Origin of the sequence: Cryobacterium sp. Hz7, from assembly GCF_004402815.1 — a bacterium.
Lineage (GTDB): Bacteria > Actinomycetota > Actinomycetes > Actinomycetales > Microbacteriaceae > Cryobacterium > Cryobacterium sandaracinum.
In genome coordinates this window covers 56,606-113,386 of the sequence record NZ_SOFB01000057.1, presented here as the reverse complement: position 1 = coordinate 113,386, position 56,781 = coordinate 56,606, and the positions used below count along the sequence as shown (strand labels likewise).

Genomic DNA, 56,781 nt, shown 5'->3' with positions numbered 1-56,781 from the left:
CGCGCACCTCGCCCGCTTCGTTGGCCAGGAATTCCACCGTCGACACCAGGTACTCGCGGTTGCCGCCCTCTTCGTGGGCGCTCGACACCTCGAACAGCGTCGGTGACAGCGGCCACGGCTGGTGTTCCGCCCGTTCCATGCCCGGTTGGCGGCCGATGGCGAGATTCGTGACGGATGCCGCGGCCTGGCGGTGCGCGGTACCGATGCAGTCGGCGCCGGTGTCGCCGCCGCCGAGTACGACCACGTGCTTGCCCTCGGCGGTGATCTGCTGGTCAACAGTGTCGCCGGCGCCGACCTTGTTCTGCTGCACGAGGTATTCCATGGCGAAGTGCACTCCGGGCAGGTCGCGCCCGGGGATCGGCAGGTCGCGGGGTACCAGGGCCCCCGTGGCGACCACCACAGCGTCATAGCGGGCCCGGAGGTCATCCCAGGTGATGTCGACCCCGATGGTGACGCCTGCTCGGAAGCGGGTGCCCTCGGCCGTCATCTGGCCGAGTCGGGTCTCGAGGTGCTTCTTCTCCATCTTGAAGTCCGGGATGCCGTAACGTAAAAGCCCGCCGATCCGGTCGTCGCGCTCGAAGACCGCCACCGTGTGACCGGCCCGCGTGAGCTGCTGCGCGGCCGCGAGGCCGGCCGGGCCAGAGCCGACGACCGCGATCGTCTTGCCGGTGAGGCGTCCGGGCGGCTGGGGCTGCACCCATCCGTTGGCGAAGGCCTGGTCGATGATGGAGACCTCAACCTGCTTGATCGTGACCGGCGGCTGACTGATTCCGAGAACGCAGGCCGACTCACAGGGTGCCGGGCAGAGACGCCCGGTGAACTCCGGGAAGTTGTTGGTGACATGGAGACGTTCGATGGCCTGTCGACCCTCGTCCCGCCAGGTGAGGTCGTTCCATTCCGGAATGATGTTGCCGAGCGGGCAGCCCTGCTGACAGAACGGCACACCGCAGTCCATACAGCGGCCGGCCTGGCGTTTCAGTTGCGTCGCGTCGCCCTGCTCGTAGACCTCTTTCCAGTCCATCAGACGAACGGATACGGGACGGCGGGCCGGAAGCTCCCGGTCCGTGGTCTTGAGGAATCCTTTCGGATCAGCCATTGGTTGCCTCCAGAATGCGGTTCCAAACGACGACGCCATCGGGGTCGAGGCCCTCGTCGACGGCGATCTGCCTGGTTGCCAGGACGGCCGCGTAGTCGCGCGGTAGCACCTTGACGAATGTGGACATGGTGGTCTCGAAATCGGCCAGCAGCCGGGCCGCCAGGGCGGACTCGGTCTGGTCATGATGCTGTCCGAGCAAGTCGCGCACGATCTCGCGGTCCGCGCCGCCGAGCGGCAGAAGTGTGAGTTCGCCGGAGTCGAGGGCCTGCCGGTTGACATCCTCGGTACGAAGACCGTAGACGTAGGCGGTTCCGCCAGACATACCGGCACCCAGGTTGCGCCCCGTTTCGCCCAGGATGACCGCCAGTCCCCCGGTCATGTATTCGAGGGCGTGATCTCCGACGCCCTCGACGACGGCGGTGGCCCCGGAGTTGCGCACCAGGAAGCGTTCGCCCACGATGCCGCGGATGAACATGCTGCCCTGGGTCGCGCCGTAGCCGATGACGTTACCGGCGATCACGTTCTGCTCGGCCGGGAACAGGCTGCCCCGGTCGGGTCGCACGATGATCTGGCCACCGGAGAGACCCTTGCCGACGTAGTCGTTGGAGTCACCCTCGAGCCGCAGGATGATGCCGCTCGGCAGGAACGCGCCGAAGGACTGTCCGGCGCTGCCGGTGAGGGTGACGTCGATGGAACCGGACGGCAGCCCGTTCTCGCCGTGGCGCACGGTGACCTCGTGGCCGAGCATGGTGCCCACGGCCCGCTCGGTGTTTCGGATGGGCAGGGAGATCGAGACCTGCCCACCATGTTCAAGCACACTGGCGCTCTGCCGGATCAGTTCGTTGTCGAAGTGGAGCTCAAGTTCGTGCTCCTGAGGGCGACCGGACTGCCGGGGCTCCCCCGCGGAGAAGTCCGGACCGACGAGGATGGGCGACAGGTCGAGTCCGGAGGCCTTCCAGTGCGTAAGCGCCCCGTTGACGTCGAGCACCTCCCGGTGGCCGATGGCCTCGTCGAGGCTGCGGAATCCGAGCTCGGCGAGGTACTCGCGCACCTCCTGAGCGATGAACTCGAAGAAGTTGATCACGTGCTCGGCCTTGCCAGTGAAACGTTTGCGCAGCTCGGGATTCTGGGTGGCCACCCCGACGGGGCAGGTGTCCAGGTGGCAGACGCGCATCATGACGCAGCCCTCCACGATCAGCGGGGCGGTAGCGAAGCCGAACTCCTCGGCGCCGAGCAACGCTCCGATGATGACGTCACGGCCGGTCTTCAACTGGCCGTCGACCTGCAGCACGACCCGGTCGCGCATCCCGTTGAGCATCAGGGTCTGCTGCGTTTCGGCCAGGCCGAGTTCCCAGGGGGTCCCCGCGTGCTTGAGGGAGTTGAGCGGGCTCGCGCCGGTTCCGCCGTCGTGACCGGAGATGAGAATGACGTCGGACAGGGCCTTGGCCACTCCGGCGGCGACCGCGCCGATACCGGACTGGCTGACGAGCTTGGTGTGGATGCGTGCGGTCGGATTCGCCCGCTTCAGGTCGAAGATCAACTGTTTGAGGTCTTCGATCGAGTAGATATCGTGGTGCGGGGGCGGCGAGATCAGGCCGACGCCGGCGGTCGCGTGCCGGGTGCGGGCGATCCACGGGTAGACCTTCGTGGGCGGCAGCTGGCCGCCCTCGCCGGGCTTGGCTCCCTGCGCCAGCTTGATCTGGATGTCGTCGGCGTGGGACAAGTACATGCTGGTCACACCGAACCGGCCGGATGCCACCTGCTTGACGGCGCTGCGTCGCTCCGGGTCGAGCAGGCGGTCAAGGTCTTCTCCACCCTCACCGGTGTTGGACTTGCCCCCAAGGCGGTTCATTGCGATGGCGAGGGTCTCGTGCGCCTCGGCGGAGATCGATCCGTAGCTCATCGCCCCCGTCGCGAAGCGCTTCACGATCGAGGAGATCGGTTCCACCTCGTCCAGCGGCACGGGGTGGCGCTTGCCGGTGGTGAAGGTGAACATGCCGCGCAGCGTCATCAGGCTCGTCGCCTGGTCGTCGACGAGTTTCGTGTACTCGCGGAAGATGTCGTAGCTGCGCGTGCGGGTGGAATGCTGGAGCCGGAAAATGGTGTCCGGGTTGAACAGGTGCGGAGACCCGTCGCGGCGCCACTGGTACTCACCTCCGGTCGCGAGGCGTTCGTGCGCGGTGACCGCGGCATCCTCGGGGTAGGCGGCCCGGTGCCGGGCCTCATTCTCGGCCGCGACCACCTCGATGCCGATGCCGCCGAGCTTGCTCGTGGTGCCGGTGAAGTACTGGTCGATGAATTCCTGGCTCAGTCCCACGGCCTCGAAGGTCTGCGCGCCGGCGTAGGAGGAGACGGTCGAGATCCCCATCTTGGACATGATCTTGAGCACGCCCTTGCCGAGGGCCTTGATCACGTTGCGCACGGCCTGTTCGGGCGTGCCGGTCGTGATGTAGCCACTGCGCACCAAATCCTCGCACGTTTCCATCGCAAGGTACGGGTTCACGGCGGATGCGCCGTAGCCGATCAGGAGGGCGACGTGGTGCACCTCGCGCACATCGCCGGCCTCGACCACGATGCCGACCTTCATGCGGTTCTCGGTGCGGATCAGGTGGTGGTGAACCGCGGCAATCATCAGCAGCGACGGGATCGGGGCCAGATCCTTGTTGGAATCCCGGTCGGACAGGACGAGGAACATCGCGCCGTCGTCGATGGCGGCGTCGGCCTCGGCGCACATCTCCTTGATGCGGGCCTCCAAGGCGTCCGGCCCGTCTTCGAACCGGTAGAGCCCGCGAATGGTCCTGGTGGTGCGGCTGCCCGGCGCGGTGTCGATGTGCTGGATCTTCGCCAACTCGTCGTTGTCGATCACGGGGAAATCGAGCACGACCTGCCGGGCGTGCTCGGGGCCCACCGAGAGGAGGTTGCGTTCCGGACCGAGCCCGAGCTTGAGGGAAGTGACAACTTCCTCGCGGATCGAGTCGAGCGGCGGGTTGGTCACCTGAGCGAACTGCTGCGTGAAGTAATCGAAGAGCAGCCGGGGTCGGTCGCTGAGCACGGCGATGGGGGTGTCGGAGCCCATCGCGCCGAGCGGTTCCCCGCCGAGGCGAGCCATCGGCGCGAGCAGGATGCGCACCTCCTCCTCGGTGTAGCCGAAGGTGCGCTGGCGGCGCACGACGGATGCCGGCGGGTGCACGATGTGCTCCCGCTCGGGCAGATCCTTGAGGTTGATGCGCCCGGCGTCCAGCCAGGTTCCCCACGGCTCGCTGGCCGCGAGGTCGGCCTTGATCTCGTCGTCTTCGATCAGGCGTCCGGCGACCGTGTCGACCAGAAACATCTTGCCGGGACGCAGGCGGCCCTTACGCACCACCCGGTTGGGGTCGATGTCGAGCACCCCGATCTCGCTGGCGAGCACGACGAGGCCGTCGTCGGTGATGAGGTAGCGGCCGGGGCGCAGCCCGTTGCGGTCGAGGGTGGCGCCGACGAGGGATCCGTCGGTGAACACGATCGCGGCCGGGCCGTCCCACGGCTCCATCAGCATGGAATGGTACTCGTAGAACGCACGGCGTTCGGCGTCGAGGTCGGTCTGGTTCTCCCAGGCCTCCGGCACCATCATCATGACGGCGTGCGGGAGCGAACGCCCCGACAGGCTGAGCAGCTCAACGACCTCATCGAACGAGGCCGAATCGCTGCCGCCGGGGGTGACGATCGGGAGCAGCGGCGCCAGGTCGCCGAGCAGGTCGGATTCGAGCTGCGACTGGCGCGCCTGCATCCAGTTGCGGTTGCCCTGAACCGTGTTGATCTCGCCGTTGTGCGCGATCATGCGGAACGGCTGCGCGAGCGGCCAGGACGGGAACGTGTTGGTGGAGTAGCGGGAGTGCACGAGGGCGAGCTTGGAGACGAAGCGCGGATCGGACAGGTCCGGGTAGAACGGCTCCAGCTGAAGCGTCGTGACCATACCCTTGTAGACCACGGTGCGACAGGACAGTGAGGCGAAGTAGATCTCCAGCTCGCGTTCGGCACGCTTCCGCAGCCTGACTGCCTGGCGGTCCAGCGCGATGTCGCCGAGCGTGTCGCCGGCCTCGGTCGTGCGGGCGCTCTGCACGAACAGTTGCTGGATGGCCGGCATGGCCGCGCGCGCCAGGGTGCCGACCTCGTCGGGGCGCACGGGAACTTCGCGCCAGCCGAGGATCACCAGTCCCTCTTCGAGGGCGATCCGGTTGATCTGACGCTTGATGCCGCTGCGCTTGGTGGGATCGATCGGCAGGAACACATTGCCGACCGCGTAGCGGCCCGCCGCGGGCAAGGCGAAATCGGTGACCGACCGCAGGAACTCGTCGGGAACCTGAGTGATGATGCCCGCGCCGTCTCCGGTGCCGGCATCCGATCCGACCGCACCGCGGTGCTCGAGGTTGCGCAGCGCGTCGAGGGCGAGGGTGATGATGTCGTGCCCGGCGGTGCCCCGAAGCGTGGCAACCATGGCGAGGCCGCAGGCATCGCGCTCATCGGCCGGGTTGTACAAGCCCTGCGGCTTCGGCACTGCGCTGAAGCGCGAGAAGAGGGGTGTTTGCGGCATTGGACCGTCCTCACAAAAGTAACTGGCGAGTGGGGACGACGCTGGCCCGCTCAGGTAGACATGTGCGCGGCGGCCCGTCATACCGGGTCACAAGCCGTGGAACAGGTTGGAGTCAACCTTGAGCCTAGAGGCGCGAGTTGCTGGTGCTTGTGGCTGCAACGTCGCCTGATCCGGCGGGACCGACGGCCTTGTCACCGTGATCCTTGGGGTCCGAATCAAACTCATCAGATTCTACCTCAGCGTCGGGCCCCTTCCACTCGCGGCCGGGAATGTACACGCTCGCGGGCAGGCCCGTGTGGCGCTTGCTCTGCACGACGATCAGGATGATTCCCAGCAGGATGGCGGCGAAAGCGGCCCACACATTAGTGCGGAGGCCGAAGAACATCTCGCTCGGGTCGACCCGGATCGATTCGAAGAAGCTGCGGCCGAGGCCATACCAAATCAGGTAGACGCCGAAGGCCTTGCCCCAGCGGAGCGCGACCTTGCGTTCGATCGCGAGGATCAGGACGACGCCGACCACGTTCCAGACCATCTCGTAGAGGAAGGTTGGGTGAAACAACGTTTCGGGGGGAAGCCCGATCGGGAGGGCCGGGTTCGCCGCGGACACCTCGAGGCCCCAGGGCAGGTCGGTCGGCAGACCGAAGAGCTCCTCGTTGAACCAGTTGCCGAGACGGCCCATGGCCTGCGCCACGAGCATCCCCGGTGCCAGGGCGTCCGCGAAGGCCCAGAACCGGATGCCCGAGATGCGGCAGCCGATGTAAGCGCCGACGGCCCCGCCCAGGAGCGCTCCGAAGATGGCGTTGCCGCCGTTCCAAATGGCGAACACCTCGAGAGGGTTGGCACCCTCGAAGAAGTAGTCGGAGGGGTGCGTGAACACATGGTAGAAGCGCGCGCCGACGATGCCGAGCGGAACGGCCCACAGGATGATGTCCAGCACCACGCCCGGCTCTCCGCCGCGCGCAGACAGTCGGCGGCTCGTCATGACGGTGGCGGCGATGATCCCTGCCAGAATGCAGAGGGCGTAGGCGTGGATGGTGAACGGGCCGAGGGTGAACGAGCTCCATTCGGGGCTCGGGCTCGGGATGCTCAGAAGAAAAGACACCTGGGGACTACCTTTCATCGTGGCGCCGGGGAGGCCCCGTGACCGCCTCGGTCAACTTACCTTAGCTTTTGGGTGCTTCGATGGCGGGGATCAGACGGCGGGGCGCAGATCCCGGGCACTGGCCGCGAGGTCACGGGTGAGGACGGCCAGGGCCGGCACTCCCCCGTCGGACAGTGCCTTGACCAGGGCGGAACCGACGATGGCGCCATCGGCGTAGGCGAGGATCTCCCGCACCTGCTCCGGGGTGGAGATGCCGAGTCCGACGCACGCGCTGGTGGACCCGACGGCGCGGAGGCGGTCGACGAGCACCCGCGCGGCGGAGTCCACGTCGCCACGGGCGCCGGTGATTCCCATGGTGGAGGCCGCGTAGACGAAGCCGCGGCTGGCGTCCACTGCCTGACGCAGCCGGGCGTCGGACGACGACGGGGCGGCGAGGAAGACACGGTCGAGTCCGGTTCGCGTGCTGGCTCCCACCCAGGCGGCCGCGTCGTCGGGGATGAGGTCGGGCGTGATCAGCCCGGCGCCTCCCGCCGCGAGCAGGTCGTCGGCGAACCGGTCCACGCCGTACTGCATGATCGGGTTCCAGTAGGTCATGACCAGAACGGGCACGTTCACCTGGGCGGTGATCGCCGCGACGGCCTCGATCCCGTGCCGCAGCCGAAAGCCGTTGGCCAGAGCCTGCTGGGTGGCCGCCTGGATCACTGGCCCGTCCATGACGGGATCGGTGTACGGCAGGCCCAGCTCGATGACGTCGACACCGTTCTGCGCGAGTGCCACGGCCGCGTCGATGCTCTCGGTCAGGGTGGGAAACCCGACGGGCAGGTAGCCGATCAGAGCACCGCCGCCCTCGGAGCGGCGACGGGCGATTGTCGCCTCGACCGTGCTCGTCGTTCCGGTCGTGGAACCCGTACCTGTTTCCGTGCTCATGACTGTTCCGCGCCCTTGTCGAGCAGGTCGAAGTACCGACCCGCGGTTTCCATGTCCTTGTCGCCGCGTCCGCTGAGGTTTACCAGGATGGTGGCGTCAGGTCCGAGCTGCTTGCCGAGGTCCAAGGTGCCGGCGAGGGCGTGCGCCGACTCGATGGCGGGGATGATGCCCTCCGTGCGGCTGAGCAGCCGGAGGGCGCTCATCGCCTCGTCATCGGTGACCGGCAGGTAGGTGGCCCGGCCGATACTGGCGAGCCACGCATGTTCCGGGCCCACCCCCGGGTAGTCCAGACCCGCAGAGATGGAGTGCGACTCCACGGTCTGACCGTCTTCGTCCTGCAGCAGGAAGCTGCGGGCGCCGTGCAGGATGCCGGGGCGCCCCTTGGTGATCGTCGCCGCATGGCGCAGGGTCTCCGCGCCGTCACCGCCGGCCTCGTAGCCGACCAGGGCCACCTCCGGGTCGTCGAGGAACGCGTGGAAGATACCCATGGCGTTCGAACCACCGCCGACGCAGGCGGTGACCGCGTCGGGGAGGCGGCCGGTGAGGTCCAGCACCTGCTGGCGGGCCTCCTCGCCGATGATCTTCTGGAAGTCGCGCACCATGGCCGGAAACGGATGCGGCCCGGCGACGGTACCGAAAATGTAGTTGGTGGTCTCAACGTTGGTGACCCAGTCACGCATGGCGTCGTTGATGGCGTCTTTCAGGGTGCGGGACCCGGTCTTGACCGGCACGACCTCGGCGCCGAGCAGTCGCATCCGGGCCACATTCAGGGCCTGGCGCTCCGTGTCGACCTCGCCCATGTAGACGACGCAGTCGAGCCCGAACAGGGCGGCGGCCGTCGCGGCCGCCACGCCATGCTGCCCGGCGCCCGTCTCGGCGATGACGCGGGACTTGCCGATGCGCTTGGTGAGAAGAGCCTGGCCGAGCACATTGTTGATTTTGTGCGAGCCGGTGTGGTTGAGGTCTTCCCGCTTGAGGATGATGCGGGCACCGCCGGCGTGCGCGGCGAACCGGGGCACCTCGGTGATGATGGACGGGCGCCCGGTGTAGCTCCGGTGCAATTCCATCAATTCGGCCGCAAAGGCCGGGTCCTGCCGTGCCAGAGCGTACTCGTCGGTCAGCTCGTCGAGGGCAGCCACGAGGGACTCCGGCACGAACCTCCCGCCGAAGTCGCCGAAGTACGGGCCTGCTTCTGTTCTGAGGGACGTTGACATTTAAACCGCCAGGAATTCGGAGAGGGTTCGGATGGGATCGTTTGTGACGAGGGCCTCGCCGACAAGCACGATGTCGGCGCCGGCGGCGCGGTAGTGCGCCACGTCGGCGGCGGTCTTGACGGCCGATTCGGCGACGCGGACGACGCCCGAGGGGATCCGGTCCGCGAGCCTGCCGAACAGGTCCTGATCGAGTTGGAACGTGGACAGGTCGCGGGCGTTTACCCCGACGAGGCTTGCGCCAATGGCCAGGGCACGGTCGACCTCCTCGGCGCTATGGGTCTCGACCAGCGCGGTCATGCCGAGCTGGCGCACGAGGTCGTGCAGGGAGACCAGGGTGGTCTGGTCGAGTGCGGCGACGATGAGCAGAACCATGTCGGCACCTGCCGCCCTGGCCTCGAAGACCTGGTACGGCAAGCCGATGAAGTCTTTACGCAGCACCGGGATGCGCACGGCGGATCGCACTTGCTCGAGGTCTGACAGGGAGCCGAGGAACTTGCGACCTTCGGTGAGCACGCTGATCGCGCTGGCGCCGCCGAACTCGTAGGAGACGGCGAGGGCGGCAGGGTCCGAAATCTCGGCCAGGGTGCCCCGGGACGGGCTGGCGCGCTTGACCTCCGCGATGATCTTGACCTGATCGGCGGGTGCGAGCACCGCCAGGGCATCGATCGCGGGAGTTTGGTCGAGAGCGGTTGCCTCGACGATGGCGAACGGACGGGCGGCCCGACGAAGTTCAGCGTCGGCTACGGCCCCGGCTAGAAGATCAGACAGCACTCGACTAGTGGCCCAGGTGAGCCGTATCGGCTACGCCGTAACCGATTTTGGCGAGGATCCGGCCGACCAGCAGGCCAACCACCAGCAGGCCGACGGATGCCCAGACGAGCCAAGGGATCACCAGAAAGAAGGCAACGGTGCCGATCGCGACGGCGAGAAGCATGATGGTGACGGCGGTCCAGGCCGCGATCGAATGGCCTTCACCTGGGTCTACCGATTCAAAGCTCATGATTCTCCTCTTGTGCGCTGACGGACAAGTCAAGTCTAGCGGCCCCACGGTTCCCCGGCCTCCCCAGCGCACCAGGTGAAACCGGGAATCAGGTCTCGATTCACTGCGGGGTGGTGGGGTCTTCGCCGCGGCTCAGCCCGTCCCAGTCGTCGATGGCGTCACGTTCGGGTGCGGAAACGTCCGCGGCGTCGGGACCGTCGGCATCCGTCGACTCGGCCGACTCGGCCGCTTCGAATCGCACGGCCTGGTAGCGGGACGTCGGTCCGGGCCAACGCCGGGACGTGACGAGCACCCCGACCCCGGCGCCGCCCATGACCACGCCGGCGAGCAGCGCGATGAACGGCCACGGGGTCACGGCCGCCGAGGCGACGGTGTCGACGACCGAGTCTGCGCCGGAGATTCCGGTGGCATCGGTGACCGCGCCGGCACTGGCCGCCGCCGGATCGGTGACGGCCAAAATAGCCGAAAGGCACACGGAGAAGCCGAGCAGAACCTGAAGCAGGCCGAGGACCACCCGGATGACAGGACCGGCGATACTCAGGGCGCCGGCGAGGGCCAGTCCGGCGAGGGCAAGGGCTGTCACCCCGGGGGCGGCCGTGGAGCCGGACACCTCGAGGCTGTGCACAGCCGAGCCGGACTGCTCCACGATGACGTTCACCCAGACCTGGGTCCAGGCCAGCAGGGCCAGACCGCTGGCCGCCAGCACCACGAGGATGTGCCCGAGCTTGAGGCGCCGTGCGGATGCCACCTAGCGCACCCGCTTCATGGCGTTCGCGACCGCGACTGCGCGAAGGGGCGCCGCGGCCTTGTTCTGCGACTCCTGGTATTCCGACGCCGGGTCGGAGTCCGCGACGAGGCCGCCGCCGGCCTGCACGCGGGCGACGCCATTCATGATCGTTGCGGTCCGAATGGCTATGGCCAGGTCCGCGTCCCCGGCGAACCCGAAGTAGCCGACCACCCCCCCGTACACGCCGCGCTGCGCGGGCTCGAGCGCGTCGATGATCTCGAGGGCGCGCGGTTTCGGGGCCCCGGAGAGAGTGCCGGCCGGGAACGTGGCGCGGAAGACGTCGATCGCGGACCGGCCCGGCAGCAGGTTCCCCTCCACCGAGGAGACGAGGTGCATGATGTGGCTGAACCGCTCGATGCGCATGAACTCGGTCACCTCGACCGAGCCGGGTGCACACACCTTGAGCAGGTCGTTGCGGGCCAGGTCCACGAGCATCAGATGCTCGGCGCGTTCCTTGGCGTCGCCCGCGAGCTCGGCTTCGAAGTCGGCGTCGGCCTCCGGGGTCGTGCCGCGCGGCTTCGAGCCCGCGATCGGATGCGTGAACACGCGGTCGTTCTGCACCTTCACCAAGGCCTCCGGGGAGGAGCCCACGATCCAGTAAGTCTCCTTCTCCGGCGATTCCAGGCTCAGCAGGTACATGTAGGGCGACGGGTTGAGGCTGCGCAGCACCCGGTAGACGTCGATGGGGTCCGCCGTGCACTCCTGGTCGAACCGCTGGGAGACGACCACCTGGAACACGTCACCGTCGACGATGTGCTCCTTGGCGACGTCGACAGCGGCGAGGAAGTCCTCACGTCGGGTGCGGTTCGTCGGGGAGGCGGGCGTGGCGAGGTCGACCTCTGCGAGCCAGGTCTCGGAGGGCTCGGCCAGGCGAGACTGCAGGGCGTCGAGCCGGTCCTGGGCGGCGGCCCAGAGGGCATCCGGTTCGTCGTGGCCGTCGTTGAGAACGTTGGCAATGAGCTGCACGGTGCCGAATTTGTGGTCGATCACGACGAGGTCGGCCACGAAGCTGAAGGCCTGGCCCGGCACGTCGTAGTCCGCCGGCGGGCGATTCGGCAGGCGCTCGATCTGGCGGATCGCCTCCCAGCCGATGAATCCGACGAGGCCGCCGGTCAGGGGTGGGTGGCCGGGCATCCGCGGGGTTTCCCAGCGTTCGTGGAGGGCCGCGAGAGCCGCCAGCGGGCCGAGGCCGGTGGCGTCGCCGAGGGCGCGCTCAGCCGAGAGGCCATAGTCGAGCCAGCGGGTCTCGTCGCCCTGCTGGGTGAGCACGCCGAACGAGGACACGCCCACGAACGAGAACCGCGACCAAATGCCGCCCTGCTCGGCGGACTCGAGCAGAAAGCTACCGGGCTGGCCGGCAGCGAGCTTGCGGTAGATGCCCACCGGGGTTTCGCCGTCGGCGAAGAGTTCGCGCACCACGGGGAACACCCGGTGGTCGTCGATCTGGAGCGCGAACTGCCCGGCGGTGGTCGTCGGGGCTGGGCCGGAGCTGTTCGGTGCCATGGTCAGTCCTTCGGTTTTTGGGTGGTTGCCCGGTCTGCTGCCACGTCGGGTGCCGCGGGGCGGGCGCCGGTCACGACCTCGATGCCGCGCCCGTCGAAACAGGTGCGGGAGCCGGTGTGGCAGGCTGCTGCGACCTGGTCCGCCTGCACCAGGAGGGTGTCCGCGTCACAGTCGAGCGCGGCGGACTTCACATACTGGCCGTGGCCGGAGATGTCGCCCTTGCGCCAGAATTCCTGGCGACTGCGCGACCAAAACGTCACGCGCCCCTCGGTGAGCGTGCGGCGCAGCGCTTCCCGGTTCATCCAGCCGAGCATGAGCACCTCACCGGTGTCCCACTGCTGGATCACCGCCGGCAGCAGGCCGTCGGAGTTGAAGACGGCCCTGGCCAGGGCGTCATCGAGGGTGGAGAGTACATCGGTCATTTACGGAGCCGTTTCGGGTCGGGTAAGGCACAGCATCATCAGCGCACGGGCATTCCGGCGTGCCGGAGCTCCGCCTTGATGTCGCCGACGGTCAGCTGGCCGCTGTGGAACACGGATGCCGCGAGCACGGCATCCGCCCCCGCCGCGATGGCCGGGGGAAAATCCTCGACCCGGCCGGCGCCGCCGGAGGCGATCACCGGAACGGTGCTCAGGGCGCGCATCAGCGTGATGAGTTCGACGTCGAAGCCCGCCTTCGTGCCGTCGGCGTCGATGGAGTTGACGAGCAGCTCGCCGACCCCCAGCCCGACGGCCGTCTGCGCCCAGGCGAGAGCGTCCAGGTCGGTTTCGGTGCGGCCACCGTGGGTGGTGACGACGAAGCCGGACTCGGTGCGCCCGCTACGCTTCACATCAAGCGAGAGCACGAGTACCTGGGAGCCGAACCGGTCGGCGATCTCCCCGATCAGGGCGGGCCGCTTGATGGCGGCGCTGTTGACTCCGACCTTGTCGGCACCACTGGCCTGCAGCCGGGACACGTCCTCGACCGTGCGGATGCCGCCGCCCACCGTAAGCGGGATGAAGACCTGCTCTGCGGTGGCGCGCACGACGTCATAGGTGGTGGCACGGTTGTCCACCGTGGCGGTCACATCGAGGAAGGTGAGTTCGTCGGCTCCCTGCTCGTAGTACCGGCGGGCGAGTTCGACCGGATCGCCTGCGTCTCGCAGATTCTGGAAGTTCACGCCCTTGACCACGCGGCCGTCGGCCACGTCGAGGCAGGGTATGACCCGCACCGAAAGACTCACGATTGTGCCTCCATTGTGTGTCGCCGCATCTGGGTACCGCCGGTCAGCCCGTTACAAGCGGGCGTTGTGAATGGAGCTGATCAGGATGGCGCGCGCCCCGAGCTCGTAGAGGGCGTCCATGACATGGTTCGTGTTCAGGCGCGAGATCATCACACGCACGGCAACCCATTCCGGGTCGTGCAGGGACGATACGGTGGGCGACTCGATGCCGGGCGCCAGCAGGCAGGCGTCGTCGAGGAGCGTCTGCGGGATGTCGTAGTCCATCAGCACGTACTGGCGGGCCACGAGCACGCCCTGCAAGCGGCGCAGGAGGGTCGCGATGCCGGGCTTGTCGTTCTCGGAGCTGATCAGCACGGCCGTGGACTGCAGGATGACCGGGCCGAAGATCTCGAGGCCGGCCTTGCGCAGCGTGGAGCCGGTGGAGACGACGTCGGCGACGGCATCCGCCACGCCGAGCTGAACGGCTGACTCGACCGCGCCGTCGAGGGTGACCAGTGTCACGCTGACGTCGTGCTCGGCGAGGAAGGCCTCGACCAGTCCGGGGTAGCTGGTGGCGACGCGATGGCCGGACAGGTCGGCCAGGTCGGTGAAGCGGCCTGCGGGGCCGGCGAAGCGGAAGGTGGAGTCGCCGAAGTCGAGGCTGGCGATCTCCTGGGCGGTGGAGCCCGAGTCGAGCAGCAGGTCGCGCCCGGTGATTCCCACGTCGAGGGCTCCGGAGCCCACATAGGTGGCGATGTCGCGGGGACGCAAGTAGAAGAACTCCACGTCGTTGCGGGGGTCGGCGACGACGAGGTCGCGCGGGTCGCGGCGGCCGGTGTAGCCGGCCTCGAACAGCATCTGCGCGGCGGTTTCGGACAACGAGCCCTTATTGGGCACGGCAATTCTCAGCATTTGGGCACTCTCTGCGTCTTCAGGTTCTGGCGAACAGGTCTCACGGGGTCAACCGGGTGGAGTCTCTCTGATGACGCGTCACAGATGGCGGTACAGGTCGGCGGGGGTCAGCCCCTTCGCCAGCATCATCACCTGTACGTGGTACAGCAGCTGGCTCATCTCGGCGGCGGTTTCGTCGTCGCTCTGGAACTCGGCGGCCATCCAGACCTCGGCGGCTTCTTCGACGATCTTCTTGCCGATGGCATGTACGCCGGCGTCGAGTTCGCGCACGGTCCCCGAACCGTCGGGGCGGGTCCGTGCCTTGTCGCTCAGTTCAGCGAACAGGTCGTCAAAAGTCTTCACCTGACTAGGGTACTAGTGCGCGTGCTGGTGTTCGGTCGCGGCGGCGCGCAACAGGGCGATCTGCTTCGCCGGGTCCGCGGCGTTGAACACGCTGGAGCCGGCGACGAACGTGTTCGCCCCGGCCTCGGCGGCGATGACGATGGTGTCCTCGGTGATGCCGCCGTCGACCTGCAGCCAGACGTCCAGGCCGGACTTCTTCACGGCCTCCGACAGGGTGCGGAGCTTGCGCATGGTGGAGGGCATGAAGCTCTGCCCCCCGAAGCCGGGTTCGACGGTCATCACGAGCACCTGGTCGAATTCGGGCAGAAGCTCGAGGTAGGGCTCGATGGCCGTGCCGGGCTTGAGGGCGATGCCGGCCCGGGCGCCGATCGAGCGCAGCTTGCGGGCCAGGCCGACCGGGTTGGTCGTGGCCTCCGCGTGGAAGGTGACCGAGAACGCGCCGGCTTCGGCGTAGCCGAGCGCCCAACGCTCCGGGTTCTCGATCATCAGGTGCAGGTCGAAGGGCAGCGGGGAGACCTGGGCGAGGCGGTCGACGACGGGCGGTCCGAACGTCAGATTCGGTACAAAATGGTTGTCCATGATGTCGACGTGCACCAGGTCGGCGGTGCGGATGCGCCCCAGGTCCCGTTCGAGATTGGCGAAGTCGGCGGCGAGGATGCTGGGGTTAATCCGGGTGACCATGCCTTCACCCTACTGCGGCGAGCCCCGGCGGCTCGAAAGTCCCCTGCCGGTCGAGTCCAAGGCCCTGGAGCGATCCCGTCCCGAACGAATTCGACGGAGATTTTGCCGAAATGGGCCCAGAACCTTTCAAAAAAGTAGTTTTCAACCAGAATCTCCGTCGAATTCGTTCGGGCTGCGACGGAGAAGGATGCGAGTGCCTGGACCTCACAAGCCCTGCCGCAGATTCGGCGCGGGTTGTGGCTAACGCAGGAGATCCGTCCGGCTACACCGGCATCCGAACTGGTCCCGTACTGGTCCGCGGCGGCTGGGCAGCCCGGACGACGGATGTCCTGAATTGGCCACGCGACGCGCGGGCGCGGCCGGGGCGACGCCGGCCCGCACGCATGCCGGCTGGCTGGCCGAGGCAGAGCCGCAGCCGCAGGAACGACGCATCCACCGGTTGCCGTCGGGCGGGCCGGACACTCGCCCCGCCCGCGCAAGAACCGCTGCGCATTCGTGAGTGTCGTGGTCAACTCAGGAGATCCCACCGGCCGGGTTGGATATCTACTCCGGTGCCGCACTGATTCGCGGCACCGGTGAACGCGCGGGACGGATGTCCTGCCTTAGCCACACGCGCGGGCTCGGCCGGGCCATGCTCACGGAAGAACCAGGGGAGCCAGAATCTCCGTCAGATTGGGTCGAGGCCGGGGCCCGAATGCGCCGGGCCCGAATGCGCCGGGCCCGAATGCGCCGGGCCCGAATGCGCCGGGTCCGGGTGCGCCGGGTCCGGGTGCGCCGGGTCCGGGTGCGCGGGCTACTCCGTGCGCTCGAGCAGGGTGATGAACATAGCGTCAGTGCCGTGCCGATGCGGCCACAGTTGCACGCTGCCCCCGTCGCCGGGCAGGTCGAGCTCGGAGCTGCTCAGCCCCTGCAGCACGGATGCCGTGTCGAGAGTGCGCACACGGCCCTCCCATCTCTTGAGCGCGGTAGCCACGATCCCGCGGGTCTCCGCGATGTGCGGTGAGCAGGTGACGTAGGCCAGCACCCCGCCCGGCTTGAGCGCGCCAAGGGCCGCGTGGATCAGCCCGGACTGCAGATCGGAGAGCTCGGCGACGTCCTTGGGCTGCTTGCGCCAGCGGGCCTCCGGGCGCCGACGTAGCGCGCCGAGCCCGGTGCAGGGAGCATCCAGCAGGATCCGGTCGAACTCCTTCGGATGATCGTCTCCGAACCGGGTGCCGTCCTCCTCCCAGACAGGCACCTCTCCGGGCACGGCGGCCAGCGCCTTACGCACGAGGGCGGCCCGAGCCGGGACGAGCTCGTTGGCGACGAGGCTGGCCCCGCCGGCCAGCGCCTCGGAGGCAAGGAGGGAGGCCTTGCCGCCGGGGCCCGCGCAGAGGTCGAGCCAACGCTCCCCCGGCGCCACCGGGCGGGCCCGACTGAGCGTGAGGGCCGCCAACTGGGATCCCTCGTCCTGCACTCGAAGGCGTCCGCCGCTGTCCTGCATCAGGTGCACGGGGTCGCCGCCGGCCAGCACAAAACCGATGGGCGAGAAGTCGTTGGCAACGCCGAGACCGTCGGTGTCTTCGGTGTTGCTGAGGCCGGGCAGAATGACCATGTTCACCTTGGGCGCGGCATTGTCGGCCGACAGCAGCTCCTCGAGCTCGGTCTCTCGGCCCTCGAGGCGCAGCGACTGCCGGAACGCCCGCACCACCCAGATCGGGTGTGAGTGCTCCGCGGCAAGGCGGTCATCATCACTGGTGGCTTCGGTGAGCACGCGTTCGCGCCACTCGTCGGCGCTGGAGCGGGAGATGGTGCGCAGCACCCCGTTGGTGAAACCGGTGGTGGCGCGGGAGCCCACCTGACGGGCGAGTTCGACGGACTCGTTCACGGCGGCGTGGGTGGCCACCCGGGTGGCGAGCAACTGGTGCGCACCAAGACGTAGCACGTCCAGGATGGCCGGGTCGATCACGGTGACGGGCCGACCGGCCGCGTCGGCGATCACCCGGTCGTAGAAGCCCTGCATACGCAGGGTGCCGTAGGTCAGCTCGGTGGCCAATGCGGCATCCGCGGTGCTGAGCGCCGCCCGCTTGATGCGGCCGGGCAGCAGCAGGTTCGCGTAGGCGTCTGATTCCCGCACGGCGGCGATGACCTCGTAGGCCACCCGCCGGGCCGGCTGCACGAAGTCGGTCTGCGGGCGCTCCAGGCCGCGGCCGCCCTGAGCACGGACGTCGTTCTTTCGCCCCTGGCGACGGTCGTCGCTCATGAGGCGACAACCTCCGTCCAATTCACTCCGCGCCACCAGTCGATTGCCTTCATCTGTGTCTTTCCGGCCGGTTGCACGGTGACCAGCTCGAGTGGCTCGGTCCCCGTTCCAATCAGCACTTTCTTGTCGATCTCACGGATCAGGCCGGCCGGTTGCGGCTCGGATCCCTGGGTCAGGGCAACGCCCTGGAGTTTGAGGCGGGCGTCGCCGAGCACCGTGAACGCGCCCGGCTCCGGGGTGACCCCGCGCACCCGGTTGCGCACCGAGACGGCCGGTTCGGACCAGTCGATACGGGCATCCGCAAGAGTCAGCTTGGGGGCCAGGGTGACCGGACCGGACTGCGGGGTCGCCTGGACGCCGCCGGCTTCGAGGGCGTCGATCACCTGCAGCAGCAGGCGCGCGCCGCTGTCGCTGAGCGCCCGCAACAGGCTGCCCGCGGTGTCGTCCTCGACGATCGCCCGCGTCAGTTGCGCGAACACGGCGCCCGCGTCGAGTTCCGGAACCAGCTGGAATACGGCGGCACCAGTCTGCTCGTCGCCGGCCATGAGTGCGCGTTGCACGGGAGCGGCACCGCGCCAGCGCGGGAGCAGGGAGAAGTGCAGGTTGATCCAGCCGAGCCGGGGCACCGACAGGAGCGGTTCACGCACGAGCCCGCCGTAGGCGACGATGACGCCGAGGTCGGGTCGCAGTGCGGCGATCTCCACGGTCGCGGCCTCGTCGAGGCGATTGGCCTTGATCACGTGCAGCCCGTTCTCGACGGCGGCTCGCGCGAGCGGCGAGGGGGTGAGCACGCGTTTGCGGCCGAACGGGGCATCCGCCCGGGTGATCACGGCCGCGAGGTCGTGGTGGGACTGAGCCAGGGCGCCCAGGCTGGGCACGGCCGCCTGCGGCGTGCCGGCGAAGACGAGTTTCATTTAGAGCAGCTCCGGGTCGTCGAATCGTACTTTGAGTGTAGGCGCGGGGCGGAAGGCCGCCCCCTTCGGGCGCCGGCGGCGGGCGGCATTGCGCACGACCGCGGCCTTGAGCGCACGGGCCACGGCGTCACCGCTGGCGTAGGGCAGCCGCACGATCGCACGCACCAGGGGGTCCTCCGTGGTGACCGGGCCGAGTACATCGACGCCGTCCATCCCGGCCAGCTCTGCCAGGGCCAGGGCGACGTCGGCGTCGGTGCCGGTGACGGATGCAGCACGCACCGCGGGCGGGAATCGCAGTTGGCGGCGATCGGCCAGTTCCGACGCGGCGAGCATCTCGGGCTGCCAGGAGTTCAGCGCCCGGGCGACGAGCCCGCCCACGCCGACCAGGACCACAGCAGCACCTGGGGCCGCCAGGGATGCGGCGTTGGACCACCAGCGCAGGCAGTCCTCCCCGACCCGCAGGGATTCCCGGGCGAGCATCCGTTCGCCGTCGAGCAGCAGGATGGCTCGGTATCCACCCGTCGGGATGGGCTCCGCGCCGCGGGTGGCGATCACCAGGGCCGGGGCGTCGCCGAGGTGCTGCAGCGGATGGTCGCCGTCGGCGACGACAATGCGCGCGCCGGGGAACGCCCGGCCGAGTTCTTCGGCGGTTCGCCCGGTGCCGAGGGTGACGACCCGCAGGGCGCGCCCCTCGCAGTGCGTGCAGCTCCAGTTGGCGGCCAGCGCCCCGCACCAGCGACACGACGGGGTGGAGTCCTTGGAGGCCAAAGCGAGCGGCCCCTGACAGGTGGTGCAGCGGGCGGCCTTCTTGCAACTCTGGCAGGCGAGCATCGGGGCGTAGCCGGGGCTGGCCACCTGCACCAGCACGGGGCCGTGGGCCAGCGCCTCCTTGGCGGCCCGCCACGCGGCCGTCGGGATGCGCGCGGCGCGGGCCTGCTGGTCGGGCTCGGACTGGAAGTCGGTAGGGATGATCCGCGGATGCCGGTTCTGCGCGGGGTGCACCGCAGTGAGCCAGCCCATCTCGACCAGGCGCTGCACCTCGACGGTGCGGGTATGGCCGAGGAAGACGAGGGCGCAGCCGGACTGGCCCTGGCGCACGAGCGCGGCGTCGCGGGAGTGCGCGTAGGGGCTGAGCGGTTCGCCGTGCAGCGGGTCGCCGTCGTCGAAGAGCGCGATCAGACCGAGGTCGTGGGCCGGCGCGTAGACGGCCGACCGATTGCCGAGCACGATCCGGGGTTCCGGGGCAAGGGCGGCCAGGAAGGCCCGATAGCGTTCCGGGTTGGGCTGGCGTGCATCGACGCGGCTGACCGAGTCGGCCGGGGCCAGCAGGTCGAGGGCGGCCTGAAGCTGGTCCTGGTCGCGGTAGTCCGGCACGACGAGGATGGCGCTCCGCCCGGCGGCCAGGCCGGCCACCGCGAGCTCGGCCAGGGTGATCGCCCACTTCCCGATGGTCTGCCCGTCCGGCAGCCGTTGCAGCTCGGGCACCGCGGCCACGCAGAGGCGCGCCCCCGTGGCGACGGCCGTGTCGAGGGTGCCGGCCGGGTAATCGGCACAGGCCGGCCCGGCGGGGGTGGCGGGGTCGGCCACATCGCCAGGCTCGGCCACGGTGGCAACACCGGCCGTCCCGTCGGCCGGGGCGGAAGCATCCGCTGTTCGCGCCGCCAGCCAGGTTTTCTCCACCCGGACCTGGCGCGGGGGCACGGCGAGACGGATGATGTCGCTCGCGTTCCCCGAGGCCCGGTCGGCGACCCGACGGGCGAGCTCCCAGACCTCGGGGGTGAGCACCTGGGCGGCGGAGACCACGCTCTCGATCGGGCTGAGCGCGCCCCGGAATTCGGTGCCAGCCTCGAGACCCGGCAGCGCCTCCGGGCCTGCGGCCGGTCCGACCGCACCGCGCCCCTCGGCCGCACCCAACACCTCGATCAGGTATCCGTCGGCGACGCGACCGGCCGAGCGCAGCGGCACCCGCACGCGCACGCCGGGCCGGGCGATGCCGGCGAGCTCATCGGGAATGCTGTAATCGAACAGGTGGTCGAGCTGCGGCAGCGGCGAGTCGATGAGCACCCGGGCCACGAGGCCGGAGCGGGTCATCGGCGCCGCGCCTGCCCGGTCACAGTCCGGCAGCGCTTCTCAGCTCGTCGACCCGGTCGAGGCGCTCCCAGGTGAAGTCGGGAAGCTCGCGGCCGAAGTGGCCGTAGACGGCGGTCTGCGCGTAGATCGGGCGCAGCAGGTCAAGGGAATGGATGATCGCGGCCGGGCGCAGGTCGAAGACCGCGCGGATCGCCGCGGTGATGTCCCGGTCGGCCATCACCCCGGTGCCGAAGGTCTCCACGTAAAGTCCGACGGGCGAGGCCTTGCCGATGGCGTAGGCCACCTGAATCTCGAGACGGTCAGCCAGCCCGGCGGCCACGGCGTTCTTGGCCACCCAGCGCATCGCGTACGCTGCGGAGCGGTCGACCTTCGACGGGTCCTTGCCGCTGAACGCGCCCCCGCCGTGCCGGCTGGAACCGCCGTAGGTGTCGATGATGATCTTGCGCCCGGTGAGGCCGGCGTCGCCCTGAGGGCCGCCGATCTCGAACCGCCCGGTCGGGTTGATCAGCGTATTCAGTTCAGACGAGTCCAGTTCCACGCGGTCGAGCACCGGGCGGATGACGAGTTCCTCGACCTCCGCACGCAGCTGCTCGTTGGACACCTTCGGCGAGTGCTGGGTCGACAGCACGACGGTCTCGACCGAGCGCGGCGTGATGCCGTCGTAGCCGATGGTGACCTGGGTCTTGCCGTCGGGCCGGAGGTAGTCGAGTTCGCCGGACTTGCGCACCTCGGCGAGGCGTTCGGCGAGGCGGTGTGCGATCCAGATCGGGATCGGCATCAGCTGGGGGGTCTCCCGGGTGGCGTATCCGAACATGATGCCCTGGTCGCCGGCGCCCTGGCGGTCGAAGTCCTCGACACTGGACTCTTCCCGACGCTCGAAGGCGTTGTCCACGCCCTGCGCGATGTCGGGCGACTGGCCGCCGATGGAGATCTCCACGCCGCAGGAGCGGCCGTCGAACCAGACGTCCGAAGAGTCGTAGCCGATATCGGTGATGCACTTGCGCACGATTGAGGGGATCTCGACGTAGGCCTCGGTGCTGACCTCGCCGGCGACGTGAACGAGCCCGGTGGTGACGAGGGTCTCGACGGCGACCCGGCTGTGCGGGTCTTCCGTCAGGAGCGCATCCAGAATGCTGTCGGAGATCTGGTCGCAGATCTTGTCGGGGTGACCTTCGGTTACCGACTCCGAAGTGAAAAGGCGTAGATCGCGCATCTTGCCCGTCTCTGTTGCAGAACAACGTGTAGAAGAAATGAACGTGAAAAATTCTCCGCTGAGACCGGGCCGAGCCGACCGGGCACCCGGTCGTGCCGGTCGGGAAGCGCCGGAGACCCTGCCCTTGCCGGCGACGGCGACGGCAACCCAGGTGACCGGATGCCCGAGCGGTCTCAGCCGATCAGGTCAAGGATGCGCCCGGCCACCGACATTTTGGTTCCGGAGACCTCACACACTATATCTCCGTCGTGATCGAGCACCGTGATCGCGTTACGGTCCGAGGCGAAACCCTCCGCCCAGCCCACGCGGTTGACCACCAGGAAGTCGCAGCCCTTGCGCGCCATTTTCTCGCGGCCGAGTACAAGCAGGCGAACCGGATCCGGCTCCGTCTCCGCGGCGAACCCGATCAGTACCTGGCCCGTGCGCTTCGTCCGGGCGAGCCCGGCGAGGATATCGGGGTTACGGGTCAGTTCGAGCAGCAGGGTGTCGCCGGTCTCGTCTTTCTTGATCTTGCCGGCGCTCACCTGCACCGGCCGGTAGTCGGCGACCGCGGCCGCCATGATCACGGCGTCGGCCCCGGCGGAGGCATCCGTGACGGCCGCCTCGAGCTCGAGCGCGGTGCCCACGAGCCGCAGTTCCACCGCTGTTGGTGCGGCAACCTCGAGATTCGCGGCGATCAGGGTCACGGACGCACCCCGAGCCAGGGCGGCCTGCGCCAGGGCGACCCCCTGCTTACCGCTGGAACGGTTGCCGAGGAAGCGCACGGGGTCGAGGGGCTCGCGAGTGCCGCCAGCGGTGATCACGACGTGCTTGCCGACCAGGTCGGCCCCTGGCCCATCGGTGCGGTCGGCCAAGGCAAGGGCGGCGAGGGCCGCGGCGACGATGGTGTCGGGCTCTTCCATCCGGCCGGCTCCGGCGTCGGCGCCGGTGAGCTGGCCGACCCCAGGCCCGACGACGATGACGCCGCGGGCGCGGAGGGTGGCCACATTGGCGACCGTGGCCGCGTTGTTCCACATCTCCGTGTGCATCGCCGGGGCGATCACGAGCGGGGCGGTGCTGGCCAGGATGGTGTTGCCGAGCAGGTCGTCGGCGAGGCCGGCGGCGAGCTTCGCGATGGTGTTCGCGGTGGCCGGGGCCACGACGATCAGGTCGGCGGATTGGCCAATGGCCACGTGCCGCACCTCGGCGACGCCCTCATAGAGATCCGTGTGCACGGGGTTGCGGGAGATAGCCTCGAGGGTGGGCTTGCCGACGAATCGCAGCGCCGCCGGCGTCGCCACGACGTGCACGCAGTCCCCCCGCAACACGAAAGCGCGCACGACGTTCACGGCCTTGTAGGCAGCAATGCCGCCGGTTATCCCGACGACGATCGTGCGACCTGACGACATCCTGCGCGCTTGTGGGTGCGTTACTCGGCGATGGGGCGGGAGGTGAGCTTGTCTTCGTTGATCTCGCGGAGGGCGACGGACAGCGGCTTGTCGTCGACGGTCGAGTCGACGAGCGGGCCGACATTGTCGAACAGGCTGCCTTCGTGCAGGTCCGCATAGTAGTCGTTGATCTGACGCGCGCGCTTGGAGGCGAAGACCACGAGGGCGTACTTGGAGTCGGCCTTGGTGAGCAGGTCGTCGATGGGCGGGTCAATGATGCCAGTGAGCTTGGTAGCCATTGGTGTCACTCCTTCAGAGCGGTTTGTGCTGCGGGACGCGCAGAATCACGGAAAACGGGCGCTACGGCAGCAACGGCGCCGTACGCAGATCCATCAAGTCTACGACCTCGCGCGCCGCTTCGCCCACGTCGTGGTTTACGACCCGATAATCGAACTCCCCCTGGGCGGCCAATTCGAGTTTGGCCGTCTCGAGCCGGCGGGCCTGTTCGGCGGGCGCCTCGGTGTCCCGGCCGATCAGCCGGCGCACCAGTTCGTCCCAGCTCGGCGGAAGCAGGAAGACCAGTCTGGCCTCCGGCATGGCCCGGCGAACGGCCCGGGCTCCTTGGATGTCGATCTCGAGGAGCACGCTGTGACCCTCGTTCAAGGCCTCCGTGACTGGACCCCGCGGGGTGCCGTAGCGGTGCGCGTTGTGCACGGTCGCCCACTCGAGCAGGTCGCCGGCCGCGACCATCCGGTCGAATTCGGCGTCGTCGACGAAGAAGTAGCTCACGCCCGCGGTCTCGCCTGGGCGAGGTGCCCGGGTCGTGGCCGACACCGACAGGTGCACGCCCGGGTGATGCTGACGGATGTGCGCCGCGACGGTTCCCTTGCCGACCGCGGTGGGACCGGCCAGCACGACAAGCTTCGCGGAGGAATCGCCGCGCCTCGCGACGGTGCGCGTGGTGAGAAAATCTCGCAACCGATCGCGTTGGTGCTTGCCCAGCCCCCCCAATCGCTTCGACGGCGAGATCTCGAGCCTCCCCATGATTCGGTGCATCTTGGTGACGCCGATCGCCGGAATGCTGATCAGGAACTCGGTCACCCGCAGGCGCCCTTCGACGCCGTCCGGGCTCTCGGTCGCGGCGGACAACACGTCGAGCGCGCTACGTTTTCCCTGCGCAATCTGGCTTTTAACTGCGGCGCGTGCGCGGCGAGCCGCCACGGCGGCGCGCGAGGCGGCAACCCGATCGACGTCGGGTGGGGTGGGGCGATTCTCAGCCACGGGCAGCTCCTGCTTCAACTACTCGGCGCGCAATCGCTTGTTTGATTCGGTCGGGGCCGACCTCTAGAACGCTGCGCGATTCACTCACGATAACGCCTTCCGCGTACCCCCCGTACAAGTTCTTCAGATCGGCGACCTGCGCGCCCTGGTGGCCGAAGCCGGGAGCGAGGATGGGGGTGAGACCGCGGGCGGGCGCCACGGAGAGGTCCAGTCCGAACGTGGCCAGGTCCAGTGTGGCGCCGAGCACCACCCCGACCGAGCCGAGCGAGGAAGCCCCGGACCTGGCATTCCGCTCGGTCACGGCGCCGAAGACGGATTGGGCGACGCTTTGGCCGGTCTGATTCCCCTCGGCGATCACGGCCCGCTGAAGCGCCGCCGCCTCGGGGTTCGAGGTGGCAGCCAGCACGAAGATCCCCTTGCCGGTCTGGGCTGCAAGGCGGAACACCGGTTCCAGCGACCCGACGCCCATATACGCGTTCACGGTGATGGCGTCGACCTCCAGGGGGGACTCCTCGCTCAGCCAGGCCTGGCCGTACGCCTCCACGCTGGTACCGAGGTCGCCGCGCTTGACGTCCGCGATCGTGAGCAGTCCGGCGGCGCGGGCATCCGCCAGCACCCGTTCCAGGGCGAGGTACCCGGCGGAGCCGAAACGCTCGTAGAAGGCCACCTGGGGCTTCACCAGGCCGACCTGGCCGGCAGCGGCGGCCACGACCTGGCGGCCGAAAGACTCCGCCCCGGCGGCCGTGTCCGGCAGACCCCAGTCGGTCAGGAGCCAGGTGTGCGGGTCGATGCCGACGCAGACTTGTCCCCGGACCGAGAAGACATCACCCAGCCGGTCGCCGAAGGCGGCCGGTGCGGCCGGGCCGACCGCTGCGGTCGACCCGTCCTGTTCGTGCGCGCGGCTCACAGGGCCGCCGTCCGGGTGAGGGCGTAGTCCTGCAGCGAGGTCACCTCGAAGCCGCCGCGAATCGCGTCGATCGAGGCCACTGCGGCGCTCAACTCGGCGATGGTGGTGAACAGCGGCAGGTCCGCGGCGACCGCGGCCGCGCGGATCTCGTAGCCGTCGGCTCGGGCGGTGCGACCGCCGGGGGTGTTGATGACGATCTGCACCTCTTCGCGGCGGATCAGTTCCACGATCGACACGTCCGCCTCGTCGGCCTTCTCACTGAACTTGGTGACGATGGCGGCGCGGATGCCGTTGCGTTGCAGAACTTCGGCGGTCCCCTCCGTGGCGGTGATCGAGTAGCCGAGCTGCTGGAGGCGCAGCATGGGCAGGATGATCGCGCGCTTGTCCCGGTCGGAGACCGACACGAACACGGTGCCGGTGAGCGGGATTCCGCCGTAGGCGGCGAGCTGGCTCTTGGCGAAGGCCCGCGGGAAGTCGCGGTCGATGCCCATGACCTCACCGGTTGAGCGCATCTCCGGGCCGAGCACGGAGTCCACGACGAGACCCTCGGGCGTGCGGAACCGGTTGAACGGCAGCACGGCTTCCTTCACGGCGACCGGAGCATCCATCGGCACCCGCGAGCCGTCGATCAGAGGTAGCTTGCCCGCGGCCTTGAGTTCGGCGATGGTCTTGCCGACCATGATCAGCGCGGCGGCCTTGGCCAAGGTGATGCCAAGGGCCTTGGCCACGAACGGTACCGTACGCGAGGCGCGCGGGTTCGCTTCGAGCACGTAGAGCACGCCGGCGCCGATCGCGAACTGCACGTTGAGCAGGCCGCGCACGCCGATGCCGCGGGCGATGCCCAGCGTCGCCTCGCGCACGCGGTCGATCTCCGCACGGCCGAGGGTGACCGGAGGCAGGGTGCAGCTCGAGTCGCCGGAGTGGATCCCGGCCTCCTCGATATGCTCCATCACGCCGCCGATGTAGAGCTCGGTGCCGTCGTAGATGGCGTCCACGTCGATCTCGATGGCGTCGTCGAGAAACCGGTCCACGAGCAGCGGATGCGACGGGCCGATGATGCCCTGTCCGGCCATCCGGTTGAAGTAGTCGGCCAACGCTGCGGAGTCGTAGACGATCTCCATGCCGCGGCCGCCGAGCACGTAGCTCGGGCGCACGAGCACGGGATAGCCGATCTCCTCGGCAACGACCACAGCGCCGGCGTAGTCGGTGGCGACGCCGTTGCGGGGGGCGAGCAGGCCGGCCTGGTCGAGGATGCCGGAGAAAAGTCCGCGCTCCTCGGCCAGGTCGATGGCCTCCGGGGTGGTGCCGAGTATCGGGATGCCCTCGGCCTCGAGGCCCTTGGCGAGGCCGAGCGCGGTCTGGCCTCCCAGCTGCACGACCACGCCGACGAGCTCGCCGCTCTGGCTTTCTGCGTGAATGACCTCGAGCACGTCCTCGAGGGTGAGCGGCTCGAAGTAGAGCCGGTCGGAGGTGTCGTAGTCGGTCGAGACCGTCTCCGGGTTGCAGTTGATCATGATGGTCTCGTAGCCAGCCTCGGAGAGGGCAAACGAGGCGTGCACGCAGGAGTAGTCGAACTCGACGCCCTGGCCGATGCGGTTCGGGCCGGAGCCGATGATGACGACCTTTTTGCGGTCACTGGGCACGACCTCGGTCTCCTGGTCGTAGCTGGAGTAGTGGTACGGCGTGAGTGCGGGGAACTCCCCCGCGCACGTGTCGACGGTCTTGAAGACCGGGCGCACGCCGAGGATGTGGCGCACCGTGCGCACATCCGCTTCGCCGAAGCCGCGAAGCTCGCCGATCTGGGCGTCGGAGAAGCCGTGGTCTTTGGCGGTGCGGAGGATGTCTGTGTCGAGGCGCTCGGCGGCGGCGATCTCGTCCGCGATCTCGTTGATCAGCACGATCTGGTCGATGAACCACGGGTCGATCTTGGTGGCGTCGAAAACCTGCTCGGTGGTGGCACCCTTGCGGAGCGCCTGCTGCACGGTGACGATCCGGCCGTCGGTGGGTACTTCGGCGACCGTGAGCAACTCGTCGACCGTGCGGGTCTCGGGTCCCCAGTGGAACGACGAACCGCGCTTCTCGAGCGAGCGGAGCGCCTTCTGCAGCGCGGAGGCGTAACTGCGGCCGATGGCCATCGCCTCGCCCACGGACTTCATGGTGGTGGTCAGGCGCTGGTCGGCGGCGGGAAACTTCTCGAACGCGAACCGGGGCACCTTGACCACGACGTAGTCGAGGGTGGGTTCGAAGCTGGCCGGGGTGACACCGGTGATGTCGTTCGGGATCTCGTCGAGCCGGTAGCCGAGCGCGAGCTTCGCGGCGATTTTGGCGATCGGGAAGCCCGTCGCCTTGCTCGCCAGGGCGGAGGAGCGGGACACGCGCGGGTTCATCTCGATCACGATGATGCGACCGTCGGCCGGGTTGATCGCGAACTGGATGTTGCAGCCGCCGGTGTCCACTCCCACGGCGCGGATGATGTCGATGCTGATGTCGCGCAACTTCTGGTACTCACGGTCGGTCAGGGTCAGCGCCGGGGCGACGGTGATCGAGTCGCCGGTGTGTACGCCGACCGGGTCGACGTTCTCGATCGAGCACACGACGACCGTGTTGTCGGCCGTGTCGCGCATCATCTCGAGCTCGAATTCCTTCCAGCCGAGGATGGATTCCTCGAGCAGGACCTCGCTGGTGGGGCTCTGGTGCAGCCCGTCGCCGACGATGCGGCGCAGTTCCGGCTCGGTGTAGGCGAAGCCGGAGCCGAGGCCGCCCATGGTGAAGGAGGGGCGCACGACGAGCGGGTAGCCGAGGTCCTCGGCGAAGCCGACGGCCTCCTCGACCGTGTGGGCGATGTAGGACCGGGCGACGCCGGCGCCCGTGTCCAGCACCAGTTGCTTGAAGATCTGGCGGTCCTCACCCTTCTGGATGGCGTCGAAGGAGGCACCGATGAGTTCGACGTCGTACCTGGCCAGGATGCCGCGCTCGTGAAGCTGGATGGCGGCGTTCAGCGCTGTCTGCCCGCCGAGGGTCGGCAGAATCGCGTCGGGGCGTTCCTTGGCGATGATCGTCTCGAGGATCTCCGGGGTGATCGGCTCGATGTAGGTGGCGTCGGCGAAGTCGGGGTCGGTCATGATCGTGGCCGGGTTGGAGTTGACCAGGATGACCCTGACCCCCTCGGCCCGCAGCACCCGGCAGGCCTGAGTTCCGGAATAGTCGAACTCGCAGGCCTGGCCGATCACGATCGGACCCGATCCGATGACGAGAACGCTGTTGATGTCGTCGCGCTTGGGCATTACTTGGCGTCTCCTGCTCCGGTGGCCGCACGATGCGCGATCACCACATCCCTGAACCGATCGAAAAGGTACTCGGCGTCGTGTGGGCCGGCCGCCGACTCCGGGTGGTACTGCACCGAGAAAGCGGGGATATCGAGGCAGCGGATGCCCTCGACCACCTGGTCGTTGAGGCTGTAGTGGCTCACCTCCACCCGGCCGAAGCCGGTGCGGGACTCATGCACTCCCTCGATGGGCATGTCCACGGCGAACCCGTGGTTCTGCGAGGTGATTTCCACCCGGCCGGTGGTCTTGTCGAGCACGGGCTGGTTGATTCCCCGGTGCCCGAAGGGCAGCTTGTAGGTGCGGAAGCCGAGGGCGCGGCCGAGCAGCTGGTTGCCGAAGCAAATCCCGAAGTAGGGCACACCGGCTCGCAGCACCTCCTGTAGGAGGTTCACGTGTAGGTCGGAGGCTGCCGGGTCGCCGGGGCCGTTGGAGAAGAACAGGGCCGACGGGGTGAGGGACAGCACGTGCTCGGCGGTGACCGACTGGGGCAGCACCAGCACCTCGAAGCCGCGCGCGGCGAGGTGGCCCAGGGTGGAGGTCTTGACCCCGAGGTCGAGCACGGCGACCGAGCCGATGCGCTCGCCCTGCGCGGGCACCGAGAACGGTTCGACCGTGGAGACCTCATCGGACAGGTTGCGGCCACGCATGCCGGCGCCGGCACGCACCAGCTCGAGCTGCTCGCCATCGGAGAGGCCGAAACGGTCGCCGGAGAAGATCCCGCTCTTCATGGCCCCGGACGAGCGGATGTGACGGGTGATCGCACGCGTGTCGACACCGCTGATCCCGACCACTCCCCCGCCCGTCAGGTCGTCATCGAGGCTGCGGGTGGACCGGAAGTTGGAGGCCATGCGGGCAGGCTCGCGCACGACGAAGCCGGAGACCCAGATGCGGCGGGATTCCATGTCCTCGTCGTTGGCACCCGTGTTGCCGATGTGCGGCGCCGTCATCAGCACGATCTGCCCGGCGTAGGACGGGTCGGTGAGGGTCTCCTGGTAGCCGGTCATGCCGGTGGCGAAGACGATCTCGCCGAGGGTCTGCCCCACGCTGCCGTAGGAACGGCCTTCGTAGCGGCGGCCGTCCTCGAGTACGAGCACGGCAGGAGTCGGTCGGTCGGGGGTCGTTGCGTTGCTCACGCTACGCCTCGCTTTCATCGCGCGCGGCCGGGCGCCGGGCGTCGGCCGCAATGGTTCGAATGGCGTCGTTCACGCTGACGCGGTCGGATGGGTCAAGGATTCGGAAATAGCTGTCGACGATCTGTCTGTCGGCGCCGGGCAGCCGCCAGCCGAGCAGCAGCAGGCCGTCGGTCTCGACGGCGCGGTCGATTGCCACGGTGGCGTCTTCCAGCACGGCGATGGCCGAGGCAGGGATGAACACCGCCTCCTCGCCGGCCAGGGCCAGGATCAGACCCGCGTCGGTCACGGTCAGGCGGGCCCGGGCCCGGAAACCCAGGCCAGGGATGTTCAGGCGTTCGAGCGGCTGGGCGCGGAGGGTCGTGGCGACGTAGAACACGGCGGCGGAGGCCAGCTCTAGTGCCGCGTCGACGGGCAGCGGGTAGCCGGCCGGCAGGGCGGCGTCCCGGCGGCTGCGGCCCCGCCAGCTGCGCAGCATGAGGCCGAGCAGGCCGAGCAGCACGGCGACGGTGATGACGGTGGCGATGGTCCTAGCCATGGGTTCGCTCCTCGAGTGCCGCGATCTCGTCGGCGGGCTGCAGCGCACCGTCCAGAACCGTGGCGTAGCCCCGGTGGAATGTGGCCAGCACCCGACCCGGCAGGGTCATCGCCAGGTAGGGCGAGTTGGCGCTCCTGCCGGCCAGGTTGCCGCGCTCGAAGACGCGGCTCGCGGCGGGATCGTAGAGGGTGAGCTCGGCGGGAGCCCCGACGAGCAGACCCTGGCCCTGGCCGGCGAGCCGGCCGATCCGGGCGGGGCTGCTGGAAAGCACGCGAGCGATGTCCGTCCAGTCGAGCAGCCCGGTGTTGACGACGGCCGCGTGCACCACGGAGAGGGCGGATTCGAGGCCGACCATGCCGTTCGCCGCGGCGTCCCACTCGCAGTCCTTCGCCTCGACCGGGTGCGGGGCGTGGTCGGTGGCGACGATGTCGATGGTGCCGTCGGCGAGGCCGGCGCGCAGGGCTTCGACGTCTTCGCGGCGGCGGAGCGGCGGGTTGACTTTGAACCGGGCGTCGTAGCCGACGACCAGGTCCTCGGTGAGCAGCAGGTGGTGCGGGGTGGCCTCGGCGGTCACCTGGATGCCGCGGGCCTTGGCCCAGCGGATGACGTCGACCGAGCCGGCCGTCGACACGTGGCACACGTGCAGACGCGACCCGACGTGCTCGGCGAGCAGCACATCGCGGGCGATGATCGACTCCTCGGCGACCGCGGGCCAGCCGACCATCCCGAGTTCGCTTGAGAGTGCCCCCTCGTTCATCTGCGCCTTCTCGGTCAGGCGCGGTTCCTGGGAGTGCTGGGCGACAACGCCGTCGAACGCCTTCACGTACTCGAGGGCCCGGCGCATCAACAGCGGGTCGGAGACGCAGAAGCCGTCGTCGGAGAAGACCCGAACCCGGGCACGACTGGTGGCCATGGCGCCCAGTTCGGCCAGGCGCTCCCCCGCAAGCCCGACGGTGACGGCGCCGATCGGCTGCACGGTGACATAGCCGGCGCGCTCACCGAGGGCGAGAACCTGGTCGACGACGCCGGCGGTGTCCTGCACGGGCGAGGTGTTGGCCATCGCAAACACGCTGGTGAAGCCGCCCACGGCCGCGGCCTGACTGCCGGTCAGGATGGTTTCACTCTGTTCGAAGCCCGGTTCGCGCAGGTGCGTGTGCAGGTCGACCAGGCCGGGCAGAGCGATCAGGCCGGCCGCGTCGACGACGGTTGCGCCGGCACCAGAAAGCCCGGAACCGATCTCCACAATCTTGCCGTCGGCGAGGATAAGGTCAGCGCGGGTGCCGTCCGCGAGTGTCGCACCTCGAATCAGGTACGGCGTGCTGGCCGCGCTGTCGCTGGACATCTATGAATCCTCCCGATCGCCGGACAACAGCAGGTACAGTGCCGCCATCCGCACTGAAACCCCGTTTGCGACCTGTTCGCGCACGGTTGAGCCGGCCGAATCGGCCGCCGCTGAAGATATTTCCAAGCCGCGATTCATGGGGCCGGGGTGCATCACAATGGTAGTCGGGGCCAGACGGCCGAAGCGCTCATCGTCCAGGCCCCAGCGGCGCGAGTACTCGCGGCTGTTCGGGAAGAAAGCGGCGTCCATGCGTTCCTGCTGGATGCGCAGCATCATCACCACGTCGGGCCCGGCGTCGATGGCCGCGTCCAGGTCGAAGCCCGACTCGGCCGGCCAACCGCTCATGTCCATCGGCAGCAGGGTGGGCGGAGCGATCAGGCTCACGTGCGCGCCGAGCGTGGTGAGCAGCCAGAGGTTCGAGCGGGCCACCCGGGAGTGCAGGATGTCACCGACGATGGTGACCGTGACGCCGTCCAGGCCCCGACCGCGCGCGGCACCCTGGTGCAGCCGACGACGGATGGTGAACGCGTCCAGCAGCGCCTGGGTCGGATGCTCATGGGTGCCGTCGCCCGCGTTGATGATGCCGGCGTCGATCCAGCCGCTTTCGGCCAGCACGTGGGGTGCCCCGGAGGCCGGATGGCGGATGACGACCCCGTCGGCACCCATCGCGGCGAGGGTTTGAGCGGTGTCCTTGAGGCTTTCGCCCTTCGACACGCTCGAGCCCTTGGCACTGAAGTTGATCACGTCCGCGCTCAGCCGTTTCGCGGCGGCCTCGAAGGAGATCCGGGTCCGCGTCGAATCCTCGAAGAACAGGTTGACCACGGTCTTGCCGCGCAGGGTGGGCAGCTTCTTCACCTCGCGGTTGGCGACATCAGCCATGTCCTCGGCGATGTCGAGCAGCAGGATCGCCTCGTCGCGACTCATGCCCTTGGTCGAGAGGAGGTGCCTCATCACGCGACCCCCTCGTCAGCGCCTTCGAGGGGTCCGCCGTCGATGCTGACGAACTCGTCGCCGTCGACCTCGAGCAGGTGCAGGTTGATGCGTTCCGCGGTGGAGCTGGGCAGGTTCTTGCCCACGAAGTCGGCCCGGATCGGCAGTTCGCGGTGGCCGCGGTCCACGAGCACGGCCAGGCGCACGACGGTCGGCCGCCCGTGGTCGCCGAGTGCGTCGAGGGCGGCGCGGATGGTGCGGCCCGAGTAGAGCACATCGTCGACGAGCACCACCGTGACGCCGTCGACGCTGCCGGGCACCAGGGTGCGGGTCGGCGTGCGGGTGCGGGTGTGGCCGAGGTCATCGCGGTACATGGTGACGTCGAGGGAGCCGACCCGGACATCCGTCGCCGTGGGCTCGATGCGCGCGATGGTCTCGGCGATGCGCCGGGCCAGAACGACCCCGCGAGTGGGGATGCCGAGGATCACAAGGTTCTCGGCGCCTCGATTGGACTCCAGGATCTCGTGGGAGATCCGAGTCAACGCTCGAGCGATATCAGCCTGGTTCAACACGGTGCGTGCCATCAACCCGACCTCCTTCCCCGCCTCACCGGACGGCTGTTAAAGGATGTCATTTCCGGGTTTTACACTAGCACCCGACGCGGGCTCCCTCGTGCTGGGCCTAACCGCCCCCAGGGGCGCCGAAGTGGCTGCCGACCTTGATTGGTTGCCGGCCCCAGGCGAGGGAGGACGACGCCAGGTCGCCCCATGGCAGCGAGAAGAACATCGAGAGGTCCCCGGGCCCATCCCCGTCCGCGTCCGAGGTGAGCGCCCCGGCCGTCAGCAGCCAGCGGTGGGCATTCACGGACCTCGACGTCACCCTGCAGCTGCAGGGCACCACCCCTATGCGCCCGGCCTGGCCATCCTTCATCGCCGGCACCGTTGCCGGCATCACGGTCTCCACCTGAGACCTTCGCGGCTGAGCTCAGCCGACCGAGTTGCTACTGAGGAAGTCCAGGAATTCCGCCGGGTCGGTCAGTCCGCCGTCGTAGACCCTGCCGTTGACGAGCACGGTCGGCGTGCCCCGGATCCGGGTGATCTCGGCATCCGCAATCACGCCGTTCAGGGCTTGCTCGGTGTTGGCCCGGGACCAGGCCTGGTACTCGCCGGCCGCGAGGCAGTCGTCGATGTCGACGGGGTTGTCGACGAGGGCCGCAAGCTCCGGATCGCCGAGTCCCACGGTGTTCTCGGCGGGCTGGTTCGCGAACAGGGCCGCCTGGTAGGCGAGCAGGTTCTCCGGGTTGAGGGTGGCCTGGCAGGTAAGCGCGGCGGATGCCCTGGTCGAGTAGGACGTTCCCTGCGAGACCCGGTCGAGGAAAGTGAGCGAGTGCAGCCGCAGGGTGATGGTCCCGTCAGAGGCGAGGGCAGCCAGCTCGCCGCCGTTCGTCTCCTCGAACTGCCGGCAGTACGGGCACATCGGGTCGAAGTAGACGTCGACGAGCGCGGCGCCGGTGCCGACCGACAGGTAGCCGTCGTCGAAGTGGGCCGCACCGACGGTGCCGGTGGGCAGGGCTTCCTGCGACGCATCCCCGTTCGCCTCATCCGCCTGCGGCTCGCTCGTGGACGAACTCCACGGCTGGTCGCCCACGGCTCCGTTCACGGCCGCCGCGATGAGCGGAATCACGGTCGCGGTGACGACGAGGGCGATCACGAGCGCCAGGGTGGTGGCGGCGATGCCCACGTAGCCGAGAACGAGCCCGGTGATCGCCAGACCTCGGCCGCCCTCATGGGTGCGCCTGATCTGCCCCAGGGCGAGGTGCCCGGTGATCACGGCCGCCAGGGACACGAAGAACGCCGACACCAGGGAGATGATCGCCAGTGTGTTCGTCTTCGGCGCCGCCGGGAAGGGCGACTGTCCGTAGGCCGGCGGATACGGCTCCGGGGCGCGGGGCGGTGCGGGCTCGGTGTTGGTCATGCGTTCCCCCCCCTGGCAGAACGGATTACGCGGATGGTGCGGTCTGGGCGATGCGCCCGAGGAGTCCGTTCACGAATCCGGCCGAGTCATCCGTCGACAGGATTTTGGCGGCCTCGACCGCCTCGTCGATGGCGACAGCGTGCGGGACGGCGTCGTTGAAGAGGATCTCCCAGATGCCGATGCGCAGGATGGCGCGGTCGAGGACGGGCATGCGAGTCAGCGTCCAGCCCTGCGAGTACGTCTCGATGAGTTCGTCGATCTCCTCGCGGTGATCCACGACGCCGTCGATGATGTCCCGGGCGTAGAGCCAGGAGGCCATCCGGGCCGGCTCGCTCGCGGCGCGCTGCGCCTCGAGGGCGAGCGACTCCGGGATGGTGCTCTGCCGCACGTCTGCGGCATAGAGGATGTCGATCGCACGCTTGCGCGCCTTGGTCCGAGCGCTCACTAGTTGACGCGGCCCAGGTAGTCCCCGGTGCGGGTGTCGACCTTGACTCGGGTGCCCTGCTCGAGGAACAGGGGAACCTGGATCTGGAAGCCCGTTTCGACGGTGGCGGGCTTGGTGCCGCCGGTTGAGCGGTCGCCCTGAAGGCCCGGCTCGGTGTAGGTGATTTCGAGAACGACGGAGGCCGGCAGCTCGACGTAGAGGGGGTTGCCGTTGTGCAGGGCGATCGTCACGTTCTGGTTCTCGAGCATGAAGTTGACGGCGTCGCCCACAACGACGGCCGGCACGTGCAGCTGATCGAAATCGGACACGTCCATGAAGACGTAGGAGTCGCCGTCCGCGTACAGGTACTGGAAGTCCTGGCGGTCGACGTTCTCGGTCTCGATCTTCGCGCCGGCGTTGAAGGTGCGGTCGACGGTCTTGCCCGTCACGACGTTCTTCAGCTTGGTGCGGACGAAGGCGCCGCCCTTGCCCGGCTTGACGTGCTGGAAATCGGTGACTGCCCACAGCTGGCCATCGATGTTGAGCACGACGCCATTCCGGATATCGGCGGTTGATGCCATGAAAATGTGTTCCGTTCACTGGGTTCAATTAGAAAGGTGCGCGGCCGATTCGGCCATCATCGAGTGTAGTTGCCCGCAGCCCGCGCACCAAAGGCGCGAGACCCGGCCGGTCAGGCGGTCGCCGGCACCGACCTCGCGATGAAGTCCAGGGCCAGACGGTAGGAATCGAAGCCGAACCCGGCGATCACCCCGGTGGCCACGGCGCTGACGACGCTCGTGTGGCGGAACGTTTCCCGGGCGTGCGGGTTGGACAGGTGCACCTCGACCAGGGTGACGCCGGCCTTCGTCACGAGAGCGGCGGCATCCCGCAGCGCGTAGCTGTAGTGCGTGAACGCCGCCGGGTTCAGGATGACGGGGATGCGCTCGTCGACGGCCTCGTACAGCCAGTGGATGAGCTCGGCCTCGTCATCCGTCTGGCGCACGTCGACCGTCGTCCCCGCCGGGGCGGCCCGCGTCAGCATCGCGCGCAGCTGATCGAGATCGGCCGACCCGTAAACGTCGGGTTCGCGACTGCCGAGCCGCCCCAGGTTCGGGCCGTTCAGAACGAGAACTGTACTCATTCCCACAGCCTAAGGGAGTACGCGGGCGCCGAAGGCCAGGGCAGGATCAGGGCAGGATCGGCCCGACCGAGATCATCACGCAGTACACCAGGATCATCACAAGCGAGTAGCGGAACATCCGCCTGGCCCAGGCGGCGGGATCGGCGGCGCGCAGGCCGATGACACCCAGCCAGATCCAGTAAGCGCCGAGCACGCCCATGACCGCCGTATAGACGTAGCCCACGTAGCCGAATACCGACAAGAGGAGGGTGGAGACAACGAATCCGACCGTGTAGACGAGGATCTGAACTGTGGTGTTCGGGACGCCCCGCACCACGGAAATGACGGGCACGCCGGCACGGGCGTATTCGTCGTGGCGGTAGATGGCGATGGAGTAGAACTCGGGCATCTGCCAGAGGAACACGGCCAGGAAGGCGAGCACGGCTGCGATGTCGATGGCGCCGGTGACGGCGACGTAGCCGGCCAGAATGGGCGCTGCGCCCGAGACGCTGCCGACCAGGGTGCCGTGGATCGACATGCGCTTGGACAGCATGCCGTAGAGCACGACATAGACGAGGAAGCCGACCAGGCCGACGGCGACGACGAGCCAGTTCGTCCAGGCGATGAGCGTCGCCATGCCGAAAACGAACAGCAGGCTTGAGAAGGTGACCGCGTTCCGCACGCCGATGCGGCCGGTGACCGTGGCCCGCTTCTTCGTGCGTTCCATCACCGTGTCGATGTCGCGGTCGAGTACGTTGTTGAGCACGGTGGCCGAAGCAATCACGAGCGTGGTGCCCAGGCAGAGAGCCGCGAACAGGAAAAGATCCACCTGGCCCCGGGCCGCGAGTAGAAAGCCCGCCGCGGCTGTCAACGCGTTGCCGTAGAGAACGCCGGGTTTGGTCAGGGAGTAGTACAGCGTGACCGTGTCACGGATGCCCGTGCCGTCGGCCCGGCCGGCGAGAGCCCCGTCGGTGCCGTCCACCCGATTGCGAACGAAGAATGGTACGCGCGCAGTCATGCGGAAAGGGGTCCCATCGGGTCGTCGGTCGTGATCAATCATATGCCGCCGAATCTGTGCACGACCCGTGCCGGCCGACATCACACTGGCGCGCGTCGCGGCGCCTCTATCCGGCGCTGATCGAGGGCGGTAGGGTGTCGAAGCCGGTCGTTTGGTCGGCGCCAGGCCAAGAACAAGGGTGTGACATGGCCGGAAGATTCACCATCTATCGGGACCAGTCGGGCCGCTACCGATTCTGTTCCTCCGCGGACAACGGGCAGAGCATCCCGTCGCCGGAGACCTATTGCACGGAGGACGAGGCCCGGAAAATGGTTGACTCTCTGCGCTCCAACGTCAGCCCACGCAGCCGCCGCACGCATTGAGGCCAGCGCCTGTCTCCGAACCGTCATCCCCGTGGCGACAGGGGTGCAACCGCGTTCTGCTCATTCTGGCCTTGCAGTCGCCCTGCATCGGTCGAATTGGCCCACCACGCGTCACGTCAGGGGAGAAATTGACAGACCACGAAAGCGCGGGTCGTCGGCCCCGCGCCGCCTGGCGAGGATCTGCGTCGGGTAGCGCCAACGCCCGCACACCACGGAGGCGTCGCGTCCTCCGAAACCTCCTCGTCATCCTGGCCAGCGCCCTGGTCGTCTCGTTTCTGACCGAGGCCTTCCTGATCCGCACGTTCTACATCCCGACCGGATCGATGCAGGACACCCTGCAGATCGACGACCGCATTATCGTGAACGAGCTCGTCCCCGACGTCGTCGACATCGATCGCGGCGACATCGTCGTTTTCAGGGATCCCGGCGGATGGCTCGGTCCGGTCGCTCCGGCCCCGATCGAGGCAGGGAACACCGTTGTCGACGGCATCCAGTGGCTCGCCGCTGAGGCCGGCCTCCGGGTTCCGGATTCCGATGACCACCTCGTGAAACGCGTCATCGGCCTCCCCGGCGATGATGTGGCCTGTTGCGACACGGCGGGCAGCACCACCGTCAACGGCGAGCCGATCACCGAGCCCTACCTCAAGCTGCCGCCCGGGGCCATCCGAACGTCGGAGTACGACTTTTCCGTGACCGTGCCGGCCGGCGGTCTCTGGGTCGAGGGCGACAACCGTTACAACTCGGCGGACAGCCGGCTGCACACAGACACACCCGGCAACGGATTCGTGCCCGTCTCCCATGTGGTCGGCCGGGCGTTCGTGATCAACTGGCCGCTCAGCCACTGGTCCTGGCTCGGCGGCTGACCCGCCGCCCCGACACCGCCCCCGCCGTTCCCGTTCCCGCCCCCGCCCCAATACCAGACCCCCAGTCTCGGGCGAATTCGACGGAGATTTTGGCCCCACGCGTCCCAAACCGGCCAAACCGTGCCAGATTGCGCAAAATCTCCGTCGAATTCGTTCGTTCCATTCGGTCGCGCTGCGTGGGACTACGTCGGCGAAAAAGCGCCCTCTGGCCAGCGTCGCACAAGCCGGATACGACGAGACGACGAGTCAAAAGCAGATGCCAGCGCTGGCACCCTCGAGTGCCTCCCGGCGCGAGAGCACCGGCATCCGTTGGCGCGCTCCCCAGCGCTTCCCGACGCTCCGCAACGCCCTGGGGCATCGTGGCGTGCCCCGCGGCCTGACCACGGGATCGGTTGCCGCCGCGGTCGTCCTCTTTCTCGGCGCGATCAGGCAGCCCTGCGCCGCTAGCGAGGAGGCGCGTTCACCCTGGGCGGCCGGCCCTGGGCCAGGAGGGCCGCCGGGGACTCTCCGGCGGACGACCAGGGACCCTCCCAGCCGATCACGGCGAAAGCCGAGGTCGGCAGGGACACGGTCGTGCCGGCGAGAGCGGTGGCCAGATCCTCGAGGCCGGGATTGTGGCCCACCAGGACGACGGTGTGCATGGTGCCCGGCAGCGCCCGAACAATGCTCTGCAGTTCGCCGGCCGAGGTGGCATACACCGCATGTTCGACACGGATCGGCGGAGTGCTCTCGAACTCGGCCGCCACGAGGTCCCAGGTGGCCCGCGCGCGCTCCGCCGGTGACACGACCGCGAGATCGATGCGGTAGCCGCTGTGGGACAGCCACGCTCCGGTGAGCGGCGCCTGCCGCACCCCACGTTTTGCCAGCGGCCGGTCGACGTCGGCCTGGCCGCCCGCCCAGTCCGACTTGGCGTGCCGCAACAGGATCAGGGTGCGTTCAGGCATCGCCCGGCCCCGCGCCCACCCGGCCGGCAACACAGACGTTGACACTTTCCAATCGCTCATCGCTGATCATCATCCTGTCAGTCTGCCACTGCATCCACGACGGTGGCCGGGAGTTCGCAGACGCCCTCGTCGTGGGCGACGAACATGCCCGTGATGCGCACCACTTTGCCGAAGGATTCGGCGAGTTCCCGGGCCCAGGCCTGGTCGGGCGCGGTTAGCGCCGCGGTGCCCGGTCGCTCGAGGGTGAGGATGACGCTGCCGCACGGGCCGTGCTCGGACAGGAGCCGACCGACCGCCGCGGCCATGACGGCGGCACCGCCGGGTTTCGGACGGAGCGGGATGTCGTCGACGGGAATCAGCAGGGGAATCTGCCGCCCGCAGGCGTCGAGCAGCATGAACCAGAGCTGGCGGCTAATCGCGTGGCCGACGAGGTCGGCCACCCGGTCTCGCGCCTGCTCGGTCGTGGTCACTGGGGCAGCGTCTTCGACGCGCAGAGGGGTTGTCATGCCACCCAGACTGGACGCGCGGACATCCGTCGCGGTCCCCGTCCACAAGGCCGGGCTCGGGAGGGAGCGGTGGAGGAGAGTGAACTCGACGGCGTCGCTCAGGGAGTCATCGTAGATCGGCTTCTGCAGCACCGCCCGGCTGGGCGCGGTGCACACCTCGCCCTGGTTGAACGCGAAGAGCACGAACCCTTCCAGGGCCTTGTCGTAGAACGCATCCTTCTCCTGGGCGACGTCGCCGAAGAAGATGTTGTTGGGGCTCTTTCTGCCGAGCTTCATGGTCGACGGGATGATATTGGAGCTCGCGTACTGCATGTTCCGACGCCCGGTCGAGGTCTCTCCCATGAACGCGATCTTGCGGATACGGTTGGACGACGCGAGCGGCTTGCCGGCCTCGATGCCGAAACCGTTGACGACGTTGAGCACTCCCGTCGGCAGCACATCGCCGATCAGTTCGATCAGCACGAGGATCGACACCGGGGTCTGATCGGCCGGCTTTAGCACGATCGCGTTGCCGGCGGCCAGGGCCGGGGCCAGCTTCCAGACGGCCATCAGGAGTGGGAAGTCCCACGGGATGATCTGCCCGACGACGCCGAGCGGCTCGTGGAACTGGTCGGAGACCATGTCGCCGCCCAGCTCGGCGTGGTCGCCATCCTAGGCGCGGATGGCGGCAGCGAAATAGCGGAAGTCGTCGGAACAGAGCGGGATGTCCGCGTTCAACGTCTCGCGCACCGGCTTGCCGTTCTCCCAGGTCTCGTCGACCGAGAGCAGGTCGAGGTTCGCACCGATGATGTCGGCGATCTTGTTGAGCACGGCCGCGCGCTCGGTCGACGAGGTCTTGCCCAACACCGGCGCTGCACTATGCGCGGCGTCCAGGGCCAGTTCGATATCCTCCGCGGTGCCGCGGGCCACCTCGGCGAACGGCTTCCCGTTGACGGGTGAGATGTCTTCGAAGTACTGGCCCCTGACGGGCTTGACCCACTCGCCGCCGATCCAGTTCTCGTAGCGGGGCTTGAAGGTGACGAGGGCGCCCGGTGTTCCGGGGTTGGAATAGACGGTCATGATGTCTCCTCGTCGACGACGTCGTCGGTGTGGAACCGCGGGACGCGGACCTGGACCTTGATCCGAGGAAGGAGAACGTTGCTTCAGCGTTGCGGGATATTGCGGGCGGGGCCGCGGAGCCGTCGCGGCGCAACTCGTCCGCGATCCGGTTCAATCGGGCGACCACGGATGCCCGCTTCGGCGACCGCGCCGGCAGCAGTTCGAGGCACGCGCGCCAGACCTCAGCGTCGTAGGTCGCCTCGTCGGTGCGGGCGTACTCCAGCAGGAGTTCGGCGGACGCGTCGCTGAGCATGGCCTGCCGCAGCCGCGCAGAGATCCCGGCGCGGATCTGGACGATTCCCGGCGCGGTCGAGCTCGGTAGCACGGGCCCCCGGTAGGCCCCCAACGCCACCCGGTGCGTGCCGGGCTCCAGGGATGCCAGCACGCGCTGGGCGTCCAGTTCGACGGATGTCTCGAGCCGGTAGGGCCGCGAGGCAATGCCGCCACGGGGGCTGGTCTGCTCGAGCACCCCGCGCAGCCGCACCATCTCGGCACGCAGGTTGTCGACCGCGTTGGTTTGGTCGGTGAGCAGCAGCGAGTGCCGGTCGTTGGATGCGCAGTTCCGCTTCCAGGGCCGCGACGGCCGCCTCCACGAGCGGGAGAGTCTGCGGGGCCACCGCCTCGTCGCCGCCCGTGATGTCGATGACGCCGAGGATGGAGCCGGAATGCGGGTCGGGGATGCGCACGGCCGTGCAACTCCACGGATGCGCCAACTGGTTGAAATACTCGGCCCGCTGAATCTGGATTCCGTGATCGAGGGCCAGGGCCGTGCCCGGCGCGCTCGTGCCGACCCGGCGCTCGGACCAGTCCGACCCCTCGACGAACAGCATCCCCTCCGCCTTACTCCGCACGGTTCGGTCACCGTCGATCCAGAGCGGGCGACCGAACTCGTCACCGATGGCCACGATCAGGCCGGAGTGAAAGGCGTGCCGGATGAGCAGGTTGTGCACGACCGGGAGCACGGCGGCCAGCGGATGCCGGTCGCGCAGCTCGTCGGAGCTGAGTTCGTGTTAGTGGACGAGCCTCAGCGAATCAAGGCTGAGGGCGAGCGACCGTTGCCAGGACTCCTGCACCAGCTTGCGCACGCCCGGACCGACGAACCGTTCCGTGACTGCCGCCTCCTGGGCCGCCGTCAGGTCCGCGAAGTCTCCGCCTCCGCTCTCGCCGGCCGCACGGACGATCCACGGACTCGTCCTGAAGCCTCCGAACAGCTTCGGTCAGCGGCGACCGGCTGCGCCGGTCTGGGAATCAGTCTGGGCCCACGGATGCGGCGCGAATGGTTAGGAGCCGATCTCCTGGTAGGCGGCGAACAACAACGACGAGTCCGGTCCTTCGAGCACGGTCGGCTTCCCGATGTCGTCGAGCACGATGAATCGCAGCATGCCGCTGCGGGTCTTCTTGTCGCGCTGCATGGTGGCGAGCAGGGTGCTCCAGCGGCCGACCGGATAGGTGGTGGGCAGGGTGAGCGATTCGAGGATGCGACGGTGCCGGTCGACGGCCTCGTCCGAGAGCCGGCCGCTCAGCCGGGCGACCTCCGCCGCGAACATCATGCCGACGGCAACGGCCGCCCCGTGCCGCCAGCCATAGCGTTCGGCGTGCTCGACGGCGTGGCCGAGGGTGTGCCCGTAGTTCAGAATCTCACGCAGGCCGGACTCCCTGAAGTCTTCCCCCACGACCCGGGCCTTCATCCCGATCGCGAGTTCGAGCACGCGCCGGAACTGCGGGGTGTGCGGGTCGGTGACGGCCGTGACATCCGCTTCGACGATGTCCAGGATCTCGGGCAGCTGGATGAACCCGGCCTTCACGATCTCGGCGAAGCCGGCCAGGATCTCGTTACGCGGCAGGTCGTCGAGCACGTCCAAATCGCAGATGACGGCGGCGGGCGCGTAGAAGGTGCCGACAAGGTTCTTGCCCTCGGCGGTGTTGATGCCGTTCTTGCCGCCGACGGCGGCGTCGACCATGCCGAGCACGCTGGTCGGGATCTGCACCAGGCGCACGCCACGGAGCCAGGTCGCGGCGACGAAGCCGGCCAGGTCGGTGACGGCGCCGCCGCCGAAGCCGATCACGGCATCCGTACGACTGAAGTCGGCCTGACCCATGACCTGCCAGCAGAACGCGGCCACTTCGACGCGCTTGGCAGCCTCGGCGTCGGGCACCTCGGCGATCAGCACCTCGAATCTGCCGAGCAGGCTCTCGCGCAGGGCGACGGCGCGGGCGCCCAGGTGTGAGGTGTGCACGATGAGCACCTTCGCCACCTTCGGGCCGAGCTGTTCGACGACGTCGTCGACGAGGCCGCGACCGATCAGAACGGGGTAGCTGTCGGCGCCGGCAACCGTGATAACGGTGGTGGCGGGCTCGGTGGAATCAGGCACAGGTGCTCCGGTCATGATCTTTTCTTGGTCCATTTCACGACGTCATCAGCGATGGCGCCCAGGGGACGGTGCGAGGTGTCGAAACGGATGCCGGCCAGCGCCTCATAGATCGGGCGCCGGAGGGCGTAGATGCGCTTCCAATCGGCGATTCCGCCCGTGAGCAGCGGCCGTTTCGCCCCGCCGATCCGGGCCCCGACGGCTCGAGCGGACACGCTCAGGTACACCACGGAGCACTCAGCAAGGTCGGCCTGAGTCTCCTCGTCGAGCACGGCTCCCCCGCCGAGCGAAACCACGGCCTGCTCGGTGAGGGCCTGCACCACGGCCTGGCGTTCGAGCACCCGGAAGTGCTCTTCACCGTGCTGCCCGAAGAGGTCCGTGATCGGCCCGTGCAGGGCGACGATCCGGTGGTCGGTGTCGATGAACGGCACATCGAGGGACTTCGCCACTTTCCGGCCGATCTTGGTCTTGCCGGCGGCCATGGGACCGATGAAGACGAGGGGCAGGATCGGATGCGTCGGCGCGGCCATTGTGATTCTCCGGCGCCTCTAAAGGGAAGCGTCGCTGGACGCGCCCGTCTGGAGATTCGCCGGCATTCCGGCCAGGTAGGAATCCAGGTTGCGGCGCGTCTCCACGATGGAGTCACCACCGAACTTCTCCAGGACCGAGTTGGCCAGCACCAGAGCGACCATGGCTTCCGCGACCACGCCGGCGGCCGGAACGGCACAGACATCCGACCGCTGGTGGTGCGCGGGGGCAGCCTCGCTCGTGGCCACGTCAACCGTGCGGAGGGCGCGCGGGATCGTGGAGATGGGCTTCATGCCGGCGCGCACGCGCAACACGGTTCCGGTGCTCATGCCGCCTTCGGTGCCGCCGGCCCGGTCGCTGACCCGCTGGATGCGACCGTCGGCCTGCACAAGCTCGTCGTGCGCCTCCGAGCCGCGCCGGGTGGTGGTCAGGAAACCGTCCCCGACCTCGACCCCCTTGATGGCCTGGATGCCCATCAGCGCGGCCGCCAGCTGCGAATCGAGGCGGCGATCCCAGTGCACGAACGAACCGAGTCCGGGAGGAAGGTTGTAGGCCAGCACCTCGACGACCCCGCCGAGGGTGTCGCCCTCCTTGTGGGCCAGGTCGACCTCGGCCACCATCCGGGCGGAGGTGACGGCGTCGAAGCAGCGCAGCGGGTCGGCGTCGAGGGCGTCGACGTCGCCGGGTAGCGGTAGCGGGGCGTCGACGGGCACGCGAACCGGCCCGATCGACAGGGTGTGGCTGACCAGGGTGATGCCGAGCTCGGCCAGGAACGACCGGGCGACGGCGCCGAGCGCGACGCGTGCCGCGGTCTCCCGGGCGCTGGCGCGCTCCAGTACCGGGCGGGCCTCGCCGAAGCCGTACTTCTGCATGCCGACCAGATCGGCGTGGCCGGGCCGGGGACGGGTCAGGGGGGCGCCGCGTCCGCGCGCGGACGTGGTCTCCACCGGTGCGGGACTCATCACCTCGGCCCACTTGGGCCATTCAGTGTTGCCGATCCGCAGGGCAACCGGTCCGCCCATGGTGAGGCCGTGGCGCACGCCGCCCGAGATGTTCAGTTCGTCCTGCTCGAACTTCTGGCGCGCGCCTCGGCCGTAGCCGAGTTTGCGGCGTGCCAAGTCGAGGCGGATCGCATCTAGAGTAACCGGGATTCCAGCGGGCAAACCCTCGACAATGGCGATAAGTTCGGGGCCGTGGGACTCTCCGGCGGTGAGCCAACGAAGCATGACCACTATCCTGTCACAGCCTTCCCGGTCAGGGCGCCGCGCATGGCGTGCAGCACCACGTCCTCATTCGGGAGCGGCTCGAACGGGTTGCCGGAGACGAAGATGCGCACCTGGATCAGGGCCTGGTGCAGCAGCATCCCCTCTCCGGACACCGCGGTGCCGCCCACCGACGACCAGGACCGGGCGAGGGCGCTGGGCCAGGGGGAATAGCTGACGTCGAACAGGAGCGCCTGCCGGCGCAGCCCGGCGGGAAACTCGGCGCCCGGGTCGCTGCCCCCGGGCAGGGTGCTGATCACCAGCTCGCTGACGCGGGCAGGGTCGGGCAGGTCGGTGAGCGGGTATACCCGTACCACGACCCCGAGGCTCTGCCCCAGTTCGACCAGATCGGCCGCCTTCGCCGGGGTACGCACGAGCACGTCGACCAGCTCCGCGCCCAGCTCAGCCGCGGCGACCAGGGCGGATGCCGCGGTGGCGCCGGCGCCGAGCAGGCACACGTGCACCGCGCGGCGAACTCCGGCTTCGGCAAGGGCACGCACCAGGCCGGTGACGTCCGTGTTGAAACCCTGCAACGTTCGCCTGCCGTCGGCTTCACCGAACAGCACCGTGTTGACGGAGCCGGTCTGAGCGGCGACCCGGTCGATGCCGTCGAGCTGCGCCTGGACCTCGTGCTTGAGGGGCATCGTGAGGGAGAGGCCGCGCCAGTCTGCGCCCCGGGACGCGAGGAAGTCCGGCAGTCCGCCCGCCGGCACCCGCACGGCGTCGTAGCGCCAGTCCAGGCCGAGCGCCTGGTATGCGGCCCGGTGCAGTGCCGGGGAGAGGGAATGCTCGACGGGCGAGCCCAGCACCGCGAGACGGCGCACGCGGGCAGAGTCACGGGCGGGGGCTGGCACGGATGCTTCGGGCTCAACCATATTCGGGGTGCTCGTCCATCCAGGCCAGCCATTTGTTCACGGCGGCGTCGTGCTCCGCGATCGTGGTGGAGAAGATCGTCTCCCCCGTGTCGAGGTTCCAGGACACGAAGTACAGCCAGGTGCCGTCGGCGGGGTTCACGGCGGCGTCGATCGCGATGTCGCCGGGGTTCGAGATCGGCCCCACGGGAAGCCCGGGGTGCACATAGGTGTTGTAGGCGTTGGCGGCGTCGGCGCGTTCGGCATCCGTTGTCTTCACCCGGTCGGTCGCCCCGGTCCCGTAGGCCACGGTAGCGTCGGACTGCAGGAGCCCGCTCTGCCACTTTGCCGGGTCGAGCCGGTTCAGGAACACGCGCGAAACCTTGTAGAAATCCTCCGTGAGCCCCGCTTCGCGTTGGATCAGGGCCGCGACAACGATGGTCTTCCAGCGGTTCTCGGGCGCGACCTCGGCAGCGTCGAGAGCCTCGAACTGTCGGTCGACGAGCGTGCGGATGGCCTCGGGCGCCGTGGTCTCCGGGGGGAACGTGTAGGTGGCCGGGAACAGGAACCCCTCGAGGGTGGTTGCCTCGCCCGGCAGGCCGTAGGGCTCGACGTCGGCGGCCGCGGCCTCGAGATCGACCAAGGGAATGCTGGTGCCCTCGCTGATCAGCTGGAGCACCGAGGCAGTCGTGGTTCCCTCGGGTATCACCACGGTCTGTTCGAGCTTGTTTTCCGGGTCGAGCAGGGCGTCAAGGGCGGCACGGCCGCTCATCTTGCCGGCCAAACGATAGGCGCCGGGCTGGAAGACGGGTGCCGGGCTCTCCGCGCGGAGCACCTCGTAGAACGCGTCGTAGCTCTTCACCACGTCCTGGGCGAGGAGGGAGTTCGCGACGTCCTGACCGGTTTCACCGTCGTGGATCATCACGATGACCTCGTCGCCTCCGGCGCCGTCGTAGTCCGCCGGGCCCTGCACCATGCCGATCACGGTACCGATCGGCTCCTGGAGCAGGAGGGCGGCGGCACCGGCGAGTCCGGCCAGGATCAGGAAGACGATCAGGCAGCCCCAGGTGCCCCGGCGGCCCCTCTTCTGCGGCACCGGAGCGGAGTCCAGCAGGGCGCGACGACTGGACCGGGTGCCTTCGCCCCGTGACTCACGGATGGCCCGACGCGAACTGAGAGGGTCCGCCGGGTCGATGGGGCTTGTCGGGTCGCCCGGCTCGGCCGGGGCTCCGGTGCTGTCGGCGGGAGGCGGTGTCATCGTTGAGGCTGCCCTTCATTCGGTGCGGCAGCTGGCGGGGACCCGGCTGGAAACTGGTCGCGCACGAGATCGACGGCGGTGCCGGCGGGTGTGCCCAGGGTGCGTTCGGTGTCGAGGGCATGCTGGAGGATGATGACCGCGGCGACTTGGTCGATCACGGGTTTTTGGGTTTTGGCCTTCCGCCCCGCGGAGCGCAGGACCGACTGCGCCGCGACGGTGGAAAGGCGCTCATCGACCAGGCGAACCGGAACGGCCAGGGACCGGGCCAGCAGCTCGGCGAACCCCACCGCATCGTTGGTCGACGCCGTGCGGTTGCCGGAGAGCGCGAGCGGCAGCCCGACCACCACCTCAACGGCGTCGAGCTCGGCCACCACAGCCACGATCCGGGCCACGTCCAGGCTGCCGGAGTGGTCGCGGCCCACGGTCTCGACCGGGATTGCCAGCAGGCCGTGCGCGTCGCTGCGGGCCAGGCCGATCCGGGCTTTCCCGACGTCGACTCCCACCCGCACACCGTGACGCATGGTTCAGCCTGCTACGGCGGATCGAACGGCCGCGAGAGCGTTCGGGATGGCTGCTGCGTCGGTGCCGCCGCCCTGGGCGAGGTCGTCCTTGCCGCCGCCGCCGCCGCCGAGGATGCCGGCGACCTGCTTCGCCAGGGCTCCCGCACGCTGGCCGGCCTCCCGGGCCGCGGGGTTGGTGGCCACGATGACGACGGGCTTGTCGGCGACCACGGCCGCGAGGGCTACGACCGCCGGCGTGCTGCCGAGCTGCGTGCGGGTGGCCGTGACCAGCATCCGCAGGTCGTCAGCGGAGCCCAGCGTGCCGACCTGCTCGGCCACGACATTGACGGAACCGGCCAGCTTTGCCGAGGCGACGAGGGCCGGCACCCTGTCGGAGAGGGCCCGCGCCTCGAACGCGGCGATCTTCTTCTCGGCGGCCTTGAGGCTCTGCACGAGCCCGTTGATGCGCTCTGGCAACTGCTCCCGCGGCGTCTTCAGGTGTGAGGTCAGCTGGGAGACGAGGGCGCGCTCGGTGGCCAGGTCGCGGAAGGCCTCGAGGCCGACCAACGACTCCACCCGGCGGTTCGTGGAACCGACAGAACCCTCGCTGACAAGGTTGATCATGCCGATCTCGGCGCTGGAGGCGACGTGGGTTCCCGCGCAGAGTTCGCGAGACCAGGGGCCGCCGATATCGACGACGCGCACTCGGTCGCCGTACTTCTCGCTGAACAGGGCCATCGCGCCGAGCGCCTTCGCCTCGGCCAGGGGCAGCTCCCGGGTGAGCACGGGCAGGTTGTCCCGGATGGCGTTGTTGGAGATCTCTTCGATCTCGCTTCGGGTCGCCGGGGACAGTGCCTGGTTCCAGGAGAAGTCGAGGCGGAAGAAGCCGGCCTTGTTGTACGAGCCGGACTGGTGGGCGTTCGGGCCGAGCACCTGGCGGAGGGCGGCATGCAGCACGTGTGTGCCGGAGTGCGCCTGTCGGGCACCGCGGCGCCAGTCGGGGTCGACGACGCTGGTGGCGGAGTCCCCGACGCCGACTTCGCCGGTCCGCACCTGAACCTTGTGACTGATCAGGCCCTTGACGGGCTTCTGCACGTCGAGCACCTCGAGCTCGTAGCCGGTGCCCACGATCAAACCGGCATCGGCCTCCTGGCCGCCGGACTCCGCGTACAGGGCCGTCTCGGCGAGGATCACCTCGGCGATGTCACCGGAGACGGCGCGGTCGACGGAGAGACCGTTGACGATGATCCCAAGCACGCTGGATTCGGTCTGCAGAGCGTCGTAGCCCGTGAAGACGGTCTCCCCCGCCGCGCGGAATGCGCTGTAGACCGACAGGTCGGCGAGGTGCGTCTTCTTGGCCTTGGCGTCGGCCTTGGCCATCGCGCGCTGCTTGGCCATCAGCGTGTCGAAGGCCTCGCGGTTGACGCTGAGCCCGGCCTCCTCGGCCATCTCGAGGGTGATCTCGATCGGGAAGCCGTAGGTGTCATGCAGGAGGAACGCGGTGTCGCCCGGCAGAACGACCTTGTCGGCCTTCTTGGTCTTCGCGACGGCGAGGTCGAGCACGGCGCTGCCACTGGCGAGGGTGCGCAGGAAGGTCTCCTCTTCGGCATACGCAGCCTGGCTGATGCGGGCGTAGTCCGCCTTGATCTCGGGGTACGCGCCGGCCATGGCGTCGCGCGAGGCCGGAAACAATTCGGGAAAGGTCGCGGCGTCGACGCCGAGGAGGCGCATGGCGCGCACGCTGCGGCGCATCAGGCGGCGCAGGATGTACCCGCGGCCCTCGTTGGACGGCATCACTCCGTCGCTCATCAGCATCAGGGACGACCGCACATGGTCGGCGACGATGCGCATCCGCACGTCGTCGTCGTGGACGGCCCCGTAGCGGCGACCGGACAGTTCCGCGGCCCGGTCGAGGACCGGGCGCACCTGGTCGATCTCGTACATGTTCTGAACGCCCTGTTTGAGGAAGGCGACACGTTCGAGCCCCATGCCGGTGTCGATGTTCTTCTTCGGCAGGTCGCCGAGGATGACAAAGTCGTTCTTGCTGGTGCCCTCGCCGCGGAGGTACTGCATGAAGACGAGGTTCCAGATTTCGACGTACCGGTCGTCGTCGGTGGCCGGGCCGCCGTCGATGCCGTAGGCCGGGCCGCGGTCGAAGAAGATCTCGGAGCAGGGTCCGGCGGGCCCGGGCTGACCGGTCGACCAGTAGTTGGAGTCCATGCCGAGACGCTGGATGCGGTGCTCGGGCAGGCCGAGGGCGCGCCAGTACCGAAAGGCCTCGTCGTCGTCCTCGTAGACGGTGACCCAGAGGTCCTTCTCGGCGAAGCCGTAGCCGCCGTCGGCATCCGAGCTGGTGAGTAGCTCCCAGGCGTAACCGATCGCCTGTTCCTTGAAGTAGTCGCCGAACGAGAAGTTGCCGTTCATCTGGAAGAAGGTGCCGTGACGCGGGGTCTTGCCGACCTCTTCGATGTCGTTGGTGCGGATGCATTTCTGAACACTCGTCGCTCGCGGGTAGGGGGGCGGCACGAGACCGGTCAAATACGGTACGAACGGAACCATCCCGGCCACCGTGAACAGGAGTGTGGGGTCGTCGCTGACAAGCGAAGCGGAGGGGACGACGGTGTGACCGCGATCGGCAAAGAAGTCGAGCCAGCGCCCGCGAATTTCAGCAGTCTGCATTAGTTCCGTAGTTCGTTGTAGTGGAAAAGATATGGATGATACCTACCTGGCGAGCACGTACTTGGCGAGTACTTACTTGGCAAGTTTTTCGATCGTGATTTCGGTCTCCGACTCGATGTCGCCGATGGCATCCCGCAGCTCGGCCTCACGCTTGCGGTAGCCGTCCGAGATGGCCTCACCGAATTCGCGCGCCTTGGTGTCCAGATCGGCGAAGAATTGCTTCCCCTGACGCGTCTTGCCGGCTTCGCGGGCGATGAGCAGCCCCGTGGTGACACCGACGACAAACCAGATGAAATTCTTCATAGCAATGCTCCCTGAATATGTGTGGAGACCCTGAAAAGTGGTGAAAAGGTCGGTTCACGGCGGTTGAACGTCTGGAACGACCGTCTGACCGGCGAATCCCTGACGGGTCGGCTCCGTTCCAGAGTACCCGACTACCTGTGGCGGCGGCGGCGGGTGCCGCCCGGGCGGGCAGCCCCCAGCGCCGCGCGAACCCCCGCGGAGAAGCCGGCCAGTTTGACCAGCGGGCCGCCGACGGTCGCCGCGACGAGGGCGACCAGGGCGGAGACGTTGCCCGTGACATCCGCCACGTTCGAGGTGATGGTGTCCACCCGGGCCAACTGCGCGTTGGTCTCCTGAATGGTCTTGGTGGATTCCTCGAGCAGTGGGGTGACGGTGTGGGTCAGGTCGCGGATGGCCACGGTCGTCTCGTCGAAGACGCGGCCGAGCTTGACCAGGGGCAGGGCCAGGAACCCGACCAACATCAGGAAGGCAGCGGCGAACACGAGCCCGACAATATCTCCACCAGACATTGACCAACCATCCATTCCAGATTCGACATTCACGAGCTTGGTGCGCGTACGCAAAGAGCGGACCACCCCAGGGTGATCCGCTCTCCAGCGTAGTTCAGTTGCAGCGCCTGACGGCGGTGCGGGTGAAAAGGAGCCTAGCGGGCCGCGTAGTACTCGACGACGAGCTGGACTTCACAGGTCACGGGGATTTCGATGCGCTTCGGGCGGCGCACGAGGCGGGCCTGCAGCTTGTCGATCTCGACCTCGAGGTAGGCGGGGAGCTTGGGCAGAACGTCGACGTGACCGCCGGCGGCTGCGACCTGGAACGGCTCCATGGCCTCGCTCTTGGGCTTGACGTGGATGAGCTGTCCCGGCTTCACGCGGAAGGAGGGACGGTCGACCAGCTGGCCGTCGATCAGGATGTGACGGTGCACGATCATCTGACGGGCCTGGGCGGTGGTGCGGGCGATCGCGGAGCGAACGAGAAGAGCGTCGAGACGGGTCTCGAGGATCTCGACGAGGTTCTCACCGGTCAGTCCCTGGGCGCGGCGAGCTTCCTCGAACGCGATCTTGAGCTGGGCTTCGCGGATGCCGTACTGCGCGCGTAAGCGCTGCTTTTCGCGGAGGCGGACAGCGTAGTCGGAGTCGGTCTTGCGCTTGGTGCGACCGTGCTCGCCCGGGGCGTACGGACGCTTCTCCAGATAGCGCGCGGCCTTCGGGGTCAGGGCGATGCCCAGGGCCCGCGAGAGGCGGGTCTTACTGCGGGTACGTGACTTGGTAGACACGGTGTCCTTTCGATGGAACTGCAAACAAGGGGAAACCAGGGCGGCGGCCGCGCGATGAGACAGCACGGCTCAACGTCATGGGAGTTCAGAGGGGTGGTGCCACGGGACGCCCGGCTACAGGGCGAGACCATCAAATCCGGAATCGGACGCAGCCGCATGCCGATTCCATTTGTAGGCAGCGATCAGGTTAGCACATCGGGTTGTTCGGCCGTTCCGCTCAGCGGGCACGGATGATCTTGCGCAACTTGGCGAGGCGGGCCGAGACCTCGCGCTCGTGGCCATGCTCGGTGGGCTCGTAATAGCGCACCTCGGCGAGCTCGTCCGGCGGGTACTGCTGGGCCAGCACGCCGAGGGCGTCGTCGTGGGGATACTTGTAGCCCTTGCCGTGGCCGAGGCGTTTGGCGCCTGGGTAGTGCGCATCCCGCAACGGTTTGGGCACCCGGCCGGTCTTGCCGTTCCGCACGTCGGCGATCGCCGCATCCAGGGCCATGTAGGCCGCGTTGGACTTGGGTGCGGTGGCCAGGTGCACGACGGCCTGGGCGAGCGGGATGCGGCCCTCGGGCATGCCGATGTATTGCACGGCGTCGGCGGCGGCGATGGCGATCACCAGCGCCTGGGGGTCGGCCATGCCGATGTCTTCGGAGGCCAGCACGATGATGCGGCGGCAGATGAACCGGGGATCTTCGCCGGCCTCGATCATGCGCGCGAGATAGTGGAGGGACGCGTCGACATCCGAGCCGCGTACCGATTTGATGAAGGCGCTGATGACGTCGTAGTGCTCGTCGCCGTTGCGATCGTAGCGCAGAAGCGCACGGTCGACAGCGAGGGCGACCACCTCGGTGGTGATGACCGGCTTCGCGTCGGACTCGGCGTCGACGGAGGACGCCGCCGCCACCGACCCAGCTTCCAGGGCGGTCAGCGCCCGTCGGGCGTCACCGGACGCGAGCCGGATGATCGCGGCCCTGGCTTCGGGGTCGAGCACGAACCGGTCGGCCAGGCCGCGCGGGTCGACCACGGCCCGGTCGACAACGACAGCGAGGTCGTCGTCGCTGAGCGTTTCGAGGGTGAGCAGTAGGGAGCGGGACAGCAGCGGCGAGATGACGGAGAAGGACGGGTTCTCGGTGGTGGCGGCCACGAGGATGATGACCCCGTTCTCCACCCCGGGCAGGAGAGCGTCCTGCTGCGCCTTGCTGAACCGGTGGATCTCGTCCAGGAAGAGCACGGTGGAGAGTCCGTAGAGGTCCCGGCTGGTGCGCGCCTCTTCCATTACCTGGCGCACGTCCCGCACTCCGGCCGACACGGCGGACAGCTCGACGAACCGGCGGCCCGAGCTGCGCGCGATGGCCTGGGCCAGGGTGGTCTTGCCGGTGCCGGGCGGGCCCCACAGGATGACGGAGATCGCGCCCTGCTCCCCTGTCTTGTCACTGGCCAGGCTGACCAGCGGGGAGCCCGGTGTGAGCAGATGCTTCTGACCGGCGACCTCCTCGAGGCTCGTCGGGCGCATCCGTACGGCGAGGGGTGTGGCCCCGCTGCGCAGTCCCGGTTGTGAATCCACCATGGGTCCAGCGTAGTTTGTGCCGGTGACCGGGCCGATCCTGAACCGGTGCTGCCCGGAGCGGATGTTTGTTTGCCCTCTCCGGGTTGCGTAGAGTTCAACATGGTTCGGGCGCCAGACGCTGGAGCCGTCCCCGTTCGATCGGGCCTTCCGATGGAGGCCGCCTGGAGGCTACGACGTGGTACCGAACAAGAAGCAAGAACGTGAAGCCCGCGAGGCGCGCGTGCGTGTACGCGCCTTTCAGGCCCGGCGTTCGGTGAATGCGCACCAAGTGAAGCGGCGACGGCGGGACAACCTCATCGCCGGCGTCAGCGTGGCCGTGGTCGTGGCGCTGGCCGTCGGCGCCCAGGTGCTGTTCTTCACCGGAGGCCCCGGCAGCCCGGCACCCTCCGTGGCCGACACCGCTTCCCCCTCCGCGTCGGCCGCACCGTCCGACAGCGCGAACAGCGGCGAGGTGCCGCCCAGCACCCTGGCGGAAGACCGCACCTGGACCGGCACGCTGGCCCTCAACGGCATTCCGCTCGAGATCGAGCTCGATGGAGCCCTCGCCCCTCAGGCGGTGTCCTCGACCATCAACCTGATCACCACCGGCTTCTACCAGGACGTGACCTGCCACCGGCTCACCGACGGCGGTTTCTTCGTGCTGCAGTGCGGGGACCCGACCGGAACGGGATCGGGTGGCCCCGGCTACAGTTATGGACCGATTGAAAACGCCCCGGCCGACGATGTGTACCCGGCCGGCACGCTGGCCATGGCCCGACAGGGCGGCAACGCCTACAGTATGGGCAGCCAGTTCTTCATCGTCTACGACGACACGACCATCCCCGCCGACGCGGTCGGCGGCTACACGGTGCTCGGCCGGGTGACCGATGGACTGGACGAAATCAAAGCGCAGATCACGGCTGCCGGCGTCGCCGACGGCTCTTCGGACGGCACCCCTCAGGTGCCGACCAGCATCACTCAGGTATCAGTTCAGTAGAACAGACGAACAGCGCGCGGGCTTGCAATAGGCTTGACCGGGTATTGGCTCACTTGTGAGCACACAACGACATCGATAAGGTGAGGCTCTTGACTACGACAGATCAGCAACCATGGGGTCGCGTAGACGAAACCGGCACGGTTTACGTGCGCGAAGCGACAGGCGAGCGCGCCGTGGGACAGTATCCCGACGCGACGCCGGAAGAGGCGCTTGCCTACTTCGAACGGAAATACGTTGAGCTCAACGGCCAGGTCACGCTTCTCGAACAGCGCGCCAAGGGTGGCGCACCTGCCGCAGATATCGCGAAATCCGTCAAACATCTGACCGAGGCTGTGGCGAACGCCAACGCGGTCGGCAACCTGGCAGCCCTGGCCACCCGCCTGGGTGCCCTCGGCGGCGCGGTGACCGAGCTCACCGAGCAGCAGGGCGCCGAAGCGAAGGCTGCAGCGACCGCCGCCGTCGCCGAGCGTGCCGCGATCGTCGCCGAGGCCGAGGCTCTCGCCGCCGAAGACCCGGCGAAGACGCAGTGGAAGCAGACCAGCGCTGCTCTGGAAGCCCTGTTCGCGAAATGGCAGGCCCACCAGCACGATGCTCCGCGCATTCCCAAGGGCGAGGCCAATGACCTCTGGAAGCGGTTCCGCGCGGCCCGCACCACGATCGAGCAGAACCGCAAGGCATTCTTCGCCGAGTTGGACAGCGCCCACAAGGACGTTCGCAACCGCAAGCAGCACCTGATCGAACAGGCCGAGGCTCTCGCCCCCAAGGGCGCCGATGGCATCCCGGGCTATCGCAATCTGCTCGACGAGTGGAAGCTCGCGGGTCGCAGCGGCAAGAAGCAGGACGACGCCATGTGGGCCAAGTTCAAGGCAGCCGGCGACGTGCTTTACTCGGTCAAGTCCGAAATCGACGCGCACGACGACGAGGAGTTCGCGGGAAACCTGACTCTTAAGGTCGAGCTGCTCACCGAAGCCGAACTTCTGCTGGCCGAGACGGACCGCGCCAAGGCGCGCAGCGTGCTGAGCTCCATCCAGCGCCGGTGGGACGCCATCGGCAAGGTTCCGCGCGACTCGGTCAAGTCCATCGAGGACCGCATGCGCAAGGTTGAGGCAGCCGTGCGCAAGCTCGACGACGACCACTGGAAGCGCAACAACCCGGAGACCAAGGCTCGCGCCGAGGGTCTGGCCGGTCAGCTGAACGATGCCATCGTCAAGCTCGAGGCCGAACTGGCCGCGGCGCAGGCCGGCGGGGATGCCGCGGCGATCACGGAAGCCACCGAGGCTCTCGAGACCCGCAAGGCGTGGCTGAAGGCCATCGGCCAGTAGCCCGGCCGTCCACAGCACGACCAGCGGGGATCTGTCCACAGATCCCTGCTTTTTGTGGGCGGGAGAACACACCCGGCGCACGCTGAGTCGATGAACCCACAATCGATGAACTCACGCCTTCCCGTGGTGCTCTCTGCCCAGGACCTGCCGCTTGCGGAGCTGTGCGGCGCCCGTCTCGACGGGGAACTCTTCACCCTGGGCGACTTTTGGTGCCCGGTCGACGAGGTCGATGACCGGGTGCGACGCGCCCGAGCCGTCGGGTTGCTGCTTGCGTCCCCAAGGGCCATCGCCGAGCGGATGACCGCTGCCTGGATCTACGGTCTGGCGCCGGAACCTCGCCGCCACCACTTCTGCGTGCAGAGTTCCGCCCGAATGAAACTGGTCCCGTCACCCCGAATGCAGATCCGCGAGGTGAGCTGCCCGTCCGACCAGCTTCAGGCGATCTCCGGCCTCCGGGTCACGCTGCCCCTGCGCACCGCCGTCGACCTCGTCCGCTGGCACGACGAGCCCACCGACGGTGTCCGGGTTGCCCTGATCGCCGCCCTGCTGCGCCTGGCCGGCTGCACCAGCACCGACCCGGCGAGTCGCCTATGCGCGGCACCCAACCTGCCGTTCAAGGCTCCGGCCCTCACCCGACTGCGAGAGGTGCAACGGTACCTCGACGAGCATCCGCGCCCCACCTGATGTCTCTACCGGGAGGCCAATGCGAGCTCAATGGCCGCTCAGCCCTCGTTGACGCGATAGACGTCATAAACGGCGTCGATACGGCGCACCGCATTGAGCACGCGATCGAGGTGCGTGGTGTCGCCCATCTCGAAGACGAACCGGCTGATCGCGAGTCGGTCGGAGGAGGTGTGCACCGTCGCCGACAGGATGTTGACGTGATGCTCCGACAGCACCCGGGTGACGTCGGAGAGCAGCCCGGAGCGGTCGAGAGCCTCGATCTGGATCTGCACCAGGAACAGGCTCTTGGAAGT

At 68.3% G+C, this 56,781-nt stretch carries 53 protein-coding genes and 1 pseudogene (2 of these 54 only partly in view); 6 read left to right on the top strand and 48 right to left on the bottom strand.

The window, feature by feature from the left end:
* The 28 genes from E3N86_RS15520 to pyrR form a co-directional block, all read right to left on the bottom strand.
* Positions 1 to 1,096, bottom strand: partial view of a glutamate synthase subunit beta gene (locus tag E3N86_RS15520; RefSeq protein WP_134342450.1) — the 5' portion only. Its footprint begins 362 nt before the window's first position; the window shows 1,096 of its 1,458 coding nt (coding positions 1–1,096); it begins with the start codon at positions 1,094 to 1,096; its stop codon lies beyond the left edge, outside the window.
* On the bottom strand, positions 1,089 to 5,666 hold the full coding sequence (gene gltB / locus E3N86_RS15515; RefSeq protein ID WP_134512254.1) for a glutamate synthase large subunit: 4,578 nt from the start codon (positions 5,664 to 5,666) through the stop codon (positions 1,089 to 1,091). The genes E3N86_RS15520 and gltB overlap by 8 nt, the downstream gene beginning before the upstream one ends.
* Before the next feature lie 124 nt (positions 5,667 to 5,790).
* On the bottom strand, positions 5,791 to 6,786 hold the full coding sequence (gene lgt / locus E3N86_RS15510; protein ID WP_134512253.1) for a prolipoprotein diacylglyceryl transferase: 996 nt from the start codon (positions 6,784 to 6,786) through the stop codon (positions 5,791 to 5,793).
* Positions 6,787 to 6,858: 72 nt separating this feature from the next.
* Positions 6,859 to 7,695 carry a tryptophan synthase subunit alpha gene (gene trpA, locus E3N86_RS15505; RefSeq protein ID WP_104100534.1) on the bottom strand — a complete coding sequence of 279 codons (837 nt, stop codon included), beginning with the start codon at positions 7,693 to 7,695 and terminating at the stop codon, positions 6,859 to 6,861.
* Positions 7,692 to 8,909, bottom strand: coding sequence for a tryptophan synthase subunit beta (gene trpB, locus E3N86_RS15500; RefSeq protein ID WP_104100533.1), 1,218 nt, complete (start codon positions 8,907 to 8,909; stop codon positions 7,692 to 7,694). The genes trpA and trpB overlap by 4 nt, the downstream gene beginning before the upstream one ends.
* Positions 8,910 to 9,680 carry an indole-3-glycerol phosphate synthase TrpC gene (gene trpC, locus E3N86_RS15495; protein WP_104194870.1) on the bottom strand — a complete coding sequence of 257 codons (771 nt, stop codon included), beginning with the start codon at positions 9,678 to 9,680 and terminating at the stop codon, positions 8,910 to 8,912.
* Positions 9,681 to 9,684: 4 nt separating this feature from the next.
* Positions 9,685 to 9,909, bottom strand: coding sequence for a DUF6704 family protein (locus E3N86_RS15490; RefSeq protein WP_104100531.1), 225 nt, complete (start codon positions 9,907 to 9,909; stop codon positions 9,685 to 9,687).
* Between the two features lie 100 nt (positions 9,910 to 10,009).
* Positions 10,010 to 10,657: a Trp biosynthesis-associated membrane protein gene (locus E3N86_RS15485; RefSeq protein WP_104100530.1), complete on the bottom strand. Its 648-nt coding sequence runs from the start codon at positions 10,655 to 10,657 to the stop codon at positions 10,010 to 10,012.
* Complete coding sequence (locus E3N86_RS15480; RefSeq protein WP_134420595.1) at positions 10,658 to 12,199, bottom strand: anthranilate synthase component I; 1,542 nt, start codon at positions 12,197 to 12,199, stop codon at positions 10,658 to 10,660. It abuts the gene before it with no gap.
* Positions 12,200 to 12,201: 2 nt separating this feature from the next.
* On the bottom strand, positions 12,202 to 12,621 hold the full coding sequence (gene hisI / locus E3N86_RS15475; protein WP_104100528.1) for a phosphoribosyl-AMP cyclohydrolase: 420 nt from the start codon (positions 12,619 to 12,621) through the stop codon (positions 12,202 to 12,204).
* A 38-nt stretch (positions 12,622 to 12,659) separates the two neighbouring features.
* Positions 12,660 to 13,421 (bottom strand): imidazole glycerol phosphate synthase subunit HisF, encoded by a 762-nt coding sequence (hisF, locus tag E3N86_RS15470; RefSeq protein WP_104100527.1) that lies wholly within the window; start codon positions 13,419 to 13,421, stop codon positions 12,660 to 12,662.
* Between the two features lie 51 nt (positions 13,422 to 13,472).
* A complete protein-coding gene (gene hisG, locus E3N86_RS15465; RefSeq protein ID WP_104100526.1) occupies positions 13,473 to 14,312 on the bottom strand; it encodes an ATP phosphoribosyltransferase in 840 nt (279 codons plus the stop codon).
* 78 nt (positions 14,313 to 14,390) lie between these two features.
* Positions 14,391 to 14,654, bottom strand: a complete 264-nt coding sequence (locus tag E3N86_RS15460) for a phosphoribosyl-ATP diphosphatase (RefSeq protein ID WP_104100525.1) — start codon at positions 14,652 to 14,654, stop codon at positions 14,391 to 14,393.
* 12 nt (positions 14,655 to 14,666) lie between these two features.
* Positions 14,667 to 15,335, bottom strand: a complete 669-nt coding sequence (rpe, locus tag E3N86_RS15455) for a ribulose-phosphate 3-epimerase (protein ID WP_134342455.1) — start codon at positions 15,333 to 15,335, stop codon at positions 14,667 to 14,669.
* Between the two features lie 793 nt (positions 15,336 to 16,128).
* Positions 16,129 to 17,577 (bottom strand): RsmB/NOP family class I SAM-dependent RNA methyltransferase, encoded by a 1,449-nt coding sequence (locus E3N86_RS15445; protein ID WP_134512252.1) that lies wholly within the window; start codon positions 17,575 to 17,577, stop codon positions 16,129 to 16,131.
* Entirely contained in the window at positions 17,574 to 18,491 is a 918-nt protein-coding gene (gene fmt / locus E3N86_RS15440) for a methionyl-tRNA formyltransferase (protein ID WP_104100522.1), read from the bottom strand. Before fmt ends, E3N86_RS15445 begins: the two co-directional genes overlap by 4 nt.
* Positions 18,492 to 20,582, bottom strand: a complete 2,091-nt coding sequence (locus tag E3N86_RS15435; RefSeq protein ID WP_134512251.1) for a primosomal protein N' — start codon at positions 20,580 to 20,582, stop codon at positions 18,492 to 18,494. It abuts the gene before it with no gap.
* A gap of 19 nt (positions 20,583 to 20,601) precedes the next feature.
* Positions 20,602 to 21,795: a methionine adenosyltransferase gene (metK, locus tag E3N86_RS15430; RefSeq protein ID WP_104100520.1), complete on the bottom strand. Its 1,194-nt coding sequence runs from the start codon at positions 21,793 to 21,795 to the stop codon at positions 20,602 to 20,604.
* Between the two features lie 173 nt (positions 21,796 to 21,968).
* A complete protein-coding gene (coaBC, locus tag E3N86_RS15425; RefSeq protein WP_134512250.1) occupies positions 21,969 to 23,183 on the bottom strand; it encodes a bifunctional phosphopantothenoylcysteine decarboxylase/phosphopantothenate--cysteine ligase CoaBC in 1,215 nt (404 codons plus the stop codon).
* A gap of 20 nt (positions 23,184 to 23,203) precedes the next feature.
* Positions 23,204 to 23,461 carry a DNA-directed RNA polymerase subunit omega gene (gene rpoZ, locus E3N86_RS15420; protein ID WP_104100518.1) on the bottom strand — a complete coding sequence of 86 codons (258 nt, stop codon included), beginning with the start codon at positions 23,459 to 23,461 and terminating at the stop codon, positions 23,204 to 23,206.
* 61 nt (positions 23,462 to 23,522) lie between these two features.
* Entirely contained in the window at positions 23,523 to 24,443 is a 921-nt protein-coding gene (gmk, locus tag E3N86_RS15415; protein ID WP_134512249.1) for a guanylate kinase, read from the bottom strand.
* Complete coding sequence (gene pyrF / locus E3N86_RS15410; protein WP_174720170.1) at positions 24,436 to 25,350, bottom strand: orotidine-5'-phosphate decarboxylase; 915 nt, start codon at positions 25,348 to 25,350, stop codon at positions 24,436 to 24,438. Before pyrF ends, gmk begins: the two co-directional genes overlap by 8 nt.
* Entirely contained in the window at positions 25,347 to 28,634 is a 3,288-nt protein-coding gene (gene carB, locus E3N86_RS15405) for a carbamoyl-phosphate synthase large subunit (protein WP_134512248.1), read from the bottom strand. The genes pyrF and carB overlap by 4 nt, the downstream gene beginning before the upstream one ends.
* A complete protein-coding gene (gene carA, locus E3N86_RS15400; protein WP_174843028.1) occupies positions 28,634 to 29,827 on the bottom strand; it encodes a glutamine-hydrolyzing carbamoyl-phosphate synthase small subunit in 1,194 nt (397 codons plus the stop codon). Before carA ends, carB begins: the two co-directional genes overlap by 1 nt.
* A complete protein-coding gene (locus E3N86_RS15395; RefSeq protein WP_104194880.1) occupies positions 29,811 to 30,344 on the bottom strand; it encodes a hypothetical protein in 534 nt (177 codons plus the stop codon). Before E3N86_RS15395 ends, carA begins: the two co-directional genes overlap by 17 nt.
* Complete coding sequence (locus E3N86_RS15390; RefSeq protein WP_134512247.1) at positions 30,337 to 31,686, bottom strand: dihydroorotase; 1,350 nt, start codon at positions 31,684 to 31,686, stop codon at positions 30,337 to 30,339. The genes E3N86_RS15395 and E3N86_RS15390 overlap by 8 nt, the downstream gene beginning before the upstream one ends.
* The gene (locus tag E3N86_RS15385; RefSeq protein WP_104171013.1) at positions 31,687 to 32,637 is read right to left on the bottom strand and encodes an aspartate carbamoyltransferase catalytic subunit; all 951 of its coding nucleotides are present in this window, start codon (positions 32,635 to 32,637) and stop codon (positions 31,687 to 31,689) included.
* Complete coding sequence (pyrR, locus tag E3N86_RS15380; protein WP_134371539.1) at positions 32,637 to 33,203, bottom strand: bifunctional pyr operon transcriptional regulator/uracil phosphoribosyltransferase PyrR; 567 nt, start codon at positions 33,201 to 33,203, stop codon at positions 32,637 to 32,639. Before pyrR ends, E3N86_RS15385 begins: the two co-directional genes overlap by 1 nt.
* Before the next feature lie 236 nt (positions 33,204 to 33,439).
* Between pyrR and E3N86_RS16950 the strand changes: the two genes are divergently transcribed.
* Positions 33,440 to 33,583, top strand: a complete 144-nt coding sequence (locus tag E3N86_RS16950; RefSeq protein ID WP_166785112.1) for a hypothetical protein — start codon at positions 33,440 to 33,442, stop codon at positions 33,581 to 33,583.
* A 17-nt stretch (positions 33,584 to 33,600) separates the two neighbouring features.
* Here the strand turns inward: E3N86_RS16950 and E3N86_RS15375 are convergent, their stop codons facing one another.
* The 5 genes from E3N86_RS15375 to cyoE form a co-directional block, all read right to left on the bottom strand.
* Positions 33,601 to 34,590, bottom strand: coding sequence for a DUF4190 domain-containing protein (locus tag E3N86_RS15375; RefSeq protein ID WP_134371537.1), 990 nt, complete (start codon positions 34,588 to 34,590; stop codon positions 33,601 to 33,603).
* Between the two features lie 25 nt (positions 34,591 to 34,615).
* The gene (gene nusB / locus E3N86_RS15370) at positions 34,616 to 35,035 is read right to left on the bottom strand and encodes a transcription antitermination factor NusB (protein WP_134371535.1); all 420 of its coding nucleotides are present in this window, start codon (positions 35,033 to 35,035) and stop codon (positions 34,616 to 34,618) included.
* Positions 35,035 to 35,595, bottom strand: a complete 561-nt coding sequence (gene efp / locus E3N86_RS15365; RefSeq protein WP_104100509.1) for an elongation factor P — start codon at positions 35,593 to 35,595, stop codon at positions 35,035 to 35,037. The genes nusB and efp overlap by 1 nt, the downstream gene beginning before the upstream one ends.
* A 110-nt stretch (positions 35,596 to 35,705) precedes the next feature.
* Positions 35,706 to 36,155: a type II 3-dehydroquinate dehydratase gene (locus E3N86_RS15360; RefSeq protein ID WP_104100508.1), complete on the bottom strand. Its 450-nt coding sequence runs from the start codon at positions 36,153 to 36,155 to the stop codon at positions 35,706 to 35,708.
* A 46-nt stretch (positions 36,156 to 36,201) separates the two neighbouring features.
* Positions 36,202 to 37,152, bottom strand: a complete 951-nt coding sequence (gene cyoE / locus E3N86_RS15355; protein WP_166784712.1) for a heme o synthase — start codon at positions 37,150 to 37,152, stop codon at positions 36,202 to 36,204.
* A 185-nt stretch (positions 37,153 to 37,337) separates the two neighbouring features.
* Here cyoE and E3N86_RS15350 point away from each other — a divergent pair, with 185 nt between their 5' ends.
* Together E3N86_RS15350 and lepB are read left to right on the top strand one after the other, a co-directional pair.
* Complete coding sequence (locus E3N86_RS15350) at positions 37,338 to 37,514, top strand: DUF1508 domain-containing protein (RefSeq protein ID WP_134512246.1); 177 nt, start codon at positions 37,338 to 37,340, stop codon at positions 37,512 to 37,514.
* Between the two features lie 128 nt (positions 37,515 to 37,642).
* Positions 37,643 to 38,377, top strand: coding sequence for a signal peptidase I (lepB, locus tag E3N86_RS15345; RefSeq protein ID WP_134371533.1), 735 nt, complete (start codon positions 37,643 to 37,645; stop codon positions 38,375 to 38,377).
* A 443-nt stretch (positions 38,378 to 38,820) separates the two neighbouring features.
* Here the strand turns inward: lepB and E3N86_RS15340 are convergent, their stop codons facing one another.
* The 14 genes and pseudogenes from E3N86_RS15340 to E3N86_RS15275 all read right to left on the bottom strand — a co-directional run bounded on the left by E3N86_RS15340 (position 38,821) and on the right by E3N86_RS15275 (position 53,506).
* Positions 38,821 to 39,321 carry a histidine phosphatase family protein gene (locus E3N86_RS15340; RefSeq protein WP_134420611.1) on the bottom strand — a complete coding sequence of 167 codons (501 nt, stop codon included), beginning with the start codon at positions 39,319 to 39,321 and terminating at the stop codon, positions 38,821 to 38,823.
* Positions 39,322 to 39,836: 515 nt separating this feature from the next.
* Positions 39,837 to 40,886: pseudogene (locus E3N86_RS17560) on the bottom strand (aldehyde dehydrogenase family protein); the annotation flags it as partial.
* A 221-nt stretch (positions 40,887 to 41,107) separates the two neighbouring features.
* Positions 41,108 to 41,887, bottom strand: a complete 780-nt coding sequence (locus E3N86_RS15330) for a hypothetical protein (RefSeq protein WP_134512245.1) — start codon at positions 41,885 to 41,887, stop codon at positions 41,108 to 41,110.
* A gap of 318 nt (positions 41,888 to 42,205) precedes the next feature.
* Positions 42,206 to 43,312, bottom strand: a complete 1,107-nt coding sequence (aroB, locus tag E3N86_RS15325; protein WP_104100503.1) for a 3-dehydroquinate synthase — start codon at positions 43,310 to 43,312, stop codon at positions 42,206 to 42,208.
* On the bottom strand, positions 43,309 to 43,824 hold the full coding sequence (locus E3N86_RS15320) for a shikimate kinase (protein ID WP_174720172.1): 516 nt from the start codon (positions 43,822 to 43,824) through the stop codon (positions 43,309 to 43,311). The genes aroB and E3N86_RS15320 overlap by 4 nt, the downstream gene beginning before the upstream one ends.
* Before the next feature lie 18 nt (positions 43,825 to 43,842).
* Entirely contained in the window at positions 43,843 to 45,048 is a 1,206-nt protein-coding gene (aroC, locus tag E3N86_RS15315) for a chorismate synthase (RefSeq protein WP_104171053.1), read from the bottom strand.
* A gap of 5 nt (positions 45,049 to 45,053) precedes the next feature.
* Positions 45,054 to 45,959 (bottom strand): shikimate dehydrogenase, encoded by a 906-nt coding sequence (locus tag E3N86_RS15310; protein ID WP_104100502.1) that lies wholly within the window; start codon positions 45,957 to 45,959, stop codon positions 45,054 to 45,056.
* Positions 45,952 to 47,193, bottom strand: coding sequence for an endolytic transglycosylase MltG (gene mltG, locus E3N86_RS15305; RefSeq protein ID WP_134371527.1), 1,242 nt, complete (start codon positions 47,191 to 47,193; stop codon positions 45,952 to 45,954). Before mltG ends, E3N86_RS15310 begins: the two co-directional genes overlap by 8 nt.
* Complete coding sequence (gene ruvX / locus E3N86_RS15300) at positions 47,190 to 47,714, bottom strand: Holliday junction resolvase RuvX (RefSeq protein ID WP_174720173.1); 525 nt, start codon at positions 47,712 to 47,714, stop codon at positions 47,190 to 47,192. The genes mltG and ruvX overlap by 4 nt, the downstream gene beginning before the upstream one ends.
* Positions 47,715 to 47,717: 3 nt before the next feature.
* On the bottom strand, positions 47,718 to 50,372 hold the full coding sequence (gene alaS / locus E3N86_RS15295) for an alanine--tRNA ligase (RefSeq protein ID WP_134512244.1): 2,655 nt from the start codon (positions 50,370 to 50,372) through the stop codon (positions 47,718 to 47,720).
* 72 nt (positions 50,373 to 50,444) lie between these two features.
* Entirely contained in the window at positions 50,445 to 50,675 is a 231-nt protein-coding gene (locus E3N86_RS15290) for a hypothetical protein (protein WP_104100499.1), read from the bottom strand.
* A 131-nt stretch (positions 50,676 to 50,806) separates the two neighbouring features.
* Positions 50,807 to 51,184 carry a DUF948 domain-containing protein gene (locus E3N86_RS15285; RefSeq protein WP_104100498.1) on the bottom strand — a complete coding sequence of 126 codons (378 nt, stop codon included), beginning with the start codon at positions 51,182 to 51,184 and terminating at the stop codon, positions 50,807 to 50,809.
* A gap of 134 nt (positions 51,185 to 51,318) precedes the next feature.
* Positions 51,319 to 51,948 carry a 30S ribosomal protein S4 gene (gene rpsD, locus E3N86_RS15280; protein WP_104100497.1) on the bottom strand — a complete coding sequence of 210 codons (630 nt, stop codon included), beginning with the start codon at positions 51,946 to 51,948 and terminating at the stop codon, positions 51,319 to 51,321.
* A 217-nt stretch (positions 51,949 to 52,165) separates the two neighbouring features.
* Positions 52,166 to 53,506, bottom strand: coding sequence for a replication-associated recombination protein A (locus E3N86_RS15275; RefSeq protein ID WP_104100496.1), 1,341 nt, complete (start codon positions 53,504 to 53,506; stop codon positions 52,166 to 52,168).
* 268 nt (positions 53,507 to 53,774) lie between these two features.
* Between E3N86_RS15275 and E3N86_RS15270 the strand changes: the two genes are divergently transcribed.
* The 3 genes from E3N86_RS15270 to E3N86_RS15260 all read left to right on the top strand — a co-directional run bounded on the left by E3N86_RS15270 (position 53,775) and on the right by E3N86_RS15260 (position 56,488).
* On the top strand, positions 53,775 to 54,482 hold the full coding sequence (locus E3N86_RS15270; protein ID WP_241980492.1) for a peptidylprolyl isomerase: 708 nt from the start codon (positions 53,775 to 53,777) through the stop codon (positions 54,480 to 54,482).
* 89 nt (positions 54,483 to 54,571) lie between these two features.
* On the top strand, positions 54,572 to 55,804 hold the full coding sequence (locus E3N86_RS15265) for a DUF349 domain-containing protein (RefSeq protein ID WP_134371523.1): 1,233 nt from the start codon (positions 54,572 to 54,574) through the stop codon (positions 55,802 to 55,804).
* 105 nt (positions 55,805 to 55,909) lie between these two features.
* Positions 55,910 to 56,488, top strand: a complete 579-nt coding sequence (locus E3N86_RS15260; protein ID WP_134371521.1) for a hypothetical protein — start codon at positions 55,910 to 55,912, stop codon at positions 56,486 to 56,488.
* 38 nt (positions 56,489 to 56,526) lie between these two features.
* Here E3N86_RS15260 and E3N86_RS15255 read toward each other — a convergent pair whose 3' ends face one another.
* Positions 56,527 to 56,781, bottom strand: the 3' end of a protein-coding gene (locus E3N86_RS15255; protein ID WP_104100492.1) for a bifunctional (p)ppGpp synthetase/guanosine-3',5'-bis(diphosphate) 3'-pyrophosphohydrolase. Its footprint extends 2,019 nt past the window's final position; only the last 255 of its 2,274 coding nucleotides appear in the window; the start codon falls outside the window, past its right edge — the gene reads right to left on this strand; its stop codon occupies positions 56,527 to 56,529.

What these genes read in the sequence shown, in the direction of transcription:
- E3N86_RS15290 (WP_104100499.1), bottom strand. Translation starts at nt 50,675, where the DNA reads ATGAAGAATTTCATCTGGTTTGTCGTCGGTGTCACCACGGGGCTGCTC.
- E3N86_RS15490 (WP_104100531.1), bottom strand. Translation starts at nt 9,909, where the DNA reads ATGAGCTTTGAATCGGTAGACCCAGGTGAAGGCCATTCGATCGCGGCC.
- E3N86_RS15390 (WP_134512247.1), bottom strand. Translation starts at nt 31,686, where the DNA reads ATGTCCAGCGACAGCGCGGCCAGCACGCCGTACCTGATTCGAGGTGCG.
- E3N86_RS15480 (WP_134420595.1), bottom strand. Translation starts at nt 12,199, where the DNA reads ATGGCACCGAACAGCTCCGGCCCAGCCCCGACGACCACCGCCGGGCAG.
- E3N86_RS15340 (WP_134420611.1), bottom strand. Translation starts at nt 39,321, where the DNA reads ATGCCTGAACGCACCCTGATCCTGTTGCGGCACGCCAAGTCGGACTGG.
- alaS (WP_134512244.1), bottom strand. Translation starts at nt 50,372, where the DNA reads ATGCAGACTGCTGAAATTCGCGGGCGCTGGCTCGACTTCTTTGCCGAT.
- trpB (WP_104100533.1), bottom strand. Translation starts at nt 8,909, where the DNA reads ATGTCAACGTCCCTCAGAACAGAAGCAGGCCCGTACTTCGGCGACTTC.
- E3N86_RS15320 (WP_174720172.1), bottom strand. Translation starts at nt 43,824, where the DNA reads ATGGCCGCGCCGACGCATCCGATCCTGCCCCTCGTCTTCATCGGTCCC.
- E3N86_RS15350 (WP_134512246.1), top strand. Translation starts at nt 37,338, where the DNA reads ATGGCCGGAAGATTCACCATCTATCGGGACCAGTCGGGCCGCTACCGA.
- E3N86_RS15285 (WP_104100498.1), bottom strand. Translation starts at nt 51,184, where the DNA reads ATGTCTGGTGGAGATATTGTCGGGCTCGTGTTCGCCGCTGCCTTCCTG.
- cyoE (WP_166784712.1), bottom strand. Translation starts at nt 37,152, where the DNA reads ATGACTGCGCGCGTACCATTCTTCGTTCGCAATCGGGTGGACGGCACC.
- carB (WP_134512248.1), bottom strand. Translation starts at nt 28,634, where the DNA reads ATGCCCAAGCGCGACGACATCAACAGCGTTCTCGTCATCGGATCGGGT.
- E3N86_RS15260 (WP_134371521.1), top strand. Translation starts at nt 55,910, where the DNA reads ATGAACTCACGCCTTCCCGTGGTGCTCTCTGCCCAGGACCTGCCGCTT.
- carA (WP_174843028.1), bottom strand. Translation starts at nt 29,827, where the DNA reads ATGAAAGCGAGGCGTAGCGTGAGCAACGCAACGACCCCCGACCGACCG.
- E3N86_RS15435 (WP_134512251.1), bottom strand. Translation starts at nt 20,582, where the DNA reads ATGACCCGCTCCGGCCTCGTGGCCCGGGTGCTCATCGACTCGCCGCTG.
- E3N86_RS15385 (WP_104171013.1), bottom strand. Translation starts at nt 32,637, where the DNA reads ATGAGGCACCTCCTCTCGACCAAGGGCATGAGTCGCGACGAGGCGATC.
- E3N86_RS15375 (WP_134371537.1), bottom strand. Translation starts at nt 34,590, where the DNA reads ATGACCAACACCGAGCCCGCACCGCCCCGCGCCCCGGAGCCGTATCCG.
- ruvX (WP_174720173.1), bottom strand. Translation starts at nt 47,714, where the DNA reads ATGCGTCACGGTGTGCGGGTGGGAGTCGACGTCGGGAAAGCCCGGATC.
- fmt (WP_104100522.1), bottom strand. Translation starts at nt 18,491, where the DNA reads ATGAAACTCGTCTTCGCCGGCACGCCGCAGGCGGCCGTGCCCAGCCTG.
- rpoZ (WP_104100518.1), bottom strand. Translation starts at nt 23,461, where the DNA reads ATGGCTACCAAGCTCACTGGCATCATTGACCCGCCCATCGACGACCTG.
- hisI (WP_104100528.1), bottom strand. Translation starts at nt 12,621, where the DNA reads ATGACCGATGTACTCTCCACCCTCGATGACGCCCTGGCCAGGGCCGTC.
- gltB (WP_134512254.1), bottom strand. Translation starts at nt 5,666, where the DNA reads ATGCCGCAAACACCCCTCTTCTCGCGCTTCAGCGCAGTGCCGAAGCCG.
- trpA (WP_104100534.1), bottom strand. Translation starts at nt 7,695, where the DNA reads ATGAGCACGGAAACAGGTACGGGTTCCACGACCGGAACGACGAGCACG.
- coaBC (WP_134512250.1), bottom strand. Translation starts at nt 23,183, where the DNA reads ATGTCGTCAGGTCGCACGATCGTCGTCGGGATAACCGGCGGCATTGCT.
- mltG (WP_134371527.1), bottom strand. Translation starts at nt 47,193, where the DNA reads ATGACACCGCCTCCCGCCGACAGCACCGGAGCCCCGGCCGAGCCGGGC.
- aroC (WP_104171053.1), bottom strand. Translation starts at nt 45,048, where the DNA reads ATGCTTCGTTGGCTCACCGCCGGAGAGTCCCACGGCCCCGAACTTATC.
- E3N86_RS15360 (WP_104100508.1), bottom strand. Translation starts at nt 36,155, where the DNA reads ATGAGTACAGTTCTCGTTCTGAACGGCCCGAACCTGGGGCGGCTCGGC.
- E3N86_RS15310 (WP_104100502.1), bottom strand. Translation starts at nt 45,959, where the DNA reads ATGGTTGAGCCCGAAGCATCCGTGCCAGCCCCCGCCCGTGACTCTGCC.
- E3N86_RS15445 (WP_134512252.1), bottom strand. Translation starts at nt 17,577, where the DNA reads ATGAGCGACGACCGTCGCCAGGGGCGAAAGAACGACGTCCGTGCTCAG.
- aroB (WP_104100503.1), bottom strand. Translation starts at nt 43,312, where the DNA reads ATGACCGGAGCACCTGTGCCTGATTCCACCGAGCCCGCCACCACCGTT.
- rpe (WP_134342455.1), bottom strand. Translation starts at nt 15,335, where the DNA reads ATGGTCACCCGGATTAACCCCAGCATCCTCGCCGCCGACTTCGCCAAT.
- hisG (WP_104100526.1), bottom strand. Translation starts at nt 14,312, where the DNA reads ATGCTGAGAATTGCCGTGCCCAATAAGGGCTCGTTGTCCGAAACCGCC.
- E3N86_RS15275 (WP_104100496.1), bottom strand. Translation starts at nt 53,506, where the DNA reads ATGGTGGATTCACAACCGGGACTGCGCAGCGGGGCCACACCCCTCGCC.
- E3N86_RS15395 (WP_104194880.1), bottom strand. Translation starts at nt 30,344, where the DNA reads ATGGCTAGGACCATCGCCACCGTCATCACCGTCGCCGTGCTGCTCGGC.
- metK (WP_104100520.1), bottom strand. Translation starts at nt 21,795, where the DNA reads ATGCGCGATCTACGCCTTTTCACTTCGGAGTCGGTAACCGAAGGTCAC.
- efp (WP_104100509.1), bottom strand. Translation starts at nt 35,595, where the DNA reads ATGGCATCAACCGCCGATATCCGGAATGGCGTCGTGCTCAACATCGAT.
- lgt (WP_134512253.1), bottom strand. Translation starts at nt 6,786, where the DNA reads ATGAAAGGTAGTCCCCAGGTGTCTTTTCTTCTGAGCATCCCGAGCCCG.